Raw genomic sequence first — 54,618 nt, forward strand, 5'->3', positions numbered from 1 at the left:
CCCGGGCCAGCGAGGCGGCGCGTTCGATAAGCGGACGCGAGGCGCCGGGGTCGGCAAGCGCGATATTGTCGGCGATGGAGGCGTGCAGAATGCGCGGTTTCTGCGCCAGAAGGAAGGTGCGGGCGCGCAGTTCGGCCTCGGGCCATTCGCCGAGGGGGCGTCCCTCGAGAAGAAGGCCGCCGTCATGGTCCCGCAGCCCGGCAATGGCTTCCATCAGGGTCGACTTGCCCGAGCCGCTGGGCCCCAGAATGGCGATATGCTCGCCCGGCGCCACGTCGAGGCGGAACCGGTCCAGAACGGCGCGCGCGCCATCGGGGGTGCGCAGGGTCAGATCGTCGATGGCGACCGCAATGGCCGGACCGGGGCGCGGGGGGACGTCCGCGAGGAGGACGGCGGCTTCGGGCAGCGGACCGAGCTGCTTGCCGATCTCCTCCAGCGCCGCCCGGGCCTGTTCGCGGTCGTGGTAGTGCGCCGCCAGGAGGCGCAGGGGATTGTAGATTTCCGGCGCCATCAGCAGCAGGAACAGCCCGGTGGACAGGGTCAGGGGACTGGTGCGCAGATGCAGGTAGTCGATGAAGGTCAGGCCCACATAGAGCGCGACGCCGGCCACGCCCAGCGCCGCGAAGAATTCGAGCACGGCCGAGGAAAGGAAGGCGATGCGCAGCACGCGCAGCGAGCGCTTGCGCAATGCTTCGCTGGCAGCGACGATGCCGGCGGTCTCGGCCTCTTCGCGCCCGAACAGCTTGAGCGTCAAGAGGCCCCGCAACCGGTCGCTGAACCGTCCGCCGAGGCGGCTGAGGGCCTGTGCCTGCCGGTCGGTGGCGAGTTGCGCGCCCCAGCCCACCAGCGCCATGAAGACCGGGATCAGCGGCGCCGAGACGAGGAACAGCAATCCCGCCACCCAGTCGAGCGGCAGCACGATGGCGCCGAAGACCAGCGGCAGCAGGGCGGCCTGCACGGAGGCCGGCAGATAGCGGGCAAAATACCCGTCCAGCGCCTCGACCTGATCGACGATGGCGGTGGCGGCGGCGCCCGAGGCGGCGGCTTCGGCCCGGCGCGGCGAGCGGGCCAGCACCTGCGCGAACAGCGCCTGCCGGAGATGGCGCTTGATGGCCTCGGCCCCGACGATGCCGGCCTGTTCGCCCAGCGTCCCCAGGGCCGCGCGGGCCAGCAGCAGGGCGGCGACCAGCGCCACGCCCGGAAGCAGCGCTGCGGCCGGCTCGCCCCTTTCGATGGCGCCGCCCAGAAGGCCCGCGAGCACCCAGGCCTGCCAGACCAGCAACAGCCCGCCGGCGAGCGGCGCCAGCAGCGAAACCCACAAGGCCGTGCCGCCCTGCCCGCGCAGGCGGCCGAGAGCACGGCCGGCCACTCTATGCTGCAAGGTCACGGAAGGCGTATCCTTTCGGTTGAAGTGCCGGAAATCCGAGCCATCTTCTAGGCGTGCCCTCCGGGGGCGGCGTTGATCTATATCAAGGCAACGCCCCTCGCGCTGGGGCTAGGAGACGGCTAGTGGCGGCCCCGACAGGCTGCGCAACAAAAGGGCAATTATGTCATGATGGACATGCTCGTCGTTGATCTCTCCCGGTGGCAATTCGCGGCCACCGCCATGTATCACTTCATTTTCGTTCCCCTCACCATCGGCCTTTCCGTGATCATGGCCATCATGGAAAGCGTCTATGTGATGACGGGGCGCGACATCTGGCGCAAGGCGACCCTGTTCTGGGGCACGCTGTTCGGCGTCAATTTCGCCATGGGCGTGGCCACCGGCATCGTCATGGAATTCCAGTTCGGCATGAACTGGAGCTATTACAGCCACTATGTCGGGGACGTGTTCGGCGCGCCGCTGGCCATCGAGGGGCTGATGGCCTTCTTCCTCGAGGCCACCTTTGTCGGCCTGTTCTTCTTCGGCTGGGACCGGCTGAGCAAGATCGGCCATCTGATCGTCACCTGGCTCGTGGCGCTGGGCGCCAATTTCTCGGCGCTCTGGATCCTGGTCGCCAATGGCTGGATGCAGAACCCGGTGGGTTCCAAGTTCAACCCCGACACCATGCGCATGGAAATCACCGATTTCATGGCGGTGGTGTTCAACCCCGTGGCGCAGGCCAAGTTCGTCCACACGGTCAGCGCCGGCTATCTCTGCGGCGCCGTCTTCGTGCTGGCCATTTCGGCGCTCTATCTCGTGCGCGGCAAGCATGTGGAACTGGCCAAGCGCTCGGCGGTGGTCGCGGTCAGCTTCGGCCTCGCCTCGGCCCTGTCGGTGGTGGTCCTGGGCGACGAGAGCGGCTATGTGGCGACCGAGCACCAGAAGATGAAGATCGCGGCGCTGGAGGCCATGTACCATACCGAGCCGGCGCCCGCCTCCTGGTCGCTGTTGGCCATTCCCGGCGAGGACGGAAGACCGGTCTTCTCGCTCTCGGTGCCCTGGGTCGGCGGGCTGATCACCACCCGCTCCTTCACCGAAGAACTGCCCGGCATCGACGAGCTGGTGGACCGCGCCCAGGACCGCATCCGCACCGGCACGGTGGCCTATACGGCCTTGCAGCAAATCCGCGCCGACGGCAGCGACGAAGCGGCGCGCGCCGTCTTCGAGGAGCACTGGCCCGATCTGGGTTACGCCCTGCTGCTCAAGAAATACCGGGAGGACGTGGAGAACGCCACGGACGCGGAAATCGCCATGGCCGCCGCCGACACCGTGCCCGGGGTCTGGCCGCTGTTCTGGACCTTCCGCATCATGATGGGGCTGGGCTTTTTCTACATCGCCTTCTTCGCCCTGTGGTTCTACCGCGCCTCGCGCGGCTGGCTCGACACCAACAAGCCGCTGCTGTGGTTCACGGTGTTCCTGCTGCCCACGCCCTGGATCGCCATCGAGAGCGGCTGGTTCATCGCCGAATTCGGCCGGCAGCCCTGGGTGGTGGAGGGCGTACTGCCCACCTTCTACGCCGCCTCGGGCCTCACCGTGCTCGACCTGGTGCTGTCGCTGAGCTTCTTCGTGCTGCTCTATACGGTGCTCTTCGTCATCATGGTCATGCTGATGATCCGCATCGTCCGCGCCGGGCCCAAGGACAAGCTGTTCGCCGCCGACGAGGACGAGGATTTCGTCATGGCCGGCCTGCCCGCCACCCCAGCCAACAAGGAGCTCGGATCATGAGCACCATTCCGCTCGACTATGAAACCCTGCGGCTGATCTGGTGGCTGCTGCTGGGCATATTGCTGATCGGCTTCGCCGTCATGGGCGGGCGCGACCTGGGGGTGGGGGCGCTGCTGCCCTTCGCGGCACGGACCGATGCCGAAAGACGGGTGCTGCTCAACGTCATCGGACCAACCTGGGAAGGCAACCAGGTCTGGCTGATCCTGGGGGGCGGGGCCATCTTCGCCGCCTTCCCGCCGCTTTACGCGGTGAGCTTCTCCGGCTTCTACCTTGCCATGATCGTGATCCTGCTGGCGCTGATCCTGCGGCCGGTCGGCTTCAAGTTCCGCGGCAAGATCGAGGACCGGCGCTGGCGCACGGCATGGGATTGGGGCCTGTTCATCGGCGGGTTCGTGCCGGCGCTGATCATGGGCGTGGCGGTGGGCAACGTGCTGCTGGGGGCGCCCTTTTATCTCGATGACACCATGCGCATCTTCTATACCGGCAATTTCTTCCAGCTGCTGACGCCCTTCGCCTTGCTGGCGGGTCTCGTCAGCCTCGGGATGATCGTGACCCAGGGCGCCGCCGTGATCGTGGGCCGCACCGAGGGGCCGACCGCCGAGCGGGCGCGCCTTTACGGCACCTGGTCGGGCCTCGCCACCATGGCGCTGTTCGCCCTGGGCGGGGTGTGGGTGGCGAGCATGGACGGTCACGTCATCACCAGCGTCATCGATCCGCACGCCCCCATCAATCCGCTGGGCAAGACGGTGGAGCTGGCGCGCGGCGGGTGGCTGAGCAATTTCGGCGCCTATCCCTGGATGATCGCCGCGCCGGCGCTCGGCCTTGCCGGCCTCGCCATCGCCGTTCTCGGGCTGCGGACGCGGCGGGGACTGTTGGCGCTGGCCGGCTCCAGCGCGGGCATCATCGGCATCGTCTCAACGGCGGGCCTGTCGCTGTTTCCGTTCCTGCTGCCGTCCTCGACGGTGCCGCAGGCGGGCCTGACGCTCTGGGACGCGTCCTCCAGCCATCTGACGCTCTTCGTCATGCTGCTGATGACCGTGTTCTTCCTGCCGATCATCGTCCTTTATACCGGCTGGGTGTTCCGGGTGATGCGCGGCACCGTGTCGAGCGACAGCCTCGGCAAGAACCCCAACGCCTATTAGGAGCGCGCCATGTGGTATTTTTCCTGGATCCTCGGCCTCGGTCTGGCCTGCACCTTCGGCATTCTCAACGCCATGTGGTTCGAGATGCGTGAAGACCGCGCCGCCCAGCGCCAGGTAAGCTCCGATAAACCATGAGCGCATGGCTCGCATGAGCCGGAACGACCGGGCGCTGCCCTGGCAGCGCCCGGATTTTCAATGGAAATCAATGAATTACCCCATCCGGCCAGCGGTTTCTCTGTCCTGTGGAAAAGTCGTAAAGAAGGGTTGCACTTCGCAGCCCTTGCGCTGGGCGCATAACGGCTGTGCAGTTTGAGCCCTACTAAAGACGACCTGAATGGTCTAGATAAGGGTCATCAAACAGAAGGGGAACCAAAATGAACTTTGCCAAGAAGATTGCCGACTTTGCCCGTTACCAGCGCACCCTGCGCGAGCTGAACGCTCTCGACAGCCGCCAGCTCAACGATCTGGGCATCACCAAGGGTGACATCAAGGCCATTGCCCGCGGCACCTACGTCGCCTAAGCGACACTGACCTCCAAGTCATCCGATGAAGGCGTCCACCGGGGCGCCTTTTGTCGTTTCCGGGCCATGGACGCGAGCCTCACCGCACCAGATCGGCCCAGGTGCACCCCAGGGCGCGCACCAGATCGTCGGGGCGGATGCGGATCTGCAGGCCCCGCTGCCCGCCATTGATGAAAATCTCCTCATATAGGCTCGCCAACTCGTCGAGAGCGGCGGGAACCGGGCGGCGCTGGCCCAGCGGGCTGATGCCCCCGACCCGGTAGCCGGTCAGGCGCTCGGCATCGGCCGGCTTCATCATCTGCGCCGACTTGCCCCCCAGCGCCGCCGCCAGCTTCTTCATGTTGACCTCCTCGTCCGAAGGCACGATGGCGCAGACCGGCTTGCCGTCGAGCTCGGCCATCAGCGTCTTGAACACTTCCGCCGGCGAGACGCCCAGCGCCTCGGCGGCGGCCAGCCCCACCCGCCCGACATCGGCGTCATAATCGTAGCGGGCGAGGCTGAAGGCGATGCCGGCTCTGGTGAGGGCCTGGGTGGCTGGCGTGGTTTTGGACATGGAGCTGTTTTAGGCCAAAGCGGGTTGCGGGCAAGCGGCTTTCAGAACATGGCGCGGTCGCGCGAAACGATCTCCACGAGGAAATCGGCGACGAGGCCGACGCGCCGGAGGCTGCGCAAATCCTCGTGCATGACGATCCAGTAGGCGCGGGTGAGCGTGTGGCCGGGCAGCACCGGCACCAGCGCCGGATCGCTTTTCGCCATGAAGGCGTGCAGGATGCCGATGCCGGCCCCGGCCCGGACCGCCTCGGTCTGGCCCATGGCCGAGGAGATGGCGATGGTGGAGCGCCAGTCCTTGAGGAACTCGGCGGTATAGTCGAGCGTGGCGGCATAGAGCAGGTCCTCCACATAGCCCACGAGACGATGGGCGGCGAGGCCGGCGAGGTTTTCCGGGGCCCCATGGACGGCGAGATAGCGCGCCGCGGCGTAAAAGCCGAGCCGGTAATCGGTGAGCTTCCGCGCCACCAGCCGGCCCTCGCGCGGGCGCTCCAGCGTCACCGCGATATCGGCCTCGCGGCGCGAGAGCGAGAAGGCGCGCGGCACCGGCACCAGCTCGATCCGCAGCCCCGGATGGCGCTCGACCAGCTCGCCCAGACGCGGAGCCAGGAAGGCGACGCCGAACCCGTCCGGCGCGCCGACCCGCACCGTGCCCTCGACCGCGCTGTCGGCCCCGCTGGCCTCGGCGGCGCCCAGGCTGGCGCTTTCCATGATCTCGGCAAAGGCCAGGAACCGCTCGCCCTGGGCGGTCAGCTCGGTGCCATTGGTCCGGCGACGGAACAGCATGCTGCCCAATGCCTCCTCGAGCGCGGTGAGGCGCCGCGCCACGGTGGCGTGGTTGAGCCCCAGCGACCGGGCCGCCCCCAATATCTGCCCCTTGCGGGCCACGGCCAGGAAGATGCGGGCGTCGTCCCAGTTCATCGTTCATCCCTTTTTGCACAACGGATGCAAATATTCTGACGTTGCTGTGCTAAAAGCATAGTGCGAAAAAATCCTCCGACCAAGGAGGCATTTTCATGCGCACAATCGGCCATTTCATCGACGGCAGCGAGACCCAGGGCCAGTCGGGCGAGTTCCAGGACGTGTTCAACCCCGCGACCGGCGAGGTGCAGGCACGTGTCGCGCTGGCCGGCGCGGCCGATCTCGAGGCGGCGGTGGCCTCGGCGGCGGCGGCGCAGCCGCAATGGGCCGCCACCAATCCGCAGCGCCGGGCGCGGGTCTTCTTCAACTTCGTGGCGCTGATCAACCAGCACATGGACGAGCTGGCGGTGCTGCTGAGTGCGGAACATGGCAAGACCGTCGATGACTCCAAGGGCGACATTCTGCGCGGGCTGGAAGTGGCCGAATTCGTCGCCGGCGCCCCCCACCTGCTCAAGGGAGAATTCACCGAAGGCGCGGGGCCGGGGATAGATATGTATTCCATGCGCCAGCCGGTGGGCATCGGAGCGGGCATCACCCCGTTCAATTTCCCGGCCATGATCCCGCTCTGGATGCTTTCGCCGGCCATCGCGGCGGGCAATGCCTTCATCCTGAAACCTTCCGAGCGCGATCCGTCCGTGCCGGTGCGGCTGGCGCAGCTCGCGCTCGAGGCCGGCCTGCCCAAGGGCATCCTCAATGTCGTGCATGGCGGCAAACCGGTGGTGGACGCCATCATCGCCCATGAGCAGATCGGGGCCATCAGCTTTGTCGGTTCCACCCCCATCGCCCGCCAGGTCTATGCCGCCGCCGCCCAGAACGGCAAGCGCGTGCAGGCCTTCGGCGGCGCCAAGAACCACATGGTGATCATGCCCGACGCCGATCTGGACAAGGCCGTCGACGCGCTGATGGGCGCCGGCTACGGCTCGGCCGGCGAGCGCTGCATGGCGGTTTCGGTGGCGGTGCCGGTGGGCGAGGAAACGGCGGACCGCATCGTCGCGGCGCTGAAGCCGCGCCTCGAAGCGCTCAAGGTGGGCCCGGCCACCGACGCGGCCAGCGAAATGGGCCCGGTGATCACCCGGGCCAGCCAGGAGCGCATCAAGACGCTGATTTCCAGAGGGGTGGAGCAGGGCGCCGACCTCGTGGTCGACGGGCGCGGCTTCTCGCTCCAGGGCTATGAGAACGGCTATTTCGTCGGCCCGACCCTGTTCGACCGGGTGACGCCGGAGATGGACATCTACAAGGAAGAAATCTTCGGGCCGGTGCTGAGTGTGGTCCGTCCGGCGAGCTATGAGGACGCCTTGCAACTGGTCAACGACAATCCCTTCGGCAACGGCACGGCGATCTTCACCCGCGACGGCGACGCGGCGCGCAATTTCGCCTCGCGGGTCAGCATCGGCATGGTCGGCGTCAACGTCCCCATCCCCACGCCCTTGGCCTATCACGGCTTCGGCGGCTGGAAGGCCAGCGCCTTCGGCGACCTCAACCAGCACGGCACCGACTCCATCCGCTTCTGGACCCGCACCAAGACGGTCACCAGCCGCTGGCCCAGCGGCATCAAGGACGGCGCGGAATTCCAGATGCCGACGATGAAATAGGGGAGAGACAGGACACCGCCGGGCTTGTCCCGGCGGTCCGGGAGCGCGGCAAAGGTGGATTGCCGGGACAAGCCCGGCAATGACGAAGGGGGTGAGGAAAATAGAACGAACTCCCCCATCGCTGCCCTCGGGCTTCGACTCGAGGGCAGCGATGGGGGGTGGGGTCGGTGTGCCAGGGGAGGATTGCTCCACCGGTCCGTTCGCCCCCACCTTTGGGGTGTTGGAGCGGTCAGACGATACCGCCGGTGCCGCCTTCCACTTTGGGACGGATTTCGGCGACCTTGGCGCGGTAGCCGGCGGCGCGGTAGGTGGCGAGCGGGTCGATGGCGCCGCCCTGCTCGAAGCGGGCGAGGGCCAGGATCGGCTCCACATCGGTGCGGAAGGCCAGCCGCAACTCCTGCGTGGCCGCCAGCGCATCGTTAGCATCCTGGGCTGCAACCAATGCCGCCCGGTCCACCGCCAGCGCCTGCGCATAGGCGCGCTGCACATCGGCCGCCGAAAGCATCAGCGATTCGATCGGATCGGTGACGTTGTGGTTCTGGTCGAGCATGTGGGCGGGCCGGAAATCGGCGTAGCGGCTCTCGGCGTCCACCAGCTCGTTGAAGACCAGGAACAGGCGGAACGGATCGATGGAGCCGGCATCCAGATCGTCGTCGCCATATTTGCTGTCGTTGAAATGGAAACCGCCGAGCTTGCCGAACTGGGCGAGGCGGGCGACGATCATCTCGATATTGACGTTGGGCGCATGGTGGCCGAGATCGACGAGGCAGAACGCCTTCTCGCCCAGTTCGGTCGCGGTCAGATAGCTGGTGCCCCAATCCTGAACCACGGTCGAATAGAAGGCCGGCTCATACATCTTGTGTTCGGTGAACAGGCGCCAGTCCTCGGGCAGGGCGGCATAGACCTCTTTCATCGAGGCCAGATAGCGCTCGAACTGGGTGGTGAAATTGGTCTGGCCCGGAAAGTTGGAGCCATCACCGATCCACACGGTGAGCGCCTTGGAGCCGATGGTCCGGCCGATCTCGATACATTCCAGATTGTGCTCGATCGCCTGCTGACGGGTGCCGGAATCGGCGGCCGAGAGCGAGCCGAACTTGTAGCTCTGAAGCTGGCCCTTCGCATCCGAGAAGGTGTTGGAATTCATGGCGTCGAAGCCGAGATTGAAGCGGCTGGCGGCCTGCTTCAGCCGGTTCGGATCGGCCTTGTCCCACGGAATGTGCAGCGAGACGCTGCGCGTCGCCTGGGTCAGCTGCGAGATGACGGCGCAATCCTCGATCTTGTCGAAAATGTCGCGCGGCTCGCCGGGGCCGGGAAAGCGGGCGAAGCGCGTGCCCCCGGTGCCCACGCCCCAGGAGGGCACGGCGACGGAAAAGCCGGCGACCTTTTCCTTGATGGCGTCGATGGCGATGCCGCGCCGGTCGAGCCGCTCGCCCAGCGATTCATAATCGCGGCGCAGATCGGCCTCGCGCCTGGCGTTCTCGGCCTGGATGACGGATGTGTCGATGATGGTGTCGGTCATTGTGTCTCCCTGAGAAGACCCCTCATCCGCCCTTCGGGCACCTTCTCCCTCAAGGGGAGAAGGAAGGCGCGGTGCCTCCCCATCTGCGGTGCTCCCCTCTCCCCTTGAGGGAGAGGGTGGATCGGGCGAAGCCCGAGACGGGTGAGGGGTTTCTACCCCTTTTCAAATTTACCTCGGGAACGACTGGGCGTTGCCCGCGTCGACGTTGAGAATATTGCCGGTGGACTTGGCCGAGGCCTCGCTGGCGAAGAAATAGATGGCTTCGGCGATGTCCTCGGGGAAGACGGAGCGCTTCAGCATGGAGCGCTGGCGATACATGTCCTCCAGGCCCTCCTTGTCGGTCTTGTAGGTCGAGGCGCGCTGTTCGAGCCATTCGCCGGCCCAGATCTTGGAGCCGCGCAGCACCGCGTCGGGATTGACGGTGTTGACGCGGATCTGCTCCTCCGCGCCTTCGAGGGCCAGGCAGCGGGCCAGATGGATCTCGGCGGCCTTGGCGGTGCAATAGGCGGCGGCGTTGGGCGAGGCGGCGAGCCCGTTCTTGGAGGCGACGAAGACGACATTGCCGCCGATCTTCTGGGCGCGGAACAGGCGGAACGCCTCGCGCGACACGAGGAAATAGCCGGTGGACAGGATGTCCATGTTCTTGTTCCACAGCTCCAGCGTCGTCTCCTCGATCGGAGCGGAGGAGGCGAGGCCGGCATTGGAGACGAGGATATCGAGCCCGCCGAATTCGACCACCGCATGGGCAAAGCCGGCCGTGACCTGCTCTTCCCTGGTCACGTTGATATTGACCGGGCGGACGAAATCCTTGCCGAAAACCTCGGAAAGCTCGGCGGTGGCACCATCGAGCGCGGCCTGGTCGATATCGGCCAGCACCACGCAGGCGCCTTCGCGCAGCAGCCGGGCGGCGGTGGCCTTGCCGATGCCGCCGGCGCCGCCGGTGACCAGGGCGATCTTGCCGGCGAGGGACTTGGGCCTGGGCATGCGCTGCAGCTTGGCTTCCTCGAGCAGCCAGTATTCGATGTCGAAGGCCTCCTGTTCGTCGAGGCCCCGATATTCCGAGACGGTCGAGGCGCCGCGCATCACATTGATGGCGTTGACGTAGAACTCGCCGGAAATGCGGGCCGTCGCCTTGTCCTTGGCGAAGGTCAGCATGCCCACGCCGGGGACGAGATAGACCACGGCATTGGGATCGCGGATGGCCGGGGAGTCGGCGCGCTTGCAGCGCTCGTAATAGGCGGCGTAATCGGCACGATAGGCGGCGATCTGGTCGGCCAGCCCGGCGATCACCCCGTCGATATCGGGATTGGCCGGATCGAAATCGACCACCAGCGGGCGGATCTTGGTCCGGAGGAAATGGTCGGGGCAGGAGGTGCCCAAAGCCGCCAAGGGCCGCAAATCGTTGGAATTGACGAATTCGAGGACGGCCTCGCTGTCGTCGAAATGCCCCAGCTTGTGGCTGTCCTCGGAGATGAAGCCGCGAATGGCCGGCATCAGGCGGGCAGCGACGGCGCGGCGCTCATCGGCCGGCAGGCTGTCCACCGCCCTGCCGCCGAAAACGGTCTTGCCCGCGGTCTCGGTCTCGAACCACTCGATGGCCTGGTTGATGATGCGAAGCGTGGTCTCGTAGCACTCCTTGGGCGTATCGCCCCAGGTAAAGAGGCCGTGCGATTCAAGGACGACGCCCTCGGCTTCGGGGTTTTCGAGGCAGAATTTCTCCAGCCACAGGCCCAGCTCGAAGCCGGGCTTCTTCCAGGGCAGCCAGCCGATCGTGCCCCCGAAGATCTTTTCGGTCAGCTCCTTCGAGTTCTTCGAGGCGGCGATGGCGATGATGGCGTCGGGGTGCATGTGATCGACGTAAGGCCGGGGCACATAGGCATGCAGCGGCGTGTCGATGGAAGCGGCGCGCGGATTGAGGTTGAAGGTGGCGTGGGGCAGATAGCCCACCATCTCGTCCTCGAATTCGACGCCGCGATAAAGGCCCTTGAGGGCCCGCAGCTTGTCCATATAGAGCGTGGCGAAGCCATCGAGCCGGATCGAGGCATTGTCGCCCCCCGACCCCTTCACCCACAGGACCTCGACCTCCTCGCCGGTCAGCGGGTCCTTCTGCCAGATCTTGGAGGAGGTGTTGCCGCCGCCGTAATTGGTGACGCGCTTGTCCGAGCCCAGGAGGTTGGAGCGATAGACCAGGCGCTCCGGCTCGGTCATGGACGCGGCCCTGGCATCGTCCCACAGGTTCTGGAGGCGCTTGGGTGCTGTGGACATCGGGTTCTCCCAAAGAACAAAAGCGTTGCAAAATGGCGTCGGATGGCAATCCGCACGGCATCGGCCCGCCGGCGGAGCGCGGCGGCCGGCGGATGCCCGCTGCCGGCACATGGCCATAGATCGGCGCGCGGTGTCAATCAGAAACGATCATGACTGGTCATCAATGCGCGCTTGTGACGGAAATCGGCGATTGAGTGATTGACTTTGCCCGGTTTTGGTGAAAGCAAATGCAAGCAGGAGGAACCTCTTTTGCACGAAACGGAACGTCATCGCGTCATTCTGGCCGCGGCCCAGACCCGTCCCATGGTGACGGTGGCCGAATTGTGCGAAGTGACGGGATCGTCGGAAGCCACCATCCGCCGCGACATCGCCGCGCTGCATCTGGAGGGCCGGCTGCGCCGGGTGCGCGGCGGGGCCGAGGCGATCAACCCGCCCTCCGAGCACGCGCTGGTGGGGCGGACCTTCTCGGTCAACGAAACGATCAACATCGCGCAGAAGCGGGCGATCGCGCGCGCCGCCGCCGAAATGTGCCATGACGGCGAGACCGTCATCATCAATGGCGGCACCACCACCTACCAGATGGTGCATTATTTGACCGGCAAGCGGCTGAGCGTCTTCACCAACAGCTTCGCCATCGCCGAATTCCTCATCCATCACTCGCGCAATTCGGTCGTCATTCCCGGCGGCACCATCTATCGCGAGCAGAACGTCATCCTCTCGCCCTTCGGCGGGGTGGTGGCGAGCCATTTCTATGCCAAGCGCATGTTCATCGGCTGCCAGGGCGTCGGCCCGCACGGGCTGATGGAGGCCGACCCCATGGTGGTGCAGTCGGAACTGGCGCTGATCGGGCAGGCCGAGGAATTGATCCTCCTGGCCGATTCATCGAAATTTTCGGGACGCTCGAGCCTCATCCTGTGCGGGCTCGACCGAATTGCCGCCGTCATCTCCGACAGCGGCATCCGCGACGAGGACCGCCAGATGCTGGAAGCAGCGGGCGTGCGGCTCATCGTGGCGGACGCGACCGTTCAGGCCGACCGGGCTACGGTGGCCTGAACGCGAAGGACGAACCAAGCAACCATATTTTCCCGGGAGGAAAACCATGAAACTCTGGAAACTGCTCGCCGCGACGGCCACCGCCGCCGTGCTCCTCGCCACCCCGGCAATGGCCCAGACCCGCATCGCGCTGGTGGTGAAGTCGCTGGGCAACGGCTTTTTCGACGCTGCCAACAAGGGCGCCCAGGAAGCCGCCGCCGAACTGGGCGATATCGAGGTGATCTATACCGGCCCCACCGCCGCCACCGCCGAAGCGCAGATCGAGGTGGTCAACTCGCTGATCGCCCAGCAGGTGGACGCCATCGCCATCTCGGCCAACGACCCCGACGCGCTGGTGCCCTCGCTGCAGCGCGCCATGGAGCGCGGCATCAAGGTGGTCTCCTTCGACTCCGGCGTCGCCCCCGAAGGCCGCCAGATCCACCTCAACCCCTCCGACGTGGACCTGATCGGCGAGACCATCATCAAGCTGGCCGCCGACCATCTGCCCGAGGGCGGCGACGTGGCGATCCTGTCGGCCGCCTCCACCGCCACCAACCAGAACGCCTGGATCGAGGCCGCCAAGGCCGCCATTCCCGAAAAGTTCCCCAATATCAATCTCGTGGCCGTGGTCTATGGCGACGACGATTCGGTGAAATCGACGGAAGAAGCCCGTGGCCTGATCGCCGCCTATCCCGATCTGGACGCCATCATCGCCCCGACCACGGTGGGCGTGGTCGCCGCCGCGCAGGTGGTGACCGACATGGACCTGATCGGCAAGATCAACGTCACGGGCCTGGCCCTGCCGTCCGAGTTCAAGCAGTTCATCGACAATGGCGCCAGCCAGGCGGTGGCCCTGTGGAACCCGATCGACCTGGGCTATTCGGCGATCTATCTGGCCAATGCGCTGATCGAGGGCGAGGAAGCGGCGCCCGGCGCCACCTTCTCCATCGGCAAGGTGGGCGAGGTGACGCTGGACGACACCAATTCCGCCGCCATGGCCGCGCCGTTCCAGTTCGACGCGTCCAATATCGAGGAATTCTCGACGATCTACTGAGGTGCATAAGGGTCCGGTGCACGCACCGGACCCCCGCCGCCTCAGTGTCATTCCCGCGAAAGCGGGAATCTCCGTTTCCTTTCAACAGGGATTCCCGCTTTCGCGGGAATGACCCGGTGGAATGGGATGGACAGCAAAAGAAGCGAAATTCCCGTTCATGACCGAACCCATCCTGACCCTTTCGGGCATCTCCAAGAGCTTTCCGGGCGTGCGGGCGCTGCATGAGGTGTCGCTGGAGCTCTATCCGGGCGAGGTGACGGCGCTGATCGGGGAGAACGGGGCGGGCAAGTCGACGCTGGTGAAGGTGATGACCGGCATCTACCAGCCCGATAGCGGGGAAATCCGCGTCGGGGGAAGGGCGGTGAGCCTGCCCACGGCGATCTCCGCCTCCGAGGCGGGCATCACCGCCATCCACCAGGAAACCGTGCTGTTCGACGAATTGAGCGTGGCCGAGAACATCTACCTCGGGCATGCGCCGAAAAACCGCTTCGGCCTCATCGACTGGACGACCATGCGGGCCGAGGCGCAAAAGACCCTCGATGCCATGGCTGCCGGCATCGACGCGGCCATGCCGCTCAAGGAGCTGGGCATCGCCAAGAAGCATCTGGTGGCGGTGGCGCGGGCATTGTCGGTCGACGCGCAGGTGGTGATCATGGACGAGCCCACCGCGGCGCTGAGCCAGAAGGAGATCGAGGAACTTTACGTGCTGGTCGACCTGCTGCGGCAGGACGGCAAGGCGATCCTGTTCATCTCGCACAAATTCGACGAAATCTATCGCATCGCCGACCGCTACACCGTGTTCCGCGACGGCGAGATGGTGGGCAAGGGCTTCATCCGCGACACGCCGCAAAACGAGATCGTCCGGCTGATGGTGGGCCGCTCGGTCGACCAGATCTTCCCGCCGCGCCAGGTGGAGATCGGCGACGTTGTGCTGGCGGTGGACGGGCTCAGCCATCCCACCGAATTCGACAAGGTCTCGTTTTCGGTCCGCAAGGGCGAGATCCTGGGATTTTACGGCCTCGTGGGCGCGGGGCGCTCGGAGGTGATGCAGGCGGTGTTCGGCATGACCCGGCCCTCGGGCGGCACCATGACGCTGGGGGGCAGGGCGATCGCCCCCGGATCGCCCGCCGACGCAGTGGAGGCCGGCATCGTCTATGTGCCCGAGGAACGCGGCAAGCAGGGCATCGTCACCGGCGAGCCGATCTTCAAGAACGTCTCGCTGCCCAGCCTCTCCAAGACCAGCCGCGCGGGCTTTTTGCGGCTGGCCGAGGAATTCCGGCTGGCGCGCACCTATACAGAACGGCTCGATTTGCGCGCCTCCTCGCTGAGCCAGAACGTCTCGACCCTGTCGGGCGGCAACCAGCAGAAGGTGGTGATCGCCAAATGGCTGGCGACGCTGCCCAGGGTGATCATCCTCGACGAGCCCACCAAGGGCATCGATATCGGCTCCAAGGCGGCGGTGCATGAATTCATGGGCGAACTGGTGGCGCAGGGCCTCAGCGTCATCATGGTTTCCTCGGAACTGCCCGAGGTGCTGGGCATGAGCGACCGCATCGTGGTGATGCGCGAGGGGCTGGTGGTGGACATTCTCGAGAACCGGGACCTCGAGCCCGAAACGCTGGTGCGCCTCGCCGCCGGCATCGCCGGGGAGCAGGCGGCATGACCAGGCTCGTGAAGTCCCGCGAAATCTGGCTGGCCCTGGCCATCATCGCCGTCATCGTGCTGGTGACGCTGCGCTTCCCGCGCTTTTCCCAGCCCGGCAACCTGCTGACCATCTTCAACGACACCTCCATATTGATGATGCTGGCGCTGGGGCAGATGGCGGTGATCCTCACCCGCTCGATCGATCTGTCCATGGCCTCCAACCTGGCGCTGACCGGGATGATCGTGGCCATGACCAATGCCGCCTTCCCGATGATCCCCATTCCGCTGCTGATCGCCGGTTGCGTGGTGGTGGGGGCGGTGCTGGGAGGCTTCAACGGCATTCTGGTGTGGAAGCTCGATATCCCGCCCATCGTGGTGACGCTGGGCACGCTGACCATTTTCCGCGGGCTGGTCTTCGTCATCTCCGGCGGCGCCTGGGTCAATGCCGCGCAGATGAGCCCCGCCTTCATCCAGCTCCAGCGCGGCGCCTTCCTTGGCCTGCCGATATTGAGCTGGTTCGCCATCGCGGTGGCGGGGCTGGTCTATGTGCTGATGACGCGCACCGCGCAGGGCCGCGCCTTCTACGCCATCGGCGTCAACCCCACCGCCGCCGTCTATACCGGCATCGATGTGGGGCGGACCAAATTCCTCGCCTTCGTGCTCTCGGGGGCGATTTCGGGCCTGTGCGGCTATCTGTGGATCTCGCGCTACGTGATCGCCTCGGTCGAGGTGGCGAGCGGCTACGAATTGACCATCATCGCCGCCTGCGTCATCGGCGGCGTCTCCATCGCCGGGGGCATCGGCACGGTGGCCGGGGCGCTGCTGGGGGCGCTGTTCCTCGGCGTCGTCAACAACGCCCTGCCGGTGATCGGCGTCTCCCCCTTCTGGCAGATGGCCATTTCCGGTGCCGCGATCCTGCTCGCCGTGGTGCTCAACGCCCGCGAGGAACGGAGCCGGGGGCGCATCATTCTCAAACAGGCGGAGGGGGGATGATGGGCTGGTGCGCGACACACCCCCACCCTCGGTCCCTCCCCACAAGGGGGAGGGAGGCCCGTTCCGTGGCGCTCTTGGCTTCGCGCAAAATCCATGGGCAGGATGATCGAGGAACAAGCGGCCGGCGTCTCCCTCCCCCTTGTGGGGAGGGACCAAGGGTGGGGGTATGGATGTCCATTGAACGCGCGCGCCAGCTTCGCAAGACCATGCCCGCGCCGGAAGCCAGGCTCTGGACCGCCCTGCGGCAATTGCGTTCGCTCGGCTTTCATTTTCGGCGACAGGTGCCGCTTGGACCGTATTATGCCGACTTTGCCTGCCATGCGCGCAAGCTGGTCGTGGAAGTCGACGGCGATACGCATACAACAGGGGCGGGGGCGGCGCATGATGCGCGCCGGGACGCCTTCATTGCGCATGAAGGCTACCGGGTTCTGCGCATTCCCAACACCGAAGTCATGCGCAATCTCGACGGGGTGATGACCGAAATCCTGGCCGCGCTCAAGCACCCCCACCCTCGATCCCTCCCCACAAGGGGGAGGGAGGCGCAGGAGCCGATGAACCTGCGTCTGACTGGAACGAAGCCATGACCGATACCTCCTTTCATCGTTCCCTTCCCGACCGGCTCGACAATCCGCTGCGATCGGCGGTCCTGAGCTGGGAGAGCCTGCTGGTGCTGGTGGCGCTGGCGATCTTCGTCGCCAATTCCTTCGCCTCGCCCTATTTCCTCAATGCCTGGAGCCTGTCCGATCTCACCTTCAACTTCACCGAGAAGGGGCTGATCGCGCTGGCCATGGCGCTGGTGATCATCACCGGCGAGATCGACCTGTCGGTGGCTTCGATCATCGCGCTGTGCTCGACCCTGATGGGGCTGGCGCTCAGCTATGGCGCCGACACGCCGACGCTGGTGGCGGTGGGCGTGGGGGTGGGCATTTTGTGCGGGGCCTTCAACGGGTTCCTGGTGACCGGGCTCAAACTGCCCTCCATCGTCGTCACCATCGGCACGATGAGCCTGTTTCGCGGGCTCGCCTTCATCATCCTGGGAGACCAGAGTTTCAAGGGCTATCCCAAGGAGTTTTCCTGGTTCGGGCAGGGCTATGTGTTCTGGGTGATCTCGTTCGAGCTGGTGCTGTTCGTCATCGCGGCGGCGATCTTCTACGTGCTGCTGCACCACACCAATTTCGGCCGGCGCATCTACGCCATCGGCAATAACGCCACCGCGGCGCAGTTCTCCGGCGTCCGGGTGGATCGCATCAAATTCGTGCTGTTCTGCCTTACCGGCCTGATGAGCGGCATCGCCGCCGTGCTGCTGACGGCGCGGCTGGGCTCGACCCGGCCCTCGATCGCGCAGGGGTTCGAGCTCGACGTCATCACCATGGTGGTGCTGGGCGGGGTCTCGATCCTGGGCGGGGCGGGCTCCATCGTCGGCGTGGTGCTGGCGGCGCTGATCATCGGCCTCGTCACCTTCGGACTGGGGCTGCTCAACGTGCCCGGCATCGTCATGACCATCTTCACCGGCTCGCTGCTGATCGTGGTGATCGCGCTGCCGATCCTGTGGACAATGTGGAAGGAGCGCCGCGCATGATCGAAAACGACGGCTACGAGAAACACGCCTTCAAGATGCGGCTCAATCCCGGCATGGCGGCGGAATACAAGAAGCGCCATGACGCGATTTTCCCCGAACTGGTGGACCTGCTGCACGAGGCGGGGGTGAAGGACTATTCCATCCATCTCGACGCCGAGACCGATATCCTGTTCGGCGTGCTGTGGCGGCGCAAGGACCATGGCATGGACGCGCTGCCCTCGACGGCGGTGATGCAGCGCTGGTGGGCGCATATGGCCGACATCATGGCCACCAATGACCGGAACGAGCCGCTCTCGACCGACCTGGTGCCGATGTTCTGGATGAAGTGAGGGCGCCGGCGCATTGACTTTTCCGGCCCGCCGCTGTTCCTCGGGACCGACAGGGACCGGAGATTTTGTCATGGATGCCAATCCCATTCTCGCCGAAGCGGTGCGCGGCAACTGGGTGGAGAACCGCCATCGCGGCGCCTTCGTCGTCATGGACGCCGATGGCCGGGTGATCGCCAGCGGCGGCGATATCGAGCGGCCGGTGTTTCCGCGCTCGGCGGTCAAATCCATGCAGGCGCTGGCGATGTTCGACCGCCACGCGGTGGAGAAATTCCACCATAGCGGCGCGGAACTGGCGCTGGCCTGCGCCTCCCATCACGGCGAGGACGCGCATGTCGAGGGCGTCGGCCATTTCCTCGAGCGCCTGGGGCTGTCCGCGGCGGATCTGGAATGCGGCGCCCACCAGCCCGCCGATGCGGCGGCGCGCGCCGCGCTGCGGGCGGCGGGACGGGAGCCGAGCCCGCTCCACAATAATTGCTCGGGCAAGCATTCGGGCATGCTGAGCGTGGCGCTGGCCATGGGCGTGCCCACCGAAGGCTATGTGGGCCGCGAACACGCCGTGCAGCAGGCGGTGCGCGCGGCGGTGGAGGCGGTGATCGGCGAGCCGCTGAGCGAGGAGCGCTGCGGCACCGATGGCTGCTCCATCCCCACCTGGGCGGCGCCGCTGCGGGCTTTTGCGCGCGGCTTTGCCCGCATGGCCAGCGGCAAGGGGCTGGACCAGGGCCACGCGGCAGGGGCGCGGGCGCTGTTCGACGCCGCGACCAGCCATCCGCACCTGGTGGCCGGCACCGGCCATATCGACACGCTGGTGATGGAGGCGTTCGGCGGCCGCGTCATGCAGAAGGGCGGCGCCGAGGGCGTGCAATGCGGCGCCATCCGCGACAAGGGCTGGGGCTACGCGCTCAAATGCGACGACGGCAACATGGCGGCCAGCCAGACCATGGTGGCGGCGCTGCTGCTGAACCACGCCGATCCCGACGCGCAGCAGCGCGCCGTGCTGGAGCGTTTCGTGCGCCAGCCGACACGGAACGTGCGCGGCGCGGTGGTGGGAGAAGTGCGGGCCGTGGGGGCGTGAGGGAGGCGAAGGGGGCGGCTATCGGGAGGGGTCGCGATTGGGGGTGGATTTGTGAATCGCCGAAGGCCCCCCACCCTCAATCCCTCCCCACGAGGGGGAGGGAGGCGCAGGGGAGCGGCTTTCGGGTTGGGGGCGCGATATAACTGCTATCGTTACGGCCGGGTTTGTCCCGGTGGTCCAGCGGGTGCGGCGAGGTGGATTGCCGGGATGAGCCCGGCAATGACGATGGGGGAGGGACGGAGGAGCCGGGCGGGCGTCGCAGCTGAGGGTTTTCATGTTTTGACGGAAAGGGCTCCTGGCTCAATTTATCCCCCACACCGGGCTGCCCTCGGGCCTGACCCGAGGGCAGCAAAGTGCTTGTGTCGTGGATTTTTGAACCGCCGAAAGACCCCCACCCTCGGTCCCTCCCCACGAGGGGGAGGGAGGCGAAGGGGGCGGGCTTCGGGAGGGGTCGCGATATCACTGCCATCGTTACGGCCGGGTTTGTCCCGGCGGTCCAGCGGGTGCGGCGAGGTGGATTGCCGGGATAAACCCGGCAATGACGATGGGGCTGGGGCAAGGGTGGCGGGGGAGGGGAGAAAAAAACATTGCTTCCGCCGGGCGATGAAAAGCCCTAAAGGGCGAAGATCGCCTGGGTGCGGCAGTTGCGGATCTGGTCGACCGTCGTGCCGTTCCAGTGGAAGTCGAAATGGTCGGCCTGGACCGGGACGGGAATGAGGTCGGGCCAGAAGATGGCGGCGCATTCGCCGCCGGGACTGCGCACGCTGCGATAGACGATGCCGTTGCTGCCGGCATGGCGCAGGCGCCGGGCGAGGGCCTGGGACGGGGCGTAGTCGTCGGGGCGGTGGTAGAGAGGGAAGGGCCGCGCGTCCGCGAGCGCGAGATCGAGCCGGTTGACCAGCAGGCGGAACTGCGAGGTCCAGCCGGGCGCCTCGGCGCTGGCCCGCATGGCGCGGCCATGGTGGTGGGCCACCTCGCGGATGGCGACCTCCTCGGCATTGCCGGCGCTGTAGACGCCATAGCTGCCATCGGTGAAGCGGCCCGGCCGGTCGGGGCTGACATGGACGAAGGGCGCCATGACATAGGAGGCGCCGGGGCCGGCGACGCGGCGGGCGGGCGGCACCAGGTCCAGCCGGCCCAGATGTTCCCAGAGACGCGGATTGGTCTTGGATTCGGCCGAGGCCAGGGCCTCCCAGTCGCGCGGATCGGCAATGTCCTCGAACAGGTCGATGGGCGGATGGATGGAGCGGATGACCCGGCAGGCCTTGGGCCAGGCGATGCGCACCGGAACGGGATCGGGCGGCATCAGCCGCCGCGTTCCGCATCGAGCCAGGCGCGGACGCGCGAGAGGCCGAACATGCTGCCCTCGACCATGATGGCCAGCGGCGTGGCGCCGCCAAAGGCCAGATTGGGCCTTTTCACCCAGGCATAGCCCCGCGCCGGATCGGAAAACAGATAGCGCAGCCCCTTGTGGATGCCCATGAGCAGGGACAGGCGCGTCGCCAGATCCCGGTCGATGCGGCCCGGCTCGCCCGCCTTCCAGCGCGCATAGGTGCGCGGCGCGAGACCGCCCAGAATGGCGCGGGCCTCGGCGTCGGAAACCTGCCAATTGACGAACAGCCGCACCACGGCGCGCGCCATGGCCGCCGCTTCCGCCTCGGTGATGGCCGGAATGTCGGGAAAGGCCTCGGTGCGGGGCAGTTCCACCAGCATGGTCGCAGTCTCCTTTTGGCGTAAAATAGGAGCGTTCATGCCAAATGGCAAGGGAAATGCGGCAAAACCCCTGCCTGAAGCGGCGGCCCCGCGCTTGTTCCCATGGGCCGCGGGCGGCTATAAGGCCGCCAGGGACCAATGCAGACAGGTGAACCGGCATGCTCGTCGACGGCAAGATCTTCCTGGGCGTGAGCGACCGGCCCGAATATCTGCTGCTGAAATATGCCAACCGGCACGGCCTCGTGACCGGCGCCACCGGCACCGGCAAGACGGTGACGCTGCAGGTGCTGGCCGAGGGTTTTTCAGCGGCCGGCGTGCCGGTCTTCGCCGCCGACATCAAGGGCGATCTTTCGGGCATCGCCCGCATGGGCCGGGCGCAGGACTGGCAGAGCCAGCGCGCCGCCGAAATCGGCTTCGACGACTATGCCGACGACGTCTTCCCCACCATTTTCTGGGACCTGTTCGGCCGGCAGGGCCATCCGGTGCGGGCGACGGTTTCGGAGATGGGACCGGTGCTGCTCAGCCGCATCCTCGACCTCAACGACACCCAGGAGGGCGTGCTCAACATCGCCTTCCGCGTGGCCGACGAGGAGGGGCTGCTGCTGCTCGACCTCAAGGATCTGCGGGCGCTGCTGGTGGACGTGCAGGAACGGGCGCGGGAGATTTCGGCGCGCTACGGCAATGTCACCACCGCCTCGATCGGGGCGATCCAGCGGGCGCTGCTGGTGCTCGACCAGCAGGGGGCGGAGAATTTCTTCGGCGAGCGGGCGCTGGAGATCGCCGACCTGATGCGTACCGACACCAATGGGCGCGGCTTCGTCTCCATTCTCGCCGCCGACCAGTTGATGCAGGCGCCGCGCCTCTATGCGACGTTCCTTTTGTGGCTGCTCTCGGAACTGTTCGAGGAACTGCCGGAGGTGGGCGATCCCGGCAAGCCGAAAATGGTGTTCTTCTTCGACGAGGCGCATCTGCTGTTCGACGGGGCGCCCAAGGCGCTGATCGACCGCATCGAGCAGGTGGTCAAGCTCATCCGCTCCAAGGGGGTGGGGGTGTATTTCGTCACCCAGAACCCGGTCGACATTCCCGAATCGGTACTGGCCCAGCTCGCCAACCGGGTGCAGCACGCCCTGCGCGCCTATACGCCGCGCGAGCAGAAGGCGGTGCGGGTGGCGGCGGAGACCTTCCGGCCCAACCCGGCTTTTTCCACCGAGGAGGCGATCACCCGGCTGGGGATCGGCGAGGCGCTGGTCTCGGTTTTGGAGGACAAGGGCGTGCCCTCCATGGTGGGGCGCACCTTCATCCGCCCGCCCGCGGCGCAGGTCGGCCCGATCGAGCCGGCGGAGCGCGATACGGTCATGGCCGGCTCACCGGTGGGCGGGCTCTACGACACGGTGATCGACCGCGAATCGGCCTTCGAGATTTTGCAGCAGCGGGCGCGCGACCGGCAACTGGACGAGGAGCGGGCGCAATACGAGGCGCAGCGGCAGCAAGAGGCGGAGCGGCAGGCGAAGGAGCGCGCCCGGGCCGAAAAGGCCGCCGCGCCGCGCCGCAGCACGCGGCAGACCCCGGTGGAGGCGGCCACCACCTCCTTCGTGCGCACCGTCGCCAATACGCTGGGGCGCGAATTGGTGCGCGGCATTCTCGGCGGCCTCAAGGGGCGGCGCTGAGATGACGGCGCCTTCCGGGCCCATGATCGGCATCTTCGCCTCGGATCGCGGACCGGGCGACCCCGAGCGCGCCAATCTGATGGGCGAGGTGGGGCGGGTCTTCGCGCGGCGGGGCGGGCGCATTCTCTGCCTCGTCGAGCACGGCATCGTCCCGGTGCCGCTGATCACCGCGGCCCGCACCGCCGGGGGCACGGTGGAAGTGCTGGCGGACGAGGAAATCGCGCTGCCGCCGGCGCTGAGCGACGTGAAGGTCACCGTCCTGCCCGAGCGGCGGGAGCGGTTGCAGCATCTGGCCGGCGAGGTTTCGGCGCTGGTGGGGCTGCCCGGCTCGCTGGCCTCGGTCTCGGCCCTGTTCGGCGCCTGGGCCAGCGGCCCGCAACTCCCCGTGGTGCTGCTCAACCGCAACCGCGCCTTCGAGGTGATCCGGGGCTTTGCCGCCGACGTGCTGGCCGTCTCGGTGCCGGGCCACGACCGCCACCTCCAGTTCGCCGACACGGTGGAGGATTTGTGGAACAAGGTCGTGTGGGTGGGAGAGCAGCGGCGATAGGTGGCGCTGCCGCCGGAAGCGGTCCGCGCCCTTTATCGCGGCGCGCGCTTGGCGAGGATGCGTTGCAGGGTGCGGCGGTGCATGTTGAGGCGCCGCGCCGTCTCCGAGACGTTGCGGTCGCATAATTCATAGACGCGCTGGATGTGCTCCCAGCGCACCCGATCGGCCGACATGGGGTTTTCGGGCGGCTCGGGCTTGTCCTCGCCGGTGACCAGCAGCGCGTTGATCACGTCGTCGGCGTCGGCGGGCTTGGACAGATAATCGGTGGCCCCCAGTTTCACCGCCGTCACCGCCGTGGCGATATTGCCATAGCCGGTCAGCACCACGGCGCGGGCGTCGGCGCGTTTCTGGTGCAGCGCCGACACCACGTCGAGGCCGTTGCCGTCCTCGAGCCGCAAATCCACCACGGCGAAGGCGGGAGGCCGTTCGGCCACGGCGGCCAGGCCCGCCGCCACGGTGCCGGCGACCCGCACCTCGAAGCCCCGCCGCGCCATGGCGCGCTCGAGGCGGCTCAGAAAGGCCGCGTCGTCGTCGACAAGCAGAAGGCTCGGATCGGCGGCCAGTAGATCTTCGATCGTGCTCATGGCTTTCTCCATTATTCCCTTGCCGGCTCCGCGTCAAAACTCATTCGCCGGCCGCCTCGAGATCGCCGCGCCGCCAGGTGATGTTGACCCGGGCATGGCCGGCAGGCCCCGCGTTGCCGAAATCGAGGCGCGCCCCGGTGCGCTCGAGCAGCGTCTTGGCGATGAAGATGCCCAGGCCCAGCCCGCCGGGCTGGTGCGCGTCGGCGCCGTCTGGGTCGCGGGGGCGGCTGGTCAGATAGGGCTCGCCCAGCCGCGCCAGCAGTTCGGGGGCGAAGCCGGGGCCGTCATCGGTGATGCTGACGGTGATCGACTGCTGGTCCCAGGCGGTTTCGATGCGCACGCTCTGGCGGGCGAAATCGGTGGCGTTCTCGATCAGATTGCCCAGCCCGTAGAGCAGGCCGACGCTGCGCGGGAAGACCGGCGGCGGGCCGGCGGTGCGTTCCGAATAGAACAGGATCACCTTGCCCCGCCCTTCATGGGGCCGGGCCACTTCGTCCAGGATGTCGGTGAGCGGCGCGCGGGCGAACAAATCCGCCGGCTCGCTGCCCAGATTGCGCAGCTTGGCGAGGATGGCCCGGCAGCGCGCCGACTGCTCGATGATGAGCTCGACATCCTCGGCCAGGGCGCTGCCCTTTTCCACCTCGGCGCGCATCTCCTTGGCGGCAAGCGCGATGGTGGAGAGCGGCGTGCCCAATTCGTGGGCGGCGGCGGCGGCGAGCCCGTCGAGCGCCGAGAGCTGCTCGCGCCGCGACAGGGCCAGCTCGGTCGCCGCCAGCGCGTCGGCGATCTGCCGGGCATCGCGCGCCACCTGCTTGGTATAGGCCGAGACGAACGCCACCCCGCAGACGATCGAGACCCAGATGCCGATGATGTAGATGCGGTTGAAGGACAGGGCCTCGTCCGGATACCAGGGCAGGGGCAGGTGCAACACCGAAATCAGCGAGGCGATCGCCGCCGCCAGGGTGGCGATGGCGAAGGTGTGGCGCTGCGGCAGCGAGGTCGCCGCCACCGAGACCGGCGCCAGCAGCAGCAGGGCGAAGGGATTTTCGAGCCCCCCGGTCAGCGCCAGCAGCCCCCCGAGCTGGCACAGGTCGAAGGCGAGTTGCAGGGCGGCGATGCGGGCGGAAAGACGAATCTGGGCGCCGTAGCGCAGCACGAGGCCGATATTGAGCGCGGCCGAGAGCGCGATCAGCGCGAAACATTCCCAGATCGGCAGGGGAAAGCCGAGCCCCCAGAACACGAACAGCACGCCGGCGGCCTGGCCGGCCACGGCCAGCCAGCGCAGCATCACCAGCGTATGCAGGCGCAGCGGGCGCCAGCCGGAAGGGAAAAAGGACGGAGCGGTTTCGGTCTGGTCGATCAAGCCGGTCTCTCCGGGAACCCCTGCATAGGAAAGCGGCCCGGACATTTCAAGTTCAAAAAAAACGCGGGAACATTCTTGATCCTACCCCCGACCAAACCACCTAATACCCATCGTGACTGGGAGACCAACGACATGAACACAGCATTGATCAAGCCGCAATGGTCGCCGCTGACCATCGCCCTCATGGTTCTGGGCTTCGTCATCTTCTGGCCGCTGGGCCTGTTGGTGCTGGGCTATATCCTGTGGGGCGAGAAATTCGGCGGTTCGGCCGAAAAGGCCCAGGCCTACTGGAACAAGGGGTGCAGCTTCGTGCGCAACAATCACAAGCATCACGGCTTCGGCCAGTCCGGCTACGCCCCCTCGGGCAATGCCGCCTTCGACGACTACCGCTCCGAGCAGCTTCGCCGCCTGGAGGAGGAGCGCGCCCGGCTCGACGCCGAAGTGGAAGCCTTCCACGAATATATGGCCAATCTGCGCCGGGCCCGCGACCGCGAGGAATTCGACCGCTTCATGAGCGAGCATCGCGGCTCCCGCCAGGGCCATGGCGATACCAACCACAACGATTGGGGCGGCCAGTAAAGGCCGCCCCAAGGGCGTAGAGCCTCGAGAGTTCAGGGGGGCAGGTCCGAGGGAAGCCAATTGAGTAGAGGCTTTTAGGTTTTGCCCCCTCCCCCTTGAGGGGAGGGGGTGGATTGTAAGCCACCGAAGGACCCCCACCCCCGACCCCTCCCCTCAAGGGGGAGGGGAGCAAAGCACCGATTTCGCCGGACAATGAAAAGCTCGAAAAGTCCCGAATGAACATTCCCCTTCCGTGTGGGAGCGGGGGACCGGTCATGAGGTCAAGCCGGACGCGCCCGTCGACGGCCCCTACAGCCCCGTCGTCGCGGCGGGGAGGCTGGCGGTGTCGCCGGCGGCGGGCGGCGGGACGGTGAGAGCGGATTCGAAGCGGGTGGCGAGGTCGAGCAGCTTGCGGGCGGCGGCGGGCTTGAGGCTGGGGGGACGCTCGGCCAGTTCCTCCATCTCGTCGGGCTCGGCATCGGCCACGATGGCGGGCGGGGGCACGAAATCGACGCCGAATACCGGCTGCACCTCGATATTGGTGTGGGCATAGGCCATGAATTTCTGCCAGGCGACGGTGGGCAGCAGCCCGCCGGTCAGGGTCCTGGTGGTCGTGTAGTCGTCATTGCCCAGCCACACGGCGGCGACGTAATTGCCGGTGAAGCCGGCGAACCAGGCATCGCGATAGGACGTGGTGGTGCCGGTCTTGCCCAGGGTGGGGACCCCCTCGACCTCGGCGCGGCGGCCGGTGCCGCTGGTCACCACCGCGCGCATCATCTGGTTCATATAGGCGACGGTCTGCTCGGACAGCACCCGCTCGTGCGGGGCATCGGCGTCGTGCTCCCAGATCAGCTCGCCATTGAGCGTCGTCATCCGGGTGATGCCATAGGCCGGGGTCTTGTAGCCGTGATTGGCAAAGACCGCGTAGGAACTGGTCATGTCCAGCACCGAGACCGAGGCGACGCCCAGCGCCAGCGAGCGGGTGACCGGATATTCCTGCCGGAGGCCCATGCGGTAGCTGAGCTGGGCGATGGCGTCGCGCCCGGTCTTGATCGAGAGCGTCACCGGCACGGTGTTGATGGAGGCGGCGAAGGCGCTGAGCAGCGTGGTCTGGCCGCGATAGGAGCGGCCGTAATTCTGCGGGCACCAGTCGCCGATGCAGACGGGCCGGTCGGAAATGGTGTCGCTGGGCGTGAGCCCCAATTGCTCGAAGGCCTCAGCATAGACGAAGGGCTTGTAGGCGGAGCCGGGCTGGCGCGTGGAGACGATGGCGCGGTTGAACTGGCTCTTGGCGTAATCGGTGCCGCCCACCATGGCCCGCACCGCCCCCTTGGTGTCGGTGACCACCATGGCGCCCTGCTCGACCCGGTATTGCTCGCCCTGCTCGCGGATGACCGAGGTGATGGCCTCCTCGGCATAGCTTTGCAGCGTGGTGTCGATGGTGGTGCGCACGATGAAATTATTGCCCGGCGCATTGCTGGCCTGGATGATCCGCTTGGCCTCCTCGAAGGCCCAGTCGAGGAAATAATTGGGCGATCTGATATCGGCGGTGCGGTCGATGGGGGCGGCGGGATGGCGGCGGGCGGCGGTGACCTGGCCCTCGGTGAGAAAGCCCGAGGCGACCAGATTGGTCAGCACCAGATTGGCGCGGCCGCGCGCCGCGGCCAGATCGACATGGGGCGCATAGCGCGTGGGTGCCTTGAACATGCCCGCGAGCATGGCCGCTTCGGCCAGGCCGATATCCTGCACCCGCTTGCCGAAATAGAATTCGGCCGCCGCGGTGACCCCGAAATTGCCCCCGCCCATATAGGCGCGGTCGAAATAGAGCTTGAGGATCTCGTCCTTGGAGTAGTTCCACTCCAGCCAGATGGCCAGATAGGCCTCGACGATCTTGCGCTCCAGCGTGCGCTCGGAGGTGAGGAAGAGATTCTTGGCCAATTGCTGGGTGAGCGAGGAGCCGCCCTGGGTGGAGCTGTCGCCCTGCGCATTGCTGGCCAGCGCCCGCAGCGTGCCCACCACGTCGATGCCGAAATGCTCGTAGAAGCGCCGGTCCTCGGTGGCCAGCGTGGCCTTGATGAGATAGTCGGGCATCTGGTCGAGCGCCACGCTGTCGTCCGAGCGGATGCCGCGCCGCCCGATCTCGGTGCCGTAGCGGTCGAGGAAGACCACGGAATAATCCTCGGCCTTGTTGAAGGCGCCGCGCGCGATGATGTCGAAGGCCGGCAGCGCCAGCGCCGTCATCAGCACCGCGCCGATGGCGCCGAAGCTAAAGGCATCCGAGAGGATCTCGACGAAGAAGCGGCCGATGCCCGAGACCCGGAAACGGGCCATGAAATCCTGGAAACGCGTATAGCCCCGCCCCAGCGCCTGCCAGAATTCGTAGAGCGAGGAATCCAGCCAGGCATCTGCCGCCAGCATGGAACTGGACGAGCGGCGCTTCTTTTCCTTAGTGTAGAACGGATCCTGCACGCGATGCCTCATGGCCGATAGCGGAGAATTGTCCGCGATTGCCGGCTACTGCAACACAATCGCTGGAATATGATTGCATCGGCGTGCCCGCAAGCGCAAACCGGCAACAGCATGAACGACGATCGGTAAACATGGCCTTCTGGGAAGAAAAAACGCTCGAGCAGATGTCCAAGGCGGAATGGGAAGCGCTGTGCGACGGTTGCGGCCGCTGCTGCCTCATCAAGCTGGAGGACGAGGACACCGGTACGCTCATCACCTCGGACGTGCGCTGCAAGCTGCTGGACGGCAACACCTGCCGCTGCACCGACTATCCAAACCGGCAGAAGATCGTGCCCGACTGCATCAAGCTGACGCCGGAAAAAGTGCGTGAAATCCCCTGGATTCCGGTCACCTGCGCCTATCGGCGGCTGGCCGAGGGCAAGGGCCTGGCCTGGTGGCACCCGCTGGTCTCGGGCGACCCGCAGACGGTGATCGATGCGGGCGTCTCGGCCAGCGGCCGCACTTTCCTCGAAACTGAGGTCGACCCGGGCCGGTGGGAGGAACATGCCGTGGACTGGCCCGAATGGGAGCCGCCCGAGCATCTTTAGCGGTGCGGGCGGGGGGGCGCCTCCCGCCGGGTGAAGGGTGGGAGGCCGGCCGCGGGATGACGCTTTTCCCGGGCATTTCCATCAGGAGCGGAGCCGGCGCGACGCGGGCGGCGGGGGCCGACGTGGTGCATTAAGGCAAAATGCTTACCTCCTGTTAACCATAGTCATGGCTTGATCCGGTTTCCGGGACGTCTGGCCCAGGACAGGCTGATGAATAAAGTGACCATAAATGGCAATGACGGCTTGTGGGCGCGCATCCGCGCGGCGCTGAACCGCGGCGCCGACAGTCCCGAGCCGGCCTATGGCCAGGCGGCCATCGCCCGCAATGCCGGCAAAAAATCCCGCCCCGCCCAACTCATCGACGACGCGTTCCGCCATGGCTGGGCCGACGCGGCCGGGCGCCATGTCTCGCTCTGCGTGCTGGCGCTGGAGATGGACGGCCATGCCGATTATTTCGCCGCCTATGGGCGCGAGGTGGTGGAGCACAGCATCGAAGCGCTGGAGCAGGCCATCGGACGCCAGTTGCCGCGCCCCACCGACCGCTGCCTGCGCCACGGCCGCGCCGGCTTCGTGCTGGTCCTGCCCGACATGCCGGTGCTGATGGCGCGGGAGCTGGCCAGCCGCATCGCCGCCGCGATTCGCCAGGCCGGGCTGCCCAACCGGGAAAGCCATGCCGGCCAGGTGACGGTGAGCATGGGGCTCGCCACGATCAACCCCCAGGGCGCGCCGGACCGCGCCATCCTGAACGCCGCCGTCCAGGCTGTGCGCAAGGCGCAGCGGCGCGGCATCGCCCGACTGGAAATGGTCGATTTGCGCGGCAATGAGGACCGCCGCCGCCGCGCCGCCTAGGCTCGATTTATCCCCCACACCGGGCTTCCCTCGGGCTTGACCGAGGGCCTCCGTCCACACGCAAATCGCGCCACCGGAGCGATTTTTGCCGCGTGGCGGCCGGTTTGCCATTCGAGCGTAGCTCTCATGGCCTTCTCGCCTTAAATCGCGCCACCGGCGCGATTTGCCCTTCGGGACGGCTCGAAGTTATCCCCGCGTGACGGTGGGGTGGTATGGTTCGGGCATGGTCGACGAATTGGGTCGATCCATTCTTTCTGCACCAGGCTTTAGCGGGAATTTCCGACATGGACGGTTTGGACGGGACGGGCCCCAGGGCGGCGCCGGACTGGGAGACGATTCGCGCCGAATATGAGGGCAAGCTGTTTCACCCCGAGGTGATCTGCCAGCGCCACGGCATCACGACCTCGCAATTGCGCTATCGGCGCGAGCGGGGCGGCTGGTCGAGCATCACCGCACGGCCCACCCGCCAGGCCGACCTGGTGATGCGCATGATGCGGCTGCTGGAGCGGCAATTGGGACAATTGGAGAGAGCGATGAAAGAGCCGGTCGACAAGCGGGTGAATACGCTGGCGGTGCAGGTGCGCACGCTGGACAAGCTGATCGAGCTGGGCGCGGCGGCGCGCAATGTGGAGCCGGCCTCGCGCAAGGACATGACCGATCTGCGGGCCAAGCTGGTCGAGCGCCTTGCCCAGTACAAGACGCGCTGAGGCCAGGGCCGAGGCCGAGCAGGAAGTCCGGGCGCTTGCCGACGACCGGGTGGAGGCGGATTATTTCGACTGGGCCAGATGGGCCCTGCCCAAGCAATTGCCGCCGCCGGGCGACTGGACCACCTGGCTGCTGCTGGGCGGGCGCGGCTCGGGCAAGACCCGGGCCGGGGCCGAATGGGTGCGCCGGCTGGCGCGCGAGCGGGTGTCGCCCATCGCGCTGGTGGGCGAGACCATGACCGAGGCGCTCGACATCATGGTGCGCGGGCAGAGCGGCATCATGGCGGTGCATCCCGACCATGAGCGGCCCATATTGAAGGGCCGCAACCGGCTGGTCTGGCCCAATGGATCGGAAGCCGCCATCCTGACCGCCTCCGACCCGGAGCGGTTTCGCGGCCCGCAATTCGCCGCCGCCTGGTGCGACGAGATCGGCAAATGGCCCCGGGGCGAGGACGCCTGGGACATGCTGCAGTTCGGCCTGCGGCTGGGCGAGCGCCCGCGCCAGATGGCCACCACCACGCCCCGGGCGACGCGGCTGATCCGCCGGCTGCTGGCCGACGAGCACGCCGCCGTGGTGCGCATGAGCACCGAGGAGAACCGGGCGCAACTGGCCCCCAATTTCCTCGAGGCGGTGGTGGCGCGCTATCGCGGCACGGTGCTGGGGCGGCAGGAACTGGATGGCGAACTGATCGAGGACCGGCCCGACGCGCTCTGGCAGCGCGACATGTTCCGGCCCGCCCAGGGCGGAGCCGACGGCCGGATCGTGGTGGCGGTGGACCCGCCGGTGACCGGCACGGCCCGCTCGGATGCCTGCGGCATCGTGGTGGCCGGCCGGCAGGGCGAGGGCGCCGTGGTGCTGGAGGACGCCACAATCAGGCAGGTGCGGCCGATGACCTGGGCCCGAAGGGCGGTGGCGGCGTTCCACGCCCACCAGGCCGACGCCATCGTCGCCGAGGTCAACCAGGGCGGGGACCTGGTGACGCAGATGATCCACCAGGCCGGCCCGGAAGTGCCGGTGCTGGCGGTACGCGCCAATCGCGGCAAATGGGTGCGCGCCGAACCGGTGGCGGCGCTCTACGGGCGCGGCCTCGTGGCCCATAAAGAGGGGCTGACGGCGCTGGAGGACGAATTGTGCGCCTTCGGGCCCGACGGCAAGGCGGAAGGCCATTCGCCCGACCGGGTGGACGCGTTGGTCTGGGCGCTGACCGAACTGGTGCTCAACGACATGCGCCCCCGGGTGCGGGGGCTGTGAAGCAGGGACGAACAGGGGACGAGATGGCAAGCTGGATGAAAAGCCTGTTCGGCGGGCGGGCGGAGGCGGCGGACACGGAGACCAAGGGATTTGCCCATACCATGATGACGCTGAGCCAGCTGGGACCGGCGCAATGGAGCGGACGGGGCTATGCCAGCCTCGTCAACCAGGGCTTCATGCGCAACCCGGTGGTCTATCGCTGCGTGCGGCTGATCGCCGAGACGGCGAACCGGGTGCCGCTGACCGTCGAGGTGGCGGGCCGGGCGGCGCCGGACCATCCGCTGGCGCAATTGCTGAACCGGCCCAATGGCCGCCAGTCGGGCGCCGAAATGCTTGAGGCGGTCTATGCCTTCCTGCAAAGCGCCGGCAATGCCTATCTGCAGGCGGGCATCGTCGATGGCAGGGTGCAGGCGCTGTTCGTGCTGCGGCCCGACCGGGTGAGCGTGGTGGCGGGGCGCGACGGCTGGCCGGTCGCCTATGACTACAAGGCCGGCGGCAAGGCGGTGCGGATCCCGCAGGAGACGCCGCCGCTGCCGGGCGTGCTGCACATGGCGCTGTTCCACCCCATGGACGACCATTACGGCATGGGGCCGCTGGAGGCGGCGCAGACCAGCCTCGACATTCACAACGCCTCGGCGCAATGGCACAAGGCCCTGCTCGACAATGCGGCGCGGCCCTCCGGGGCGCTGGTCTATTCGGCCGCCGGCGGACGGCTGACCGAGGACCAGTTCCAGCGCCTCAAGGCGGAGATGGAGGAGCAGTTCTCCGGCGCCGCCAATGCCGGGCGGCCCATGGTGCTCGATGGCGGGCTGGACTGGAAGTCCATGGCCATGAGCCCGCGCGAAATGGACTTCATAGAAGCCCGTAACGCCGCGGCGCGCGACATCGCGCTGGCCTTCGGGGTGCCGCCCATGCTGCTGGGCATTCCCGGCGACAACACCTATGCCAACATGGCCGAGGCCAACCGGGCGCTGTGGCGCCAGACGCTGGTGCCGCTGGTGGTGCGGGTGGCCCAGGAGCTGACCTTCTGGCTGGGACCGGTCTTCGGGGGCGCGGTGCTGGTGCCCGATTTCGACCAGGTCGAAGCGCTGGCCGAGGATCGGGCGGCGCTGTGGAGCCGGGTCGGCGCCGCCGATTTCCTCACCGACGCGGAAAAGCGGGAAATGGTGGGCCTGGGGACGGGCTGAAGCAAAAATTCAGGCGGCGCGCGACCGGCGGCGATGGCCGGCGAGCAGGCCGAGCACCGAAATGTCTTCGTCGATCTCCGGCCAGTGCACGCCCTCGCCCACGCCGATGAGGCGCCAGTTCGCGCGCTGCTCGGGCGTGGCGTTGCGAAGGCGCGGGAACCATTCGATCGGCACGGCCAATTCGCGCCCATCCTCGAGGCTGACGCGAAGCGTCACGTCGTCGACGGCAATGTCCACGGCGAGCGGTTCGGTCTCAAGCGTCAAAGTGCTCATGCCATGCCTTCAGGAATGCGTCACGATGGGCGAGGACGGTCTCGCGCAGCGGCCCCAACTCGTGGGAGCGGAACCGCTTCGATGATGCCAGTTCCACCGGCACAAGCCAATACTTGGCGAGCCTGTCGCCTAACTCGACATGCACATGCGGCGGCTCATTGCCTTCGCCGCTGTAGAAAAAGAACCGGTAGCCGTCGAGACGCAGGATCGTGGGCATGGAATGTCCTCGGGACCAGTCTGCAACGAGCGGGGCCGCAAGGCCAGACCGCCGGCATTCACACGGAGTTATCGCGATGGACAGTTTGACCACGACCATCATCGAGCGGGGCGATCTGGCGCATCTGGCGCTGTTCCTGTGGGCGAGCGGGGCGAGTGCGCTGCTGGTGTGGAGCCTGCGGGAAATGGCGAAGGTGAATCAGCACTTCAACGACTTCGTGCAGGAGATCGCCTCCTTGAATCGACTTTTCCGGAAGGAGGACTAAGCCCATGGCGGAAAAGCAGAATCGGGAAGCCGTGCAGCAGACGTTCCGGCAGTTCGCCTGGAACCTGGCCGGCACGCTGGCCGACAGGAGGAAGGGGCCGGGCGGCAAGCAGGCCGGGCGCGGACGGGGGAGCAAAGGGTGATGGGCTCCCTCGCCATCGACGCCGATGGACGCTTTGCCGGCTATGCCAGCCTGTTCAACCGGCTCGACAGCGGCGGCGACATCGTCATGCCCGGCGCCTTCGCGCGGAGCCTCGCCCGGCGCGGCGCCCGCATCCGCCTGCTGTTCCAGCACGATCCCAAGGAGCCGGTGGGCCTGTGGGAGAGCCTGGTCGAGGACGGGCGCGGGCTGTTCGCGCGCGGGCGGCTGGTGCCGGGCGTGCCGCGGGCCGAAGCGCTGCGGCGGCTGATCGAAAGCCGGGCGCTGGATGGCCTGTCCATCGGCTTTCGCACCGTGCGCGCCAGCCGCGCTCCCGGCGGGGGCCGGCGGCTGCTGCACGAGATCGATCTCCACGAGATTTCGATCGTCACCTTTCCGATGCTGGAGGAGGCGCGCATCGCCTCTTCCCGCTCGGCCGGCGCCGCCATCGCGGCGGCCATCAGGACCATCAGCACAAGCTAGAAGGATATCGACATGGAATTGACGAGCGACGGCCTGGAGACCAAGGCCGGCGCGGGGAGCGATATTGCCACGCTCTTCGCCGATTTTTCGAACGCTTTCGAGGAGTTCAAGCGCACCAACGACCAGCGCCTGGCCGAAATCGAGAAGCGCGGCAGCGCCGATGGCCTGCTCGAAGACAAGCTGGAGCGCCTCAACGCGGTGCTGGACGGGCACAAGGCGGCGCTCGACCGTGCCGCCGCCGACCGCGCCCGCCCCGCCATCGAGGGCAAGGGCGGCGCGGCGGCGGACGAATACAAGGAGGCGTTTTCCGCCTATGTGAAGCGCGGCGAGGAAAAGGCGCTGCAGATCGGCGTCAATGCCGATGGCGGCTATGTGGTGCCGGCCCAGGTCGAGGGCGAGATCACCCGCCTCATGACCCATATCTCGCCCATCCGCGCCATTGCCGGGGTGCGGCAGGTGTCGGGCGCGGTCTATAAGCGCCCCATCACCGTCACCGGCCCGCAGACCGGCTGGGTGGGCGAGACGGCGGCGCGCCCCACCACCGCCAGCCAGACGCTGGCCGAATTGAGCTATCCCGCCACCGAGCTCTACGCCATGCCGGCGGCGACCTCCGCCTTTCTCGAGGATGCGGCGGTGGATGTGGGCCAGTGGATCGCCGACGAGGTCAATGCCGCCTTTGCGGCGCAGGAGACCACCGCCTTTGTCGGCGGCGACGGCGTCAACAAGCCCAGCGGCTTCCTCACCGCACCCAAGGCGGCGGAGCAGGACTGGGCCTGGGGCAAGCTGGGCTATCTGGCCACCGGCGCCGACGGGGCGCTGCCGGCGAGCAATGCCAGCGACGTGCTGATCGACCTCGTCTATGCGCTCAAGGCCGGCTATCGCCAGAACGCCAGCTGGGTGATGAACCGGCGGAGCCAGGCGGCGCTGCGCAAGCTCAAGGATGCCGACGGCAATTATCTCTGGCAGCCCGCCGCCAGCGCCGATGGCCGCGCCAGCCTCATGGGGTTCCCGCTGGTCGAGGCCGAGGACATGCCCGATATCGACGCGGACGCCTTTCCCATCGCCTTCGGCGATTTCCGCCGCGGCTACCTCATCGTCGACCGCCAGGGCGTCTCGGTGCTGCGCGACCCGTTCAGCTCCAAGCCCTATGTGCTGTTCTACACCACCAAGCGCGTCGGCGGCGGCATCGCGGATTATGACGCGATCAAGCTGCTGAAGTTCGGGATGAGCTGAGGAGCTTTCGCATTCGTCCCGCGCCATGCGCGAGCCCCTCTCCCGCATGGGGGAGGGCAATCGCATATGGATAAATCCGCGATGCCGACCCCTTCGCCTCCCTCCCCCTTGAGGGGAGGGAATGAGGGTGGGGGTTCGGGATTATCCGGGAGTCCGCTTGCTTCATCGGGAATATCGATGGAGCGGAACCCCCACCCCTAACCCCTCCCCTCAAGGGGGAGGGGAGGAGTGATCAACAAGGATCAAGAACATGACGTCCTATCTCCTGGCGGGGCCGGCGGGGGAGCCGGTTTCGCTTGCCCAGGCCAAGGCGTTCCTCCGGATCGACGACGATGCCGAGGATGCGCTGATCGAAACGCTGATCGGAGCGGCGCGGCTGCATGTGGAAGGGGCGACGGGCATGGCGCTGCTGGTGCAGAGCTGGCGCGTCGTGCTCGATGGCTGGCCCGACAGCCGGCTGGTGCGGCTGCCGGTGACGCCGCTGTTCGCCGTAACGGGGATCACCGCGACCGGTGACGATGGCGCCAGCCACGAGATCGGGCTGGAACAGTTCCGCGCCGAGGCGGACCGGCTGATCGTGCCGCGCAGCGTTGCGGGGATGCCGTTCCTGCAGGAGCGGCAGGGAATCGAGATCGATTATGTCGCCGGCTTCGGCGAGGAGCCCGAGGACGTCCCCGCGGATCTCCGCCAGGCGGTGCTGGGGCTGGTGGCGCATTGGCACGAGCATCGCGACGCCATGACCGCGCCCGGGGCGGGGGCGCTGCTGCCCTCGGGCTTCGACCGGCTGATCGCCGCCCACAAGCGGGTGCGGCTATGAGCGAGCGTCTTCCGCCCATCGGCACGCTGACCGACCGGGTGCAACTGCGGCGGCGCGAAAGCCTCGCCGGCGAGGGCGGCGGCCATGAGCGGCTCTATGTGCCGCTGGGCAATGTCTGGGCGCGGGTGCGGAGCCTGACCGGACGGCAGGGGATCAATGCCGACGGGCGCGCCGTCGCCATCTCCCACAGCGTCGTCATGCGGTTTCGCGCCGACATGGCGCCGGGCGACCGCATCGTCTATCGCGGCCGCAATCTCGACGTGGTGAGCGCGGCCGACCTCAATGGACGGCGCGCCTATCTCGCCTGCGCCTGCAGCGAAACCAGCGTGACGGGATAGAAGCATGCATCCGATCGCGATTTTGCAGGCGGCGCTGGTGACGGCGCTGGAGACGGATGCGGCGCTGGCGGCGCTGATCGGGGCAGGGGGCGTGTTCGACGCCCCGCCGCGCGGCAGGCCGGCGCCCTATGTGGTGATCGAGCGCCACGACATGCGCCAGAACGACGGCGACGAGACGCCGGGCCAGGAACACCGGGTGCTGCTGCATTGCTGGGCCGGCCAGCCCAGCCGCCGCGACGCGCTGGCCATCGCCGAACGGGTGGTGGCGGCGGGGCTGGAGCTGGCGCCCTCGGGCCTGGTGGTGACCCATGCCGGGCATATGCGCACCGAGACGGCGATCGACGGCGCCACCGGCCTCGCCCGGGCGGCGGTGACGCTGCGGTTTTTCAGCGAGTGATTGTACCCGAAAGGACAGGGAAATGGCGGCCCAGAGTGGCAAGGACATGCTTTTGAAGCTCGATGGCGGATCGGGCGCATTCGTGACCGTGGCGGGGCTGCGCACGCGCAGCCTCAGCTTCAACGCCGCCAGCGTCGATACCACGGATCAGGAAAGCGCCGGGCGCTGGCGGGAATTGCTGGCGGGCGGCGGGGTCAAGCGGGCCTCGGTGGCGGGGGCCGGCGTGTTCAAGGACCAGGCCTCGGATGCCTCCATAAGGGCGCTGTTCTTCGCCGGCACCATTGCCGACTGGCAGCTCGTCCTGCCCCATTTCGGGGTGGTGGAGGGGCCGTTCCAGATCGTGGCGCTGGAATTTTCCGCCGACCATGCCGGCGAGGTGACCTTCGACCTGGCGCTGGAAAGCGCCGGCGAGGTGAGTTTTGCGGCGGTTTAGGGCGGTTCAGTTTTTGGCGGAGCAGCGATTGGCGCTTCCTTCCCCCTGGGGGGAGGGCCAGGGAGGGGGTGGTTCGTTGATCACCGAGGCCCCCCCAACCCCTCCCCTCAAGGGGGAGGGGAGCAAGGATACGAGGAGACGAGATGACCAATATCCATCGTGGCGAGATCGCCGCCGAAATCGGCGGCGAGCGGCTGGTGCTGTGCCTGACGCTGGGGGCGCTGGCGGAACTGGAGGAGCGGCTGGGGGCGGGTGACCTGGCGGGACTCGCCGAGCGCTTTTCCGAGGGCAAGGTGTCGGCGCGGGACCTGACGGCGATCATCGGCGCCGGGCTGCGCGGCGGCGGCAACGATGTCGGCGACGACGAGTTGGCGCGCCTCAGCATCGAGGGCGGCCTGCGCGGCGCCGCCGATATCGCGGTGCGGCTGCTCCGCGCCACTTTCGGGGAAACGCCATGACGCCCTTTCCCTGGAGGGAGGCCATGCGCTTCGGCCTGGGCGTGCTGCGCCTGCCGCCCGAGGCGTTCTGGAAGATGAGCCCGCGCGAACTGGCGGCGGCCTGGGGGGCGCTGACCGGGGACCGGGCGGGGCCGCTGGAGCGGCGGACGCTGCTGGAGCTGATGGAGCGTTTTCCCGATGGCAGGTGATCTTTTCGGCGACGATTTTCGCCGCGAGCTGAGCGACGTCTCGGTGGAGCTGGGGCGGATCGGCGATCTGGCCGATGGCGTCGCCCGTTCGGTCAGCCGGGCCTTTCGCGGCGCGGTGATGGACGGCAAGACCTTTCGCTCGGTGCTGTCCGATATTGCCGGCGCCTTCGCCGATATCGCGCTCAAGGCGGCGTTCCGGCCGCTGGGCACGCTGGTGGGCGGGCTGGTGGAAAACATCTTCACCGCCACCAATCCGGCGCTGGGCGGGGTGACGCCCTTCGCCAAGGGCGGGGTGATCGCCAGCCCGGGCTATTTTCCGCTGGGCCGGGGGCTGGGACTGGCGGGAGAGGCGGGGCCGGAAGCCATCATGCCCTTGCAGCGCGGCCCGGACGGACGGCTGGGCGTCGCCGGCGGCGGCGGCGGCACGGTCAACGTCACCTTCAACGTCACCGCCAGCGACGCGCGCAGCTTCGCGGCCAGCGAGGCGGAAGTGAGCGCCATGCTGCTGCGGGCGGTGCGGCGGGGCACGCGGGGAAGCTGAGGCGTCCAAAGGAAACGCTACCCCCTCGAGGAGGAGGGAGGCGAAGGGGTCGGGTTTACCGGGAGAAAGACATGGCCTTTCATCATGTGCGCTTTCCGCTCGATATCGCGCTGGGGGCGCGGGGCGGACCGGAGCGCCGGACCGAGGTGGTGACGCTGGCGGGCGGGGGCGAGCGGCGCAACGGGCGCTGGGCGCATTCGCGGCGGCGCTACAATGCCGGCTATGGGGTGAAATCGCGCGCCGACATGCAGGCGGTGCTGGCCTTCTTCGAGGAACGGCGCGGGCGGCTGCACGGCTTTTTGTGGCGCGACGGGCTCGACCATTCCTCGGGCGGCGCGGTGCCGCTGCCGCAGGACCAGGCGATCGGCACCGGCGACGGGGAGCGGACCCAGTTCCAGCTCGTCAAGCGCTACGGCGCCGCCTTCGACCCCTATCTGCGGCCCATCGCCAAGCCCGTGGCGGGAAGCGTGCGCGTGGCGGTGGACGGGGTGGAGCCGGCGGGCGGCTGGAGCGTGGACGTGACCAGCGGCATCGTGGGCTTCGCCGTGGCGCCGCCACCGGGCGCGGCGGTGACGGCGGGGTTCCTGTTCGACGTGCCGGTGCGCTTCGACACCGACCGGCTCGATATCGAGCTCAATGGTTTCGACGGGGCCGAAGCGCCCGATATTCCGCTGGTGGAGATCCTGCCATGAAAGAGTTGCCGAACGCGCTCGCCGTGCATCTGGCGGGCGGGGAGACGACGACGGCGCGGTGCTGGCGGCTGCTGCGCGGCGACGGCACGGTGTTGGGCTTCACCGATCACGACCGCATGCTGGTGGTGGAGGGCACGGACTGCGCCCCCACTTTCGGAGCCGATGGCGGCGAGATGCCGGCGCGGCTGGGCGCGCAGGTCGAGACCGGGGAAATCCTCGGCTTTCTCGACAGCGACGCCATTGCCGAGGACGATATCCTGCTGGGCCGCTATGACGGGGCGCGGGTGGAGACCTGGCTGGTCAACTGGACGGCGCCGGAGCAGCGCCTGCTGCTGCGGGTGGACACGATCGGCGAAATCGTCCGCGAGGACGGGATTTTCCGCGCGGAACTGCGCTCGCCGCAACAGGGGCTGAATGTCACGCGGGGACGGCTCTATCAGGGGCTGTGCGACGCCGAACTGGGCGATGCGCGCTGCCGGGTCGATCTCGACCTGCCAGCCCATCGCGGCCATGCCAGCGTCATCCGCGTCATCGACCCGTTCCTGGTGCTGGTGAGCGGGCTGGGCGGCTTTGCGGAGGGCTGGTTCGGCTTCGGCACCGGACGCTGGGGGAGCGGGCGGCGCGACGGCCTCGCCGATGCGGTGCTGACCCATCGCCGCGAGGCCGAGGGCGACGTGCTGGGCTTTGCCACGCGGGTGGGCGAATGGATCGCGGCGGGCGACATAATCGCCGTCACCGCGGGCTGCGACCGGCGCTTCGCCACCTGCAAGGCCAAATTCGCCAATGGCGTCAATTTTCGCGGTTTCCCGCATATTCCGGGCAGCGACTACGTGCTGCGCCACCCCCGGCGAGGCGATGCCATGGATGGAAGGGCGGTGGTGCCATGACCGGCGAAAAGGTGGTGGCCGCCGCGCGGGCCTGGCTGGGCACGCCCTATCGGCATCGCGCTTCGACAATGGGGGCGGGCTGCGATTGCCTGGGGCTGCTGCGCGGGGTGTGGCGGGCGCTTTACGGCGCCGAGCCCGCCCAGGTGCCGCCCTATCGCGCCGACTGGCACGACCCCGAGCACGAAGGCGCCCTGCGGCGGGCGGCGGAGCGGTTCCTGGCCGCGGAAACCGGCGAGCCGGCGAGCGGGCAGGTGCTGCTGTTCCAGCTCGCCGGAATGGCCGAGCCGCGCCATTGCGGCATCCTCGTCTCGCCCCGGCGCTTCATCCATGCCCAGGAGCATTTCGGCGTGGTGGAGGCCGATCTGAGCGAGGCCTGGGCGCGACGGGTAGCGGCACGGTTCCGGTTTCCGGAGCTGTAGGACCCTCATCCGGCGCTGCGCGCCGCCTTCTCCCCGAGGGAGCAGGGTAATCGCATATGGAAAAATCTGTGAGGCCGGCCCCTTCGCCTCCCTCCCCCTTTGAGGGGAGGGAATGAGGGTGGGGGTTCGGGATCATCCGGGAATCCGATTGATCCATCGAGAAAATCGATGGCGCGGAACCCCCACCCCTATCCCCTCCCCTCAAGGGGGAGGGGATAAAGAAAGGATCTGGCACATGGCCACTCTGGCATTGTCGGTTGCCGGGCAGTTCGCCGGCGGGCTGGTGGGCGGACCGATCGGGGCGACCATCGGGCGGGCGCTGGGGGCGCTGGCCGGGAGCGTGGTGGACGGCATGCTGTTCGGCCCGGAGCGCAAGACCCCCGAAACGCCGATGTTCGACGTCCGGCTGGGCGGCTCCAGCGAGGGGCTGGGCGTGCCCCGGCTCTATGGCTGGGGGCGACTGTCGGGCAATATCATCTGGGGCCGCGAACTGGTGCGGCATGTCACCGAAACGGCGGGCTCGAAGGGGTTCGGGCAAAGCCGCGAGCCGGAGCGCCACGAGGAAATCCTCGCCAGCTTCGCCGTCGCCTTCTGCGAGGGCAGGGTGGCCCGGCTGGGGCGTATCTGGGCCGACGGGCAGTTGCTCGATACGCGCGGGCTCAATTTGCGCTTTTACGCCGGCGACGAGGACCAACTGCCCGACAGCCTGATCGAGGCGGTGCAGGGAGCGGGCAATGCGCCCGCCTATCGGGGCCTGTGCTATCTCGTGGTCGAGAACCTGCCGCTGTCGCGCTTCGGCAACCGCATTCCCCAGCTTTCGGCGGAACTGTGCCGGCTGGCGGGCGATCTCGAGCCCTCTATCCGTGCCGTGACCGTCATCCCCGGCGCCACTGAATTCGGCTATGACCCGAAGCCGCGCATACGGGTGCTGGGGCCGGGCAAGGGGGTGAGCGAGAACGCGCATCTGCTCCCCGGAAAGAGCGACTGGACCTGCTCCATCGACGAATTGACGGCGCTGTGCCCGAACCTCGAACATGTGGCGCTGGTGGTGAGCTGGTTCGGCTCCGACCTGCGCTGCGGCGATTGCGCCATAACGCCCAAGGTGGAAGGCGCCAGCCGCACCATCGAGGGCACGAGCTGGGGCGTGGCCGGCTATACGCGCGCCACCGCGCCGGTGGTGAGCCAGCATGGCGGCGGCCCGGCCTATGGCGGCACCCCCTCGGACGGCGCGGTGCGTGCGGCCATCGCCGATCTCAAGGCGCGGGGCCTCAAGGTCACGCTCTATCCCTTCATCCTGATGGACGTGCCGGCCGGGAACGGCAAGCCCGACCCCCATGGCGGCGGTGAGCAGCCGTCCTATCCCTGGCGGGGACGCATTACCTGCCATCCGGCGCCGGGCGAGCCCGGCTCCCCCGACGGGACCGCAATCGCCGCCGCGCAAATCGCCTCCATCGTTCCGCGCTATCGGGCGATGATGCTGCACTATGCCGGCCTGGCGCAGGCGGCGGGCGGCGTGGACGCGCTGCTGATCGGCTCGGAAATGGTGGGCCTGACCGGGGTGCGCGGGCCGGAGGACAGCTTTCCCTTCGTCGCGGCGCTGGTCGATCTGGCGCGGGACGTGCGCGCCATCGTGGGGAATGGCACGAAGCTGACCTATGCGGCCGACTGGAGCGAATATTCGGGCCAGCAGCGCGGCAATGAAAAATTCTTCCACCTCGACCCGCTGTGGGCGGCGCCGGAAATCGACGCCATCGGCATCGACTGCTACATGCCGCTGGCCGATTGGCGCGACAACGAGAACCAGGCCGATGCGGACCGCGCCGCCACCGGCTACGAGCTCGATTATCTGGCCGGCAATATCGCCGGGGGCGAGGGTCACGACTGGTATTATGCCAGCGCGGCGGACCGGCGGGCGCAATCGCGCACCCCCATCGCCGATGACGCGCATGGCGAAGCCTGGATCTGGCGCTACAAGGATATCCTGTCCTTCTGGAGCCAGCCGCATCACGACCGCCCCGGGGGCGTGCGCAATGCGGCGCCGACCGCCTGGGTTCCCCGCTCCAAGCCGGTCTGGCTGACCGAGATCGGCTGCGGCGCCGTCGACAAGGGCGCCAACCAGCCCAATGTCTTCGGCGACGAAAAGAGCGGCGAGGACGGTCGGCCGTATTTTTCCAGCGGCCTGCCGGACGGGCTGATCCAGCGGCAATTGCTGCGCGCCCATCATCTTCATTGGAGCGATCCGGCGCATAATCCGCCCGGCATGGTGGACCCGGCGCGACTCTATTGCTGGACCTGGGACGCGCGGCCCTATCCGAGCTTTCCCACGCTCGCCAATGTCTGGTCGGACGGGGCAAATCACCGCAATGGCCATTGGCTGACCGGGCGGCTGGGCATGCTGGCCAGTGACGAGCTGATCGGCGCCATTGCGAGGGAACATGGCTGCACGCTCGAGGCGGTGCCCGCGGCGCCGCTGCTCGGCGGCTTCACCATCAATGGGCCGGGAACGGCGCGCGAAGCCATCGAGCCCCTGCTGGAGCTGACCGGGCAGACGCTGACCGCGAGAGGCGAGCGCCTTGTCGGCGTGGCGCAGGGGGCGGGAGCGGGCATGACGCTCGACCCGGAGGCGCTGGCGGTGACCGACGGTCCGGTGCTGGCGCGGCGCCGGGGCGACGTGGCGGAACGGCCGGGCCGGCTCGGGCTGGGCCATTACGACCGCGAGCGCGACTATCTGGCCGCCACGGTGACGGCGCTGCGGCCGGGCGGCGGGCCGCTGGTGTCCGAAATGCTGCCGGTGGTGCTGGATGGGGCGGCGGCGCGGCGCGGGGCGGAGCGGCTGCTCGATCGCCGCGGCATCGCCGGCGACCGGCTGGACTTCGCCCTGCCGCCCGATCAGGTGGCCCTGGAGCCGGGCGACCGCATCCGGATGCCGGGGCTGGCCGAAGGGCCGTTCGAAATCACCGAAATCCGCGACGGCGCCGTGCGGCGGGTGACGGCGGGCGCGGTGCTGCGTGCCGATGCGGTGGCGGCGGACGTGCAGCGGCCCCGTAGCGGCGCGGCCGCGCCGATGGCGGATGTGACACCGGTGATCGTGACGGCGCATCTGCCGCCGCTGCCTTCCGATCCCGCCCGCAGCCGACTGGCCATCGGCGCCTATGCCAATCCTTGGCCGGGGCCGCTGCGGGTGAGCGAGGAAGCCACGGGGGCGCCGCTCGCCGAACTCGCCCGCCCGGCCTTTCTCGGCACCCTGCTGGCGGCGCTCGAGCCCGGCTCCACCACGGTCTGGGACCGGGGCGGGGCGATCGAGGTGGAGATGGCCTCCGGGCACCTCGCCGATAGTGCCGACGCCGCGGCGCTGGCCGGCAGCAACCGGCTGGCGCTGGAGAACGACGCGGGCGGCTGGGAGGTGATCGGTTTCGCCCGGGCCGAACTGCTGGCGCCGGGACAATACCGGCTGACGCGGCTGTTGCGCGGACTGGAGGGCAGCGAGGCGGGCATGGGGCCGGCCGCGGCAGGAAGGCGGGTGCTGCTGCTCGACCAACGGGTCGCCATGCTGCCGGTCGATGCGCACCGAATCGGGGAAAGCCGCACCCTGCGCTGCCATGCCGGCGACAACGACGCGGCCGGGCAGGCACTGGCGGTGATGCCGGACGCGGCGCCGGCGCTGCCGCTGGCCCCGGCCCATTTGCGGGCGCGGCGCCGCGAGGACGGCGCCATCGCCTTCGACTGGACCAGGCGCAGCCGCGCCGATGGCGATGGATGGGGTGTGGCCGAGCCGCCGCTCGAGCATGCGCCCGAAGCCTGGCGCGTGACGGTTTTTGCGGGCGCAGCGGAAAAGCGGGTGATCGAGGCGTCCTCGCCCACCGCGCTCTATGGGGCGGCCGAGCAGGTCGAGGATTTCGGCGGCCCGGCCGGGCCCTTTTCCTTTGCCGTCGCGCAGGTGAGCCCGGTGCTGGGGCCGGGCCATGAAGCAAGGGGAATCTTCCATGGCTGACATGCGGTTCGAAACCTGCCTGGCCGAGGTGCTGCGGCACGAGGGCGGCTATGCCGACCATCCCGCCGATCCGGGCGGGGCGACCAATATGGGCATCACCCACAAGACGCTGGCGCGCTGGCGCGCGGTCTCGCCCTGGTGGGACCTGCCCAAGGCGGAAGTGCGGAACCTCACCCGCGCCGAGGCATCGCGCATCTATCGCGCCCTATATTGGGACCTCTGCCGCGCCGGGGAACTGCCGCCGGGGATCGATCTGGCCGTGTTCGACTATGCGGTCAATTCCGGCCCGGACCGGGCGGTCAGAGCATTGCAGGCCGTGCTCGGCGTGGCGGTGGACGGGATCGTGGGCCCGCTGACCCTGGGCGCGGCGGCCAAGGCCGATGCGCGCCGGGCGATCGAGGCCCTCTGCGACCGCCGGCTGGGATTCCTGCGCGGCCTCGCGAATTTCGCCATTTTCGGGCGCGGCTGGACCGCGCGCGTGGCCGCCATAAGGACGGCGGCGCTCGCCGCCGCGCCCTCATCGACATCGTCCAGCAAAACGGGAGACGGGATCATGGACATTCTTTCGGGCTACAAGACCTATATCGTGGCGGCGCTGATGCTGCTGGCCGGCCTCGCGCAGATGCTGGGGCTGGATCTGCCGGCGCTGGAAGGGGGCTCGGCGGGCAGCCTGATTCTCGAAGCGCTGGCCATCCTGTTCCTGCGGCGCGGGCTGAAGGGGGATATCGGCAAGGCATGAGGGGGGACTTTGGTTATTCCGCCTGAATACCTATCTGACAGTAAGACCGGCAAAGCTTGAAATGCCATTCGGCGTCGCGAATGCGGGACGCCGTCCTGCGCATCTTGACATTGCCGGCTTTACCCATTGCACTGGTTCCCGCCTGGGAGGGGCGATGGGGAACAAGGATGTCGATCCGGAACCGCGTGTCCGGAAATGCTGGATTCAGATATTGGCCAGTTGCGGCGTGGCATTCCTCGCCACCGCCGCGGCAGCGGAAAACCTGGAAAGATATCTGTATTTTCCGGGAAGTGTCTGGATAGTTTTTGGAACTTTCGTCGCCGCGATGTGGGCGTATGAAAGCTATTGCAGAGGAAGCAGTCATGACGACGAAATCTCATAATGCGTCGGATCCGTGCGGCTTCTGTGCGGCGTTTGGCTACTACCTGCCGTGGAGCATGATCCTGGCGGGGGGGATTGTCGCCGTGGTTCCAGCGCTTTCCATATTTGCGCAATCGTCGGCTTACGTGGTCGCGGCAGGGCTGGCCCTGCTGGCCGGCAGCGCCGTGTTGAGCCGTTTCGGAAAATTCCGGCTGCCGCGCCCTTGAGGCCCGCCGCATTCATGTCCCATTCAGCAACGGGCCGCTATTGATCGGGACATGAAAACCCACGCCCCCAAACCTTCCGCCGTCACCGCCCTCGCCCTGGCGCTTGCGCTGGCCCTTGCCGGCACGGGCGGGGCGCAGGCCCAGGCCTGTCTCGACAAGCGAGAGATCCAGGAAGCGGTCTCCTCCGGCCGCATCATGTCGCTCGACGCCGTGCTGGCCTCGGGCGGGGTGGACGCACGAACCGAAATTCTCAACGTCCAGGTCTGTGACCGGGGCGGCAGGCTGGTATATGTCATCGGGGTGCTGAGCCCGGACGGCCAGGCGCAGAACCTGGAATTGCGGGCGAATTAACGGCGGGAACAGGCGGGGCGGGGCATGCGTATTCTGGTTGTCGAAGACGACGTCAATCTCAATCGGCAGCTCAAGGAAGCGCTGACCGAGGCGGGCTATGCGGTGGATGTGGCCTTCGACGGCGAGGAAGGCCATTTCCTGGGCGATACCGAACCCTATGACGCCATCGTGCTCGATATCGGCCTGCCGCAGATGGACGGCCTGTCGGTGCTGGAGGAATGGCGCCGCGCCGGGCGGACCGTGCCGGTGCTGCTGTTGACGGCGCGCGACCGCTGGAGCGACAAGGTGCAGGGGATCGACGCCGGCGCCGACGACTACGTGGCCAAGCCCTTCCATATGGAGGAGGTGCTGGCGCGCATCCGCGCCCTGGTGCGGCGGGCGGCGGGCCATGCCAGCAACGAGATCGTCGCCGGATCGGTGCGGCTCGACGCGCGCGCCGGCAGGGTGACGGTGGGCGGCCAGGCCATCAAGCTCACCAGCCACGAACTGCGCCTTCTGAGCTATCTCATGCACCACAAGGGCAAGGTGATCTCGCGCACCGAACTGACCGAGCATCTTTACGACCAGGATTTCGACCGCGACAGCAATACGATCGAGGTCTTTGTGGGGCGCCTGCGCAAGAAGCTGCCGGACGACTGCATCCAGACCGTGCGCGGGCTGGGCTACCAGATCGTCGAGGACTGATCCTTGCCCTTTTCCGGCACGTCCTTCGTTCCCGCCACGCCTTTTCTGCCCAGAGGACGCCCGGCAGCGGGGCTCGGCCATGCTGCGTAAGGGCTCCATCGCCGCCTCCTTGTTCTGGCTGTCGGCCGGCTGGCTGGTGGTGGCGCTGGTGGCGACGGGCTTCCTGCTGACGGACCTTTATTCGCGGGCACTCGACACGACCCTGATCCAGACGCTGGATTTCCATGTCGAAAGCCTTGCCGGGGCCCTGCTGGACACCCGCGACCCGCGCGATCCCGATATCGCCCTGGCCGACCCGCGTTTCGAGCGTCCGCGCTCGGGCTGGTATTGGATCATCCGCGACGACGAAGGCAATCTGGTCAATCTCTCCACCTCGGTGGTGGGCATCGACCTGCAAGGGGTGGGCGCCGCCGCCGACGCGCTGGGGCGAAGCACGGAAGTGGTCCGCGATCCCTTCGGCACCCAGTTGCGGATGGTCGAGCGCAATGTGACGCTGGCGCCCGAGAGCTACCGCATCACGGTTGCCGGCAACCTCACCGAAATCCTCGAACTGGTGGACAATTTCCGCGGCCAGACCTTCGTGGTGCTGGGCGCGGTGGGCGCGATGCTGGCGGTGATGAGCGCCATCGTGGCGCGCTTCGCCCTGCGCCCGGTGGCCCGGCTGAGCGCCGCCGTGGAGGCGGTACGCGAAGGCGACAGCGCCGAAGTCACGGGTAGCTATCCCACCGAAATCGCCCCGCTCGCCGAACAGGTCAACGAATTGCTGCGCTCCAACGCGCAGATCATCGAACGCGCCCGCAACCAGGTCGGCAATCTCGCCCATGGGCTCAAGACGCCCATCGCCGTGCTGCGCAACGAAGCGGCTGCCGGCGAGGGGGAGCTGGCCGATATCGTCGCCACCGAAACCGACCGCATGAGCGACATGGTCTCGACCTATCTGGAACGGGCGCGGCTGGCGGCGCGCACCTCGGCCGTCGGCAAGAAGGCCGATGCCGCCGCCGCCATGGGGCGGCTCGCGCGCGTGATGGGTAAGATCCATCCCGACGTGGCGATTTCCCTTGCCGCGCCCGATGCCGGGCTGCCCTGGTTCCGCGGCGACGAGGCGGACCTGGAGGAGATGGCCGGCAATCTGCTCGACAATGCCTGCAAATGGTCCGGCGGACGGGTGGAGGTCCGGCTGGCGGGCGAGCGCGGCCCCGGAGGCCGGCAATTGCTGATCCGCATCGAGGATGACGGCCCCGGTCTTTCCGAACAGGCCATGGACAAAGTGTTGCGCCGCGGCGTCAGGCTGGACGAGAAAACGCCCGGCAGCGGACTGGGACTGGATATCGTCAAGGAACTGGTCGATGTGTATGGAGGAAGCCTCGAGCTCAAGCGTTCCGGGCTCGGCGGGCTGCTGGCGGAGTTGCGGCTGCCGGCGGCGCGGCAGGGACGGCCGGTCGCGGCGCCCCGAGGCTGACGCACTTTCGCCGTAATACGCAACAAGAGAACCAACAGGATCCACGAAAAGGGCCACGAACCAGATGAATCGCTCTACGCTTCTTGCCATTCCGCTTTTTGCCCTGGCGCTCGCCGGCTGTTCCAGCACCGGAACCCAGCAGATGGGCCAGGCACCGGTGGCAACCCAGCCGGTCGTGGTGCAGCCTCTGGTGCCCACCTCCGCCCAGACCGTGCAGCAGGCCAGGCTGACCACGAGCATCGCCAACGGCTTCGTCGATCCGGCGGCGCTGGCGCGCATGAGCGCCAAGGATTCCAGTGAAGCCAACAGCGCGCAGTTCTACGCCCTGCAATTCGGCCGCCCCGGCGCCCCGCGCCAATGGGCCGGCGACAGCGGCACCACCGGCTCGGTGGCCGTGGGGCCCTATGTCCGGGTGAACAATCTCGATTGCCGCGACTTCACCCATACGGTGAAGATCGGCGGCACCGACTATGTGCGCAAGGGCACCGCCTGCCGCGAGCAGAACGGCAATTGGAGCGTGGTGCCGGGCACCGCCTGACCCATTCTTCCCTTCGGCGCAAAGGATTGTTTACCGGCGCGGCATAGGGTCGGGGCCTGACCCCGTCCCTGTGCAACCGGTTCGATGACCCAGCCCGCCAAGAGCCAAGCCGATGCCGCGCCCAAGCCCGCCAGGGCCCCGGCCGGGCGCAGCCATGCCGGGAGCGCGCCGTTTGGCGGGCTGATCGACGCCGTCATCGTGGATGAGCCGGTGCTGTTCCCCTTTGCCGGCTCGGTGGGCAGGGACGCCGCCATGGCGGCCTGGGTCTGGGTGTCGCGGGACCTGTGCCCCGAGCTGATCCCTGCGGAAAAACTCGAAAGCGGCCGGTTCGGCGCCGCCGAGCTCGAACCGCTGATGCCGGACGTGCTGGCTGGCATGACGGCGGCGCTGGAGCGGGTGGACGCCGATGGCGAGGCCCTGCAGCGCCTGCGGGTGCAGTTCGGGCGCGAGCGGGCGCGCGAGGAACTCGCCGTGACGATGGCGGCGCTGCATGCCCGCGCGCTGCTGCCCAAGGCGCAAGGCTTCGGCCGGGCCGTCAACTCCATAGGCGACGAGGCGGCGCTGGGAACGGCGCTGCAATCCATGCCGCTGCGGGACCCGCAAATGGCGGCGCTGCTGTTCCATGCCGCGCTCGGCCAGATCGCCAATCCCACGCGGCTGATCACCGCCGTCATCAGGTTGGCGGGCGGCGCCAATGAGGAAGCCGTGGCGCGCAACGGCTTTTCGCCTTTGCTCGACGCCTATCTCGCCCATGCGCAGAACCAGCTTTGCCGGCTGAACCTGACCGGACCCTTCGCCGATATCGACCTGGCCTGCCGCAGCCTCGACCGGTTCCACCGGCTGGCGCGGGCGCTGACCGGCTATATCGAATTCGCCCGAACCAGCCGCAGCACGCAGATCCTGTCCAGCATCACCAGGATGGTCTCGGACCGGGTGGAACCGCGCCTCAAGGAGGTCGCGACCGATCTCAACCAGGCCATGCGCCGCCCGCGCGAGGGCCATGACCGGATCGACGGCGACCGGCTGCTGGGCGCCATCAGCGGCGTCTACCTGCTCGCCACCGTGCGCGACTGCCGCGCCTCGCTGGCGCTGAACGCGGTATTCGACCAGGCCTGGAACCAGACCGGCGAGGCGCTGGAATTGCATATCCAGCGCAATCTGGACCTGCTGCGGCAGAACCCGGACGACCAACTGACCGGCGCGCGGCTCGACGCCGCCATCAAGATGGCCGAGGTGCGCTTCAACCCCGACTATGCCGAAACCCTGCGGCGCGCCCGCGTGACGGCGGAGCGGCGCGGCTAGCGGCTTTCATGTTTTGACGGAATCGGCGCCCAGCGCTCCCTCCCCCTTGAGGGGAGGGTTGGGGAGGGGGTGGATCTGACGGATCACCGAAGGACCCCCACCCCCGACCCCTCCCCTCAAGGGGGAGGGGAGCAAGAAGGCGCTGATCCGCTTGACAGTGAATGACTCTAGGACACTCCCTGCCTTTGAGGGACGTTGAGTTTGCGGCGGCTTCAGGCCGGCTCCGTCTCGAATGCCTCCAGCGTCGCCGGGATGGCCCGGCCCTGATCGCGGACGGTGACCGGCAGGCCGGCGGCAAGGGCCGCGCCGGCCACCAGCGCCGTGGCCGCGGCGCCGGCCGGGCGCAGGACGACGCCGATGGCGAGCAGGGGCTGATCGACATCCGAGCTGCGATAGATCAGTGAGCCGGGCTCGAACAGGCGTTCCTCGGCGGGAACGAGACGCACGACGCGCGCCCCGGGACCGAAGCGGCCGGCAAGAAAGGGCGGCACGGCTTCGGGCGCGGGCCGGGTTTCGTCGATGGCGTCGTATCCGGGCGCCGGCCGGGCGAGCGGCACCAGCGCCACCCGCTCCTGGGCCACCACGCCCGCCGCCTCCGGCGGAATGAGGCCCAGGCCGACGCCGGCGGCCACCTCGCAGATGGCCAGCGGCTGGGGCGCTTCGGAAAGGCTGGCGAGCCCGGTGGGGCGCTTTCGAAACAGCGCGCGCCAGCGGCCTTGCGGCGGTTCGGGGCGGGGCAGCAATTGCGCGCCGGCATCGAGATAGGCGGCAGGGGATTGGGGGCGCGGCGGCGCGATATGGACCGGCGCGTCGGGCGTTTCGTAGAGCGGGTCGATGCGCGGATCGTCCACCGGCTTGCGCGGACGGCCCAGCAGCAGGTCCACCGCGTCGGCGCCGCTCTGGATGCAGCCGCGCCGGGTGAACCAGCCCGCCGCGCTGCCCGCCAGCGCCACTCCGTCGAGCGCTCCCGAAGGCTCCAGCCGGTGGCGGGCGTCGTGCCAGCGGCTGTGACCGCCCGCGACATGCCATAGCGTCAAATCCGGCTGCCAGCCGCCGCACACGAGCAGGCGATCGGCCTCCAGCGGCTCGCTGCCGGCCTGATCGGCATGGAGGCGGACCGCGTTGCCCGCCCGTGCGGTTTCGGCGAAGGCCGGCCCGGTGCCGGGCGACTGCACCATGCCATAGGCGCGGGAAAATTCGATGAAGCGCGAAGCCGGGCCGGGGCGGCTGTCGAGAATGCGGCCGATGGCGATGCCGACATCGCTGGCCAGCATGGCGAGGCGATAGGCGGGATTGCTGCCGGTGGCGAAAAGCGCGCTGGCGCCCGGCCAGACGCCGTAGCGCGCCGCCAGTTCATGGGCGTCGAGCGTCAGCGCGACCCCCGGCAGGCGATTGCCGGGAAAAAGCGGCAGGCGCTCCAGCGCTCCGGTGGCGATGACGATGCGCGGGGCCTCGATGTCGACGACCCGGCCCCGCGGGCGGCCCTCGACCATGTCGACGCGATGCAGCCGCACCAGCCCCGGACGGATGGAGAACACCCGGGCCGAGGCGATGAGGGTGATGGCGTCGCTGGCTGCCGCCTCGGCGGCGAGGCGGGCCATGCTCTCCTCGGGCGCGTCCTCGCCCTCCTGCGTGCCGAACAGCCCCGAATGGCCGCCCGGCAGCGCCGTGGCCTCGACCAGCATGACGGCAAGGCCGGCCCGTGCTCCGGCCAGCGCCGCCGACAGCCCGGCGACGCCCGCGCCCACGACCATGAGATCGGCCGATCCTTCCGGCAGGCCGGGCACGGCGCGCCAGGGCCGGTCGAGCACATGCGGTTCGTCCAGCGGCAGGCCGAGCGTGCGGCCGGGCTGGAACAGCCGGGCGAGGGCGCCGGCGCGTTTCGCCCCGAGGGTGACGAATTCGGCGCCGTCCACCGCCGGCGTGCGCGCCATGGGCAGGGCGCCCAGCGGGTCGCGGGCGAGGCCGGCAAGCGCGATGACCGGGCTGGACCGGGGGGTGAGGCCGACCGGCATGCCGCGATGCAGGCCCAATGTGTCGATGCCCGAGGCGAGGGCGGCGCTGAGCACGGTGTCGCCGGCAAAGCCGGACACCAGCCGGCCATCGAGCCGGAAATGCACGGGACGAGCGCGATCGATGGCACGGCCGGCAAAGCCGCGCGCCGCGTCGGCCGGCAACCGGTGGAGCTGCGGCCTCATGGCGCGCCTGCCTGCCGGGGCGGCACGAAATCGGCCACCGGCGGGCCCGCGGCGGCGCGGTTCACCAGCCGCGCATCGAACCATTCGGCCTCGTGGGCCCGGGCCGCTCCGGCCAGCCAGCGCGCCAGGGCCGGGGCGAGGAAGGCGCCGAAACCGCCCATGCCGGCCACGATATCGGCACCGGTGCCGGCGGCCCGGCCCAAAGCGGGGGCGCCATCGGCGGTGGCGAGGACGGCGAAACCGGTCTGCCCCGCCTGCTCGACCTGCCGTTCGCGGCCCAGCAGGCCGTGCAGATGGCCGGAAAAAGCCGCCAGATCCCCCGGTCCGATGGCGGCAATGCCGCCTTCGGGCTGTTGCAGCAGGATGGTACCGGAATTGATCTCGAGCATGATGGGGGCGGCGAGCGGCGGCGTCGGGGTGGTCAGGATGCTGGCGAAGGATTGCCGGCGCAGGAGGCGCGGCCATTGCGGCAGGGGCAGGAAGGAAATGATGGCGTCGTGATCGGCGAGGATCGCCTGCCTCGCCTCGATTCCGCCGCCGTCCACCGACAGCGCCGCCGCGCCATCCGGGGCAATCTCGATCCTTCCGGGCGCGACGCGCTCGACGCCCTGCCGTGCGAGCCAGAGGTCGAGCGCCGGCTCCAGCACCGGGCGGTTGAGGCGCACCGCATCGCGCAGGACGACGCCGGCCCGGCCCGGACCCAGCAAGGAGGGCGCCGCCGGCTCGGCCGCCATGCCGTGGCCCAGCGCCATGTGCCGCATATGCGAGAGCGCCTCGATGGGCGCCGCCCCATCGGCAAAGAAGATCGGGTCCTGCCGGCTCCAGGCGCCGCGCCTGGCGATGCGCCCCACCAGCGTCAGCGTCTCGGCCACGCCCTCGGTGAGCATGAACCAGCTTTCGGGGCGGGTGATGGGCGCGACCGAGAGATCGATGCTGCGGGGGAGGCGATAGCCGGCCTGGCTCTCCCCGACAAAGGCGACCCTGCGCCCGTGCACGCCCGCCAAGAGCCCCGCCAGCAGCCGGGCAAGGGGGCTGGAGCCGATGACGGCAAAATCGAAAACGCCGCCGTTCATGCGGCCAAAGCGCCTGCGACGTCCCGCCCCTGTGGCAATGCGTCCTTGTCGGCACGTGCTGTTTTGGTGGTTTTTCGCCGCATTCGGCTTATAGAAGGCCATGCCTTGCGCGAAGCACAAAAGCGTTTGGGGCCGATGATTTTCTGGATGCTCGCCATAACCGTTACCGCCATCGCCTGCGCTGCGTTGTTGTACGCGGCGGGTGGGCGCACGGTCAACGCGGCCGCGCCGGCCGGGGCCGACGGCAACGACCATTTCCGGCTGCTGCTCGCCGGTATCGAGGCCGATCTGGCCAGCGGCAAGCTGGACAAGGAGCAGGCCATCGCCGCAAAGGGCGAACTGGCCCGCGAGATGCTGCGCAGCCGGGGCGAGACGGAACGGGCGCCCAGGGGCGAGCTGGGACGCGGCACGCTGCTGGGCGGAGTGGCCGCCGTCGCGGCGCTGAGTTTCGGCATCTATGCTCTGCTGGGCAATCCCGACCTGCCGGCGCGCCCATTGGCCGAGCGGCCCGAAGCGGCGGCCCTGACCCTCGATCTCGAAGGCGCTATCGCCCGCATCGAGGCGCGCCTCGCCGAAGTGCCCGACGATTTGCGCGGCTGGAGCGTCATCGCGCCCGCCTATGCCGAGATGGGCCGCTTCGAGGACGCCGCCAACGCCTATCGGCAGGTCATGGCGCTCTCCGAGCCGACCGCCGATCTGCGGACCGATCTTGCCGAGGCGCTGCTGCTGGGCGCGAAGGGGGCCGGCAGCGACGAGGCCATGCAATTGCTCGAAACCGCCGCGGCCGCCGATCCGGCCCATGCCCGCTCACGTCTTTATCTCGCCTCGGAACTGATGCGCATGGAGCGCTATGAGGAAGCGGCACGCTGGTGGCAGGAGGCGATCGCGCTGGCCAATGGCGACGAGGCCTGGCTGATGGCGGCGCAGCAGGGGCTCGAGGTGGCGCGCAATGACGGCATCGACCTGGCCGCCGAACAGCAGGCGGAGATGATCGCCGCCATGGTGGGCGGACTGGCCGAACGGCTGGCCGAGGAGGGCGGCTCCATCGAGGAGTGGATGCAATTGCTCCGGTCCTAT

Annotated in this window: 58 protein-coding genes (2 of these 58 running past the window's edge); 44 read left to right on the forward strand and 14 right to left on the reverse strand. The window is 68.1% G+C overall.

The genetic code is table 11. The features are described 5' to 3' along the window. Positions 1-1,387 carry the 5' portion of a thiol reductant ABC exporter subunit CydD gene (gene cydD / locus ACFOOL_RS07220; protein WP_380096237.1) on the reverse strand. It extends 329 nt beyond the left edge of the window, so only the first 1,387 of its 1,716 coding nucleotides appear in the window; its start codon is at positions 1,385-1,387; its stop codon lies beyond the left edge, outside the window. A 168-nt stretch (positions 1,388-1,555) separates the two neighbouring features. Here cydD and ACFOOL_RS07225 point away from each other — a divergent pair, with 168 nt between their 5' ends. The 4 genes from ACFOOL_RS07225 to ACFOOL_RS07240 all read left to right on the forward strand — a co-directional run bounded on the left by ACFOOL_RS07225 (position 1,556) and on the right by ACFOOL_RS07240 (position 4,811). Continuing rightward, positions 1,556-3,148, forward strand: coding sequence for a cytochrome ubiquinol oxidase subunit I (locus ACFOOL_RS07225; protein ID WP_380096592.1), 1,593 nt, complete (start codon positions 1,556-1,558; stop codon positions 3,146-3,148). Continuing rightward, positions 3,145-4,290 (forward strand): cytochrome d ubiquinol oxidase subunit II, encoded by a 1,146-nt coding sequence (gene cydB, locus ACFOOL_RS07230; protein WP_380096239.1) that lies wholly within the window; start codon positions 3,145-3,147, stop codon positions 4,288-4,290. The genes ACFOOL_RS07225 and cydB overlap by 4 nt, the downstream gene beginning before the upstream one ends. Before the next feature lie 9 nt (positions 4,291-4,299). Beyond that, positions 4,300-4,425 carry a cytochrome bd-I oxidase subunit CydX gene (cydX, locus tag ACFOOL_RS07235; RefSeq protein ID WP_380096241.1) on the forward strand — a complete coding sequence of 42 codons (126 nt, stop codon included), beginning with the start codon at positions 4,300-4,302 and terminating at the stop codon, positions 4,423-4,425. 239 nt (positions 4,426-4,664) lie between these two features. Next, positions 4,665-4,811, forward strand: coding sequence for a DUF1127 domain-containing protein (locus ACFOOL_RS07240; protein ID WP_380096243.1), 147 nt, complete (start codon positions 4,665-4,667; stop codon positions 4,809-4,811). A gap of 79 nt (positions 4,812-4,890) precedes the next feature. Here the strand turns inward: ACFOOL_RS07240 and ybaK are convergent, their stop codons facing one another. Then, a complete protein-coding gene (ybaK, locus tag ACFOOL_RS07245; protein ID WP_380096245.1) occupies positions 4,891-5,364 on the reverse strand; it encodes a Cys-tRNA(Pro) deacylase in 474 nt (157 codons plus the stop codon). Between the two features lie 41 nt (positions 5,365-5,405). Further along, complete coding sequence (locus tag ACFOOL_RS07250) at positions 5,406-6,281, reverse strand: LysR family transcriptional regulator (protein ID WP_380096247.1); 876 nt, start codon at positions 6,279-6,281, stop codon at positions 5,406-5,408. 95 nt (positions 6,282-6,376) lie between these two features. Between ACFOOL_RS07250 and ACFOOL_RS07255 the strand changes: the two genes are divergently transcribed. After that, positions 6,377-7,873, forward strand: a complete 1,497-nt coding sequence (locus ACFOOL_RS07255; RefSeq protein ID WP_380096249.1) for a CoA-acylating methylmalonate-semialdehyde dehydrogenase — start codon at positions 6,377-6,379, stop codon at positions 7,871-7,873. A 229-nt stretch (positions 7,874-8,102) separates the two neighbouring features. Here ACFOOL_RS07255 and rhaI read toward each other — a convergent pair whose 3' ends face one another. Together rhaI and ACFOOL_RS07265 are read right to left on the reverse strand one after the other, a co-directional pair. Further along, positions 8,103-9,392, reverse strand: coding sequence for an L-rhamnose catabolism isomerase (rhaI, locus tag ACFOOL_RS07260; RefSeq protein WP_380096251.1), 1,290 nt, complete (start codon positions 9,390-9,392; stop codon positions 8,103-8,105). Between the two features lie 168 nt (positions 9,393-9,560). Further along, a complete protein-coding gene (locus ACFOOL_RS07265) occupies positions 9,561-11,657 on the reverse strand; it encodes a bifunctional rhamnulose-1-phosphate aldolase/short-chain dehydrogenase (RefSeq protein ID WP_380096253.1) in 2,097 nt (698 codons plus the stop codon). Between the two features lie 249 nt (positions 11,658-11,906). On the opposite strand from ACFOOL_RS07265, the gene ACFOOL_RS07270 reads away from it, so the two are divergent. The 8 genes from ACFOOL_RS07270 (at position 11,907) to ACFOOL_RS07305 (ending at position 19,360) form a co-directional block, all read left to right on the forward strand. Next, entirely contained in the window at positions 11,907-12,710 is an 804-nt protein-coding gene (locus ACFOOL_RS07270) for a DeoR/GlpR family DNA-binding transcription regulator (RefSeq protein WP_380096255.1), read from the forward strand. 46 nt (positions 12,711-12,756) lie between these two features. After that, positions 12,757-13,743 (forward strand): rhamnose ABC transporter substrate-binding protein, encoded by a 987-nt coding sequence (rhaS, locus tag ACFOOL_RS07275; protein WP_380096257.1) that lies wholly within the window; start codon positions 12,757-12,759, stop codon positions 13,741-13,743. Positions 13,744-13,900: 157 nt separating this feature from the next. Beyond that, the gene (locus ACFOOL_RS07280) at positions 13,901-15,406 is read left to right on the forward strand and encodes a sugar ABC transporter ATP-binding protein (RefSeq protein WP_380096259.1); all 1,506 of its coding nucleotides are present in this window, start codon (positions 13,901-13,903) and stop codon (positions 15,404-15,406) included. After that, a complete protein-coding gene (locus ACFOOL_RS07285; protein WP_380096261.1) occupies positions 15,403-16,380 on the forward strand; it encodes an ABC transporter permease in 978 nt (325 codons plus the stop codon). Before ACFOOL_RS07280 ends, ACFOOL_RS07285 begins: the two co-directional genes overlap by 4 nt. Positions 16,381-16,550: 170 nt before the next feature. Then, positions 16,551-16,964, forward strand: coding sequence for an endonuclease domain-containing protein (locus ACFOOL_RS07290; protein WP_380096263.1), 414 nt, complete (start codon positions 16,551-16,553; stop codon positions 16,962-16,964). After that, on the forward strand, positions 16,961-17,959 hold the full coding sequence (locus tag ACFOOL_RS07295) for an ABC transporter permease (protein WP_380096265.1): 999 nt from the start codon (positions 16,961-16,963) through the stop codon (positions 17,957-17,959). The genes ACFOOL_RS07290 and ACFOOL_RS07295 overlap by 4 nt, the downstream gene beginning before the upstream one ends. Then, positions 17,956-18,288 carry an L-rhamnose mutarotase gene (rhaM, locus tag ACFOOL_RS07300; RefSeq protein ID WP_380096267.1) on the forward strand — a complete coding sequence of 111 codons (333 nt, stop codon included), beginning with the start codon at positions 17,956-17,958 and terminating at the stop codon, positions 18,286-18,288. Before ACFOOL_RS07295 ends, rhaM begins: the two co-directional genes overlap by 4 nt. A gap of 70 nt (positions 18,289-18,358) precedes the next feature. Then, positions 18,359-19,360, forward strand: a complete 1,002-nt coding sequence (locus tag ACFOOL_RS07305; protein WP_380096269.1) for an asparaginase — start codon at positions 18,359-18,361, stop codon at positions 19,358-19,360. Positions 19,361-19,973: 613 nt separating this feature from the next. Here the strand turns inward: ACFOOL_RS07305 and ACFOOL_RS07310 are convergent. Both ACFOOL_RS07310 and ACFOOL_RS07315 read right to left on the reverse strand, forming a co-directional pair. Further along, positions 19,974-20,666 carry an RES family NAD+ phosphorylase gene (locus ACFOOL_RS07310; protein ID WP_380096271.1) on the reverse strand — a complete coding sequence of 231 codons (693 nt, stop codon included), beginning with the start codon at positions 20,664-20,666 and terminating at the stop codon, positions 19,974-19,976. Then, positions 20,666-21,073 carry an antitoxin Xre-like helix-turn-helix domain-containing protein gene (locus ACFOOL_RS07315; RefSeq protein ID WP_380096273.1) on the reverse strand — a complete coding sequence of 136 codons (408 nt, stop codon included), beginning with the start codon at positions 21,071-21,073 and terminating at the stop codon, positions 20,666-20,668. The genes ACFOOL_RS07310 and ACFOOL_RS07315 overlap by 1 nt, the downstream gene beginning before the upstream one ends. A gap of 158 nt (positions 21,074-21,231) precedes the next feature. On the opposite strand from ACFOOL_RS07315, the gene ACFOOL_RS07320 reads away from it, so the two are divergent. Continuing rightward, the gene (locus ACFOOL_RS07320; protein ID WP_380096275.1) at positions 21,232-22,740 is read left to right on the forward strand and encodes a helicase HerA-like domain-containing protein; all 1,509 of its coding nucleotides are present in this window, start codon (positions 21,232-21,234) and stop codon (positions 22,738-22,740) included. A 1-nt stretch (position 22,741) separates the two neighbouring features. Continuing rightward, positions 22,742-23,287 carry a hypothetical protein gene (locus ACFOOL_RS07325; protein ID WP_380096277.1) on the forward strand — a complete coding sequence of 182 codons (546 nt, stop codon included), beginning with the start codon at positions 22,742-22,744 and terminating at the stop codon, positions 23,285-23,287. Between the two features lie 32 nt (positions 23,288-23,319). Here the strand turns inward: ACFOOL_RS07325 and ACFOOL_RS07330 are convergent, their stop codons facing one another. Next, the gene (locus tag ACFOOL_RS07330; protein WP_380096279.1) at positions 23,320-23,871 is read right to left on the reverse strand and encodes an ActR/PrrA/RegA family redox response regulator transcription factor; all 552 of its coding nucleotides are present in this window, start codon (positions 23,869-23,871) and stop codon (positions 23,320-23,322) included. Positions 23,872-23,911: 40 nt separating this feature from the next. Next, entirely contained in the window at positions 23,912-25,234 is a 1,323-nt protein-coding gene (locus tag ACFOOL_RS07335; protein ID WP_380096281.1) for an ActS/PrrB/RegB family redox-sensitive histidine kinase, read from the reverse strand. Between the two features lie 132 nt (positions 25,235-25,366). Here ACFOOL_RS07335 and ACFOOL_RS07340 point away from each other — a divergent pair, with 132 nt between their 5' ends. Continuing rightward, complete coding sequence (locus tag ACFOOL_RS07340; protein ID WP_380096283.1) at positions 25,367-25,813, forward strand: DUF2852 domain-containing protein; 447 nt, start codon at positions 25,367-25,369, stop codon at positions 25,811-25,813. A gap of 288 nt (positions 25,814-26,101) precedes the next feature. On the opposite strand, the gene ACFOOL_RS07345 is transcribed toward ACFOOL_RS07340, so the two are convergent. Beyond that, positions 26,102-28,261, reverse strand: a complete 2,160-nt coding sequence (locus tag ACFOOL_RS07345; protein WP_380096285.1) for a transglycosylase domain-containing protein — start codon at positions 28,259-28,261, stop codon at positions 26,102-26,104. A 131-nt stretch (positions 28,262-28,392) separates the two neighbouring features. On the opposite strand from ACFOOL_RS07345, the gene ACFOOL_RS07350 reads away from it, so the two are divergent. The 5 genes from ACFOOL_RS07350 (at position 28,393) to ACFOOL_RS07370 (ending at position 32,840) form a co-directional block, all read left to right on the forward strand. Next, the gene (locus ACFOOL_RS07350) at positions 28,393-28,848 is read left to right on the forward strand and encodes a YcgN family cysteine cluster protein (protein WP_380096287.1); all 456 of its coding nucleotides are present in this window, start codon (positions 28,393-28,395) and stop codon (positions 28,846-28,848) included. Positions 28,849-29,058: 210 nt separating this feature from the next. Then, positions 29,059-29,697 (forward strand): diguanylate cyclase domain-containing protein, encoded by a 639-nt coding sequence (locus tag ACFOOL_RS07355; protein WP_380096289.1) that lies wholly within the window; start codon positions 29,059-29,061, stop codon positions 29,695-29,697. Positions 29,698-29,981: 284 nt separating this feature from the next. Beyond that, entirely contained in the window at positions 29,982-30,404 is a 423-nt protein-coding gene (locus ACFOOL_RS07360) for a hypothetical protein (RefSeq protein ID WP_380096291.1), read from the forward strand. Further along, positions 30,382-31,653, forward strand: coding sequence for a DNA-packaging protein (locus tag ACFOOL_RS07365; protein WP_380096293.1), 1,272 nt, complete (start codon positions 30,382-30,384; stop codon positions 31,651-31,653). Before ACFOOL_RS07360 ends, ACFOOL_RS07365 begins: the two co-directional genes overlap by 23 nt. A gap of 23 nt (positions 31,654-31,676) precedes the next feature. Then, a complete protein-coding gene (locus tag ACFOOL_RS07370; RefSeq protein WP_380096296.1) occupies positions 31,677-32,840 on the forward strand; it encodes a phage portal protein in 1,164 nt (387 codons plus the stop codon). Positions 32,841-32,849: 9 nt separating this feature from the next. On the opposite strand, the gene ACFOOL_RS07375 is transcribed toward ACFOOL_RS07370, so the two are convergent. Both ACFOOL_RS07375 and ACFOOL_RS07380 read right to left on the reverse strand, forming a co-directional pair. Continuing rightward, positions 32,850-33,113 (reverse strand): DUF2442 domain-containing protein, encoded by a 264-nt coding sequence (locus ACFOOL_RS07375; protein ID WP_380096298.1) that lies wholly within the window; start codon positions 33,111-33,113, stop codon positions 32,850-32,852. Further along, on the reverse strand, positions 33,094-33,330 hold the full coding sequence (locus ACFOOL_RS07380) for a DUF4160 domain-containing protein (protein WP_380096300.1): 237 nt from the start codon (positions 33,328-33,330) through the stop codon (positions 33,094-33,096). Before ACFOOL_RS07380 ends, ACFOOL_RS07375 begins: the two co-directional genes overlap by 20 nt. A 76-nt stretch (positions 33,331-33,406) precedes the next feature. On the opposite strand from ACFOOL_RS07380, the gene ACFOOL_RS07385 reads away from it, so the two are divergent. The 22 genes from ACFOOL_RS07385 (at position 33,407) to ACFOOL_RS07490 (ending at position 50,270) form a co-directional block, all read left to right on the forward strand. Next, complete coding sequence (locus ACFOOL_RS07385; protein ID WP_380096302.1) at positions 33,407-33,595, forward strand: hypothetical protein; 189 nt, start codon at positions 33,407-33,409, stop codon at positions 33,593-33,595. A gap of 4 nt (positions 33,596-33,599) precedes the next feature. Further along, a complete protein-coding gene (locus ACFOOL_RS07390) occupies positions 33,600-33,737 on the forward strand; it encodes a hypothetical protein (protein WP_380096303.1) in 138 nt (45 codons plus the stop codon). Further along, complete coding sequence (locus ACFOOL_RS07395) at positions 33,737-34,216, forward strand: HK97 family phage prohead protease (RefSeq protein WP_380096593.1); 480 nt, start codon at positions 33,737-33,739, stop codon at positions 34,214-34,216. Before ACFOOL_RS07390 ends, ACFOOL_RS07395 begins: the two co-directional genes overlap by 1 nt. 12 nt (positions 34,217-34,228) lie before the next feature. Beyond that, positions 34,229-35,449 (forward strand): phage major capsid protein, encoded by a 1,221-nt coding sequence (locus ACFOOL_RS07400; RefSeq protein ID WP_380096304.1) that lies wholly within the window; start codon positions 34,229-34,231, stop codon positions 35,447-35,449. Between the two features lie 250 nt (positions 35,450-35,699). Beyond that, a complete protein-coding gene (locus tag ACFOOL_RS07405; protein WP_380096305.1) occupies positions 35,700-36,266 on the forward strand; it encodes a head-tail connector protein in 567 nt (188 codons plus the stop codon). Further along, positions 36,263-36,604, forward strand: a complete 342-nt coding sequence (locus ACFOOL_RS07410) for a phage head closure protein (RefSeq protein WP_380096306.1) — start codon at positions 36,263-36,265, stop codon at positions 36,602-36,604. Before ACFOOL_RS07405 ends, ACFOOL_RS07410 begins: the two co-directional genes overlap by 4 nt. Before the next feature lie 4 nt (positions 36,605-36,608). Next, entirely contained in the window at positions 36,609-37,001 is a 393-nt protein-coding gene (locus ACFOOL_RS07415; protein ID WP_380096307.1) for a DUF3168 domain-containing protein, read from the forward strand. A gap of 22 nt (positions 37,002-37,023) precedes the next feature. Beyond that, positions 37,024-37,434, forward strand: a complete 411-nt coding sequence (locus tag ACFOOL_RS07420) for a phage major tail protein, TP901-1 family (RefSeq protein ID WP_380096308.1) — start codon at positions 37,024-37,026, stop codon at positions 37,432-37,434. Between the two features lie 143 nt (positions 37,435-37,577). Beyond that, on the forward strand, positions 37,578-37,892 hold the full coding sequence (locus ACFOOL_RS07425; RefSeq protein ID WP_380096309.1) for a gene transfer agent family protein: 315 nt from the start codon (positions 37,578-37,580) through the stop codon (positions 37,890-37,892). Then, the gene (locus ACFOOL_RS07430; RefSeq protein WP_380096310.1) at positions 37,889-38,080 is read left to right on the forward strand and encodes a rcc01693 family protein; all 192 of its coding nucleotides are present in this window, start codon (positions 37,889-37,891) and stop codon (positions 38,078-38,080) included. The genes ACFOOL_RS07425 and ACFOOL_RS07430 overlap by 4 nt, the downstream gene beginning before the upstream one ends. After that, positions 38,070-38,621, forward strand: a complete 552-nt coding sequence (locus ACFOOL_RS07435) for a phage tail tape measure protein (protein WP_380096311.1) — start codon at positions 38,070-38,072, stop codon at positions 38,619-38,621. The genes ACFOOL_RS07430 and ACFOOL_RS07435 overlap by 11 nt, the downstream gene beginning before the upstream one ends. Before the next feature lie 71 nt (positions 38,622-38,692). Continuing rightward, positions 38,693-39,313 carry a phage distal tail protein, Rcc01695 family gene (locus tag ACFOOL_RS07440; RefSeq protein ID WP_380096312.1) on the forward strand — a complete coding sequence of 207 codons (621 nt, stop codon included), beginning with the start codon at positions 38,693-38,695 and terminating at the stop codon, positions 39,311-39,313. After that, positions 39,310-40,200, forward strand: a complete 891-nt coding sequence (locus ACFOOL_RS07445) for a DUF2163 domain-containing protein (RefSeq protein WP_380096313.1) — start codon at positions 39,310-39,312, stop codon at positions 40,198-40,200. Before ACFOOL_RS07440 ends, ACFOOL_RS07445 begins: the two co-directional genes overlap by 4 nt. After that, on the forward strand, positions 40,197-40,619 hold the full coding sequence (locus tag ACFOOL_RS07450) for an NlpC/P60 family protein (protein ID WP_380096314.1): 423 nt from the start codon (positions 40,197-40,199) through the stop codon (positions 40,617-40,619). The genes ACFOOL_RS07445 and ACFOOL_RS07450 overlap by 4 nt, the downstream gene beginning before the upstream one ends. A gap of 235 nt (positions 40,620-40,854) precedes the next feature. Next, positions 40,855-44,610, forward strand: a complete 3,756-nt coding sequence (locus ACFOOL_RS07455; protein ID WP_380096315.1) for a baseplate multidomain protein megatron — start codon at positions 40,855-40,857, stop codon at positions 44,608-44,610. Continuing rightward, positions 44,603-45,349 carry a glycoside hydrolase family 108 protein gene (locus ACFOOL_RS07460; RefSeq protein ID WP_380096316.1) on the forward strand — a complete coding sequence of 249 codons (747 nt, stop codon included), beginning with the start codon at positions 44,603-44,605 and terminating at the stop codon, positions 45,347-45,349. The genes ACFOOL_RS07455 and ACFOOL_RS07460 overlap by 8 nt, the downstream gene beginning before the upstream one ends. Positions 45,350-45,711: 362 nt before the next feature. Beyond that, positions 45,712-45,936, forward strand: a complete 225-nt coding sequence (locus tag ACFOOL_RS07465) for a hypothetical protein (protein ID WP_380096317.1) — start codon at positions 45,712-45,714, stop codon at positions 45,934-45,936. A 51-nt stretch (positions 45,937-45,987) separates the two neighbouring features. Next, positions 45,988-46,287, forward strand: coding sequence for a hypothetical protein (locus ACFOOL_RS07470; protein ID WP_380096318.1), 300 nt, complete (start codon positions 45,988-45,990; stop codon positions 46,285-46,287). Between the two features lie 24 nt (positions 46,288-46,311). Then, positions 46,312-46,971, forward strand: a complete 660-nt coding sequence (locus tag ACFOOL_RS07475; RefSeq protein ID WP_380096319.1) for a response regulator transcription factor — start codon at positions 46,312-46,314, stop codon at positions 46,969-46,971. A gap of 79 nt (positions 46,972-47,050) precedes the next feature. Then, on the forward strand, positions 47,051-48,430 hold the full coding sequence (locus ACFOOL_RS07480) for a sensor histidine kinase (RefSeq protein ID WP_380096320.1): 1,380 nt from the start codon (positions 47,051-47,053) through the stop codon (positions 48,428-48,430). A gap of 64 nt (positions 48,431-48,494) precedes the next feature. Further along, the gene (locus ACFOOL_RS07485) at positions 48,495-48,968 is read left to right on the forward strand and encodes an RT0821/Lpp0805 family surface protein (protein WP_380096321.1); all 474 of its coding nucleotides are present in this window, start codon (positions 48,495-48,497) and stop codon (positions 48,966-48,968) included. 84 nt (positions 48,969-49,052) lie between these two features. Beyond that, on the forward strand, positions 49,053-50,270 hold the full coding sequence (locus ACFOOL_RS07490) for a hypothetical protein (RefSeq protein ID WP_380096322.1): 1,218 nt from the start codon (positions 49,053-49,055) through the stop codon (positions 50,268-50,270). Positions 50,271-50,482: 212 nt separating this feature from the next. On the opposite strand, the gene ACFOOL_RS07495 is transcribed toward ACFOOL_RS07490, so the two are convergent. After that, positions 50,483-52,468, reverse strand: coding sequence for an FAD-dependent oxidoreductase (locus ACFOOL_RS07495; RefSeq protein ID WP_380096323.1), 1,986 nt, complete (start codon positions 52,466-52,468; stop codon positions 50,483-50,485). Then, positions 52,465-53,541 carry a hypothetical protein gene (locus ACFOOL_RS07500; RefSeq protein ID WP_380096324.1) on the reverse strand — a complete coding sequence of 359 codons (1,077 nt, stop codon included), beginning with the start codon at positions 53,539-53,541 and terminating at the stop codon, positions 52,465-52,467. Before ACFOOL_RS07500 ends, ACFOOL_RS07495 begins: the two co-directional genes overlap by 4 nt. A gap of 105 nt (positions 53,542-53,646) precedes the next feature. Between ACFOOL_RS07500 and ccmI the strand changes: the two genes are divergently transcribed. After that, positions 53,647-54,618: the 5' portion of a c-type cytochrome biogenesis protein CcmI gene (ccmI, locus tag ACFOOL_RS07505; protein ID WP_380096325.1), read on the forward strand. The gene runs 138 nt beyond the window's last position; 972 of the gene's 1,110 nt are visible here — the first part of the coding sequence; the start codon lies at positions 53,647-53,649; its stop codon lies beyond the right edge, outside the window.

The sequence above is a fragment of the Devosia honganensis genome (assembly GCF_042648785.1).
Lineage (GTDB): Bacteria > Pseudomonadota > Alphaproteobacteria > Rhizobiales > Devosiaceae > Devosia > Devosia honganensis.

Coding starts and splice junctions, on each gene's coding strand:
- ACFOOL_RS07225 (WP_380096592.1), top strand. CDS start 1,556: ATGGACATGCTCGTCGTTGATCTCTCCCGGTGGCAATTCGCGGCCACC.
- cydB (WP_380096239.1), top strand. CDS start 3,145: ATGAGCACCATTCCGCTCGACTATGAAACCCTGCGGCTGATCTGGTGG.
- cydX (WP_380096241.1), top strand. CDS start 4,300: ATGTGGTATTTTTCCTGGATCCTCGGCCTCGGTCTGGCCTGCACCTTC.
- ACFOOL_RS07240 (WP_380096243.1), top strand. CDS start 4,665: ATGAACTTTGCCAAGAAGATTGCCGACTTTGCCCGTTACCAGCGCACC.
- ybaK (WP_380096245.1), bottom strand. CDS start 5,364: ATGTCCAAAACCACGCCAGCCACCCAGGCCCTCACCAGAGCCGGCATC.
- ACFOOL_RS07250 (WP_380096247.1), bottom strand. CDS start 6,281: ATGAACTGGGACGACGCCCGCATCTTCCTGGCCGTGGCCCGCAAGGGG.
- ACFOOL_RS07255 (WP_380096249.1), top strand. CDS start 6,377: ATGCGCACAATCGGCCATTTCATCGACGGCAGCGAGACCCAGGGCCAG.
- rhaI (WP_380096251.1), bottom strand. CDS start 9,392: ATGACCGACACCATCATCGACACATCCGTCATCCAGGCCGAGAACGCC.
- ACFOOL_RS07265 (WP_380096253.1), bottom strand. CDS start 11,657: ATGTCCACAGCACCCAAGCGCCTCCAGAACCTGTGGGACGATGCCAGG.
- rhaS (WP_380096257.1), top strand. CDS start 12,757: ATGAAACTCTGGAAACTGCTCGCCGCGACGGCCACCGCCGCCGTGCTC.
- ACFOOL_RS07280 (WP_380096259.1), top strand. CDS start 13,901: ATGACCGAACCCATCCTGACCCTTTCGGGCATCTCCAAGAGCTTTCCG.
- ACFOOL_RS07285 (WP_380096261.1), top strand. CDS start 15,403: ATGACCAGGCTCGTGAAGTCCCGCGAAATCTGGCTGGCCCTGGCCATC.
- ACFOOL_RS07290 (WP_380096263.1), top strand. CDS start 16,551: ATGTCCATTGAACGCGCGCGCCAGCTTCGCAAGACCATGCCCGCGCCG.
- ACFOOL_RS07295 (WP_380096265.1), top strand. CDS start 16,961: ATGACCGATACCTCCTTTCATCGTTCCCTTCCCGACCGGCTCGACAAT.
- rhaM (WP_380096267.1), top strand. CDS start 17,956: ATGATCGAAAACGACGGCTACGAGAAACACGCCTTCAAGATGCGGCTC.
- ACFOOL_RS07305 (WP_380096269.1), top strand. CDS start 18,359: ATGGATGCCAATCCCATTCTCGCCGAAGCGGTGCGCGGCAACTGGGTG.
- ACFOOL_RS07310 (WP_380096271.1), bottom strand. CDS start 20,666: ATGCCGCCCGATCCCGTTCCGGTGCGCATCGCCTGGCCCAAGGCCTGC.
- ACFOOL_RS07315 (WP_380096273.1), bottom strand. CDS start 21,073: ATGCTGGTGGAACTGCCCCGCACCGAGGCCTTTCCCGACATTCCGGCC.
- ACFOOL_RS07320 (WP_380096275.1), top strand. CDS start 21,232: ATGCTCGTCGACGGCAAGATCTTCCTGGGCGTGAGCGACCGGCCCGAA.
- ACFOOL_RS07325 (WP_380096277.1), top strand. CDS start 22,742: ATGACGGCGCCTTCCGGGCCCATGATCGGCATCTTCGCCTCGGATCGC.
- ACFOOL_RS07330 (WP_380096279.1), bottom strand. CDS start 23,871: ATGAGCACGATCGAAGATCTACTGGCCGCCGATCCGAGCCTTCTGCTT.
- ACFOOL_RS07340 (WP_380096283.1), top strand. CDS start 25,367: ATGAACACAGCATTGATCAAGCCGCAATGGTCGCCGCTGACCATCGCC.
- ACFOOL_RS07350 (WP_380096287.1), top strand. CDS start 28,393: ATGGCCTTCTGGGAAGAAAAAACGCTCGAGCAGATGTCCAAGGCGGAA.
- ACFOOL_RS07355 (WP_380096289.1), top strand. CDS start 29,059: ATGAATAAAGTGACCATAAATGGCAATGACGGCTTGTGGGCGCGCATC.
- ACFOOL_RS07360 (WP_380096291.1), top strand. CDS start 29,982: ATGGACGGTTTGGACGGGACGGGCCCCAGGGCGGCGCCGGACTGGGAG.
- ACFOOL_RS07370 (WP_380096296.1), top strand. CDS start 31,677: ATGGCAAGCTGGATGAAAAGCCTGTTCGGCGGGCGGGCGGAGGCGGCG.
- ACFOOL_RS07375 (WP_380096298.1), bottom strand. CDS start 33,113: ATGAGCACTTTGACGCTTGAGACCGAACCGCTCGCCGTGGACATTGCC.
- ACFOOL_RS07380 (WP_380096300.1), bottom strand. CDS start 33,330: ATGCCCACGATCCTGCGTCTCGACGGCTACCGGTTCTTTTTCTACAGC.
- ACFOOL_RS07385 (WP_380096302.1), top strand. CDS start 33,407: ATGGACAGTTTGACCACGACCATCATCGAGCGGGGCGATCTGGCGCAT.
- ACFOOL_RS07390 (WP_380096303.1), top strand. CDS start 33,600: ATGGCGGAAAAGCAGAATCGGGAAGCCGTGCAGCAGACGTTCCGGCAG.
- ACFOOL_RS07395 (WP_380096593.1), top strand. CDS start 33,737: ATGGGCTCCCTCGCCATCGACGCCGATGGACGCTTTGCCGGCTATGCC.
- ACFOOL_RS07400 (WP_380096304.1), top strand. CDS start 34,229: ATGGAATTGACGAGCGACGGCCTGGAGACCAAGGCCGGCGCGGGGAGC.
- ACFOOL_RS07405 (WP_380096305.1), top strand. CDS start 35,700: ATGACGTCCTATCTCCTGGCGGGGCCGGCGGGGGAGCCGGTTTCGCTT.
- ACFOOL_RS07410 (WP_380096306.1), top strand. CDS start 36,263: ATGAGCGAGCGTCTTCCGCCCATCGGCACGCTGACCGACCGGGTGCAA.
- ACFOOL_RS07415 (WP_380096307.1), top strand. CDS start 36,609: ATGCATCCGATCGCGATTTTGCAGGCGGCGCTGGTGACGGCGCTGGAG.
- ACFOOL_RS07420 (WP_380096308.1), top strand. CDS start 37,024: ATGGCGGCCCAGAGTGGCAAGGACATGCTTTTGAAGCTCGATGGCGGA.
- ACFOOL_RS07425 (WP_380096309.1), top strand. CDS start 37,578: ATGACCAATATCCATCGTGGCGAGATCGCCGCCGAAATCGGCGGCGAG.
- ACFOOL_RS07430 (WP_380096310.1), top strand. CDS start 37,889: ATGACGCCCTTTCCCTGGAGGGAGGCCATGCGCTTCGGCCTGGGCGTG.
- ACFOOL_RS07435 (WP_380096311.1), top strand. CDS start 38,070: ATGGCAGGTGATCTTTTCGGCGACGATTTTCGCCGCGAGCTGAGCGAC.
- ACFOOL_RS07440 (WP_380096312.1), top strand. CDS start 38,693: ATGGCCTTTCATCATGTGCGCTTTCCGCTCGATATCGCGCTGGGGGCG.
- ACFOOL_RS07445 (WP_380096313.1), top strand. CDS start 39,310: ATGAAAGAGTTGCCGAACGCGCTCGCCGTGCATCTGGCGGGCGGGGAG.
- ACFOOL_RS07450 (WP_380096314.1), top strand. CDS start 40,197: ATGACCGGCGAAAAGGTGGTGGCCGCCGCGCGGGCCTGGCTGGGCACG.
- ACFOOL_RS07455 (WP_380096315.1), top strand. CDS start 40,855: ATGGCCACTCTGGCATTGTCGGTTGCCGGGCAGTTCGCCGGCGGGCTG.
- ACFOOL_RS07460 (WP_380096316.1), top strand. CDS start 44,603: ATGGCTGACATGCGGTTCGAAACCTGCCTGGCCGAGGTGCTGCGGCAC.
- ACFOOL_RS07465 (WP_380096317.1), top strand. CDS start 45,712: ATGACGACGAAATCTCATAATGCGTCGGATCCGTGCGGCTTCTGTGCG.
- ACFOOL_RS07470 (WP_380096318.1), top strand. CDS start 45,988: ATGAAAACCCACGCCCCCAAACCTTCCGCCGTCACCGCCCTCGCCCTG.
- ACFOOL_RS07475 (WP_380096319.1), top strand. CDS start 46,312: ATGCGTATTCTGGTTGTCGAAGACGACGTCAATCTCAATCGGCAGCTC.
- ACFOOL_RS07480 (WP_380096320.1), top strand. CDS start 47,051: ATGCTGCGTAAGGGCTCCATCGCCGCCTCCTTGTTCTGGCTGTCGGCC.
- ACFOOL_RS07485 (WP_380096321.1), top strand. CDS start 48,495: ATGAATCGCTCTACGCTTCTTGCCATTCCGCTTTTTGCCCTGGCGCTC.
- ACFOOL_RS07490 (WP_380096322.1), top strand. CDS start 49,053: ATGACCCAGCCCGCCAAGAGCCAAGCCGATGCCGCGCCCAAGCCCGCC.
- ACFOOL_RS07495 (WP_380096323.1), bottom strand. CDS start 52,468: ATGAGGCCGCAGCTCCACCGGTTGCCGGCCGACGCGGCGCGCGGCTTT.
- ACFOOL_RS07500 (WP_380096324.1), bottom strand. CDS start 53,541: ATGAACGGCGGCGTTTTCGATTTTGCCGTCATCGGCTCCAGCCCCCTT.